General features: G+C 59.6%; 48 protein-coding genes and 8 pseudogenes (1 of these 56 only partly in view). 27 read left to right on the plus strand and 29 right to left on the minus strand.

Features of this window, described 5'->3' with window-relative positions; all coding sequences use genetic code 11:
* The 3 genes in view from Q2T52_RS10930 to Q2T52_RS10940 are tightly spaced (at most 24 nt apart) and all read left to right on the plus strand, a layout consistent with a single transcriptional unit that may run on beyond the window.
* Nucleotides 1-1318: the 3' portion of an ABC transporter ATP-binding protein gene (locus Q2T52_RS10930; RefSeq protein ID WP_302076778.1), read on the plus strand. 527 nt of this gene lie to the left of the window's left edge; the window shows 1318 of its 1845 coding nt (coding positions 528-1845); the start codon falls outside the window, past its left edge; it ends in the stop codon at nt 1316-1318.
* Between the two features lie 24 nt (nt 1319-1342).
* Nucleotides 1343-2044, plus strand: coding sequence for an SDR family NAD(P)-dependent oxidoreductase (locus tag Q2T52_RS10935; protein ID WP_367187298.1), 702 nt, complete (start codon nt 1343-1345; stop codon nt 2042-2044).
* A 1-nt stretch (nt 2045) separates the two neighbouring features.
* Nucleotides 2046-3395, plus strand: coding sequence for an NAD(P)/FAD-dependent oxidoreductase (locus Q2T52_RS10940; RefSeq protein ID WP_302076779.1), 1350 nt, complete (start codon nt 2046-2048; stop codon nt 3393-3395).
* A gap of 10 nt (nt 3396-3405) precedes the next feature.
* Here Q2T52_RS10940 and Q2T52_RS10945 read toward each other — a convergent pair whose 3' ends face one another.
* From Q2T52_RS10945 to Q2T52_RS10970, 6 genes are read right to left on the minus strand one after another with little or no spacing between them, the layout of a single operon-like run.
* Nucleotides 3406-4215 (minus strand): sulfurtransferase, encoded by an 810-nt coding sequence (locus tag Q2T52_RS10945; RefSeq protein ID WP_302076780.1) that lies wholly within the window; start codon nt 4213-4215, stop codon nt 3406-3408.
* Nucleotides 4216-4241: 26 nt separating this feature from the next.
* Nucleotides 4242-5228: a hypothetical protein gene (locus tag Q2T52_RS10950; protein ID WP_302076781.1), complete on the minus strand. Its 987-nt coding sequence runs from the start codon at nt 5226-5228 to the stop codon at nt 4242-4244.
* Nucleotides 5225-6574 (minus strand): M20 family metallopeptidase, encoded by a 1350-nt coding sequence (locus Q2T52_RS10955; protein ID WP_302076782.1) that lies wholly within the window; start codon nt 6572-6574, stop codon nt 5225-5227. Before Q2T52_RS10955 ends, Q2T52_RS10950 begins: the two co-directional genes overlap by 4 nt.
* Nucleotides 6571-7491, minus strand: a complete 921-nt coding sequence (locus tag Q2T52_RS10960; protein ID WP_302076783.1) for an ABC transporter permease — start codon at nt 7489-7491, stop codon at nt 6571-6573. The genes Q2T52_RS10955 and Q2T52_RS10960 overlap by 4 nt, the downstream gene beginning before the upstream one ends.
* A 3-nt stretch (nt 7492-7494) precedes the next feature.
* Nucleotides 7495-8334: an ABC transporter permease gene (locus Q2T52_RS10965; protein ID WP_302076784.1), complete on the minus strand. Its 840-nt coding sequence runs from the start codon at nt 8332-8334 to the stop codon at nt 7495-7497.
* A 6-nt stretch (nt 8335-8340) separates the two neighbouring features.
* Nucleotides 8341-9828: an ABC transporter substrate-binding protein gene (locus Q2T52_RS10970; protein WP_302076785.1), complete on the minus strand. Its 1488-nt coding sequence runs from the start codon at nt 9826-9828 to the stop codon at nt 8341-8343.
* Nucleotides 9829-10004: 176 nt separating this feature from the next.
* On the opposite strand from Q2T52_RS10970, the gene Q2T52_RS10975 reads away from it, so the two are divergent.
* On the plus strand, nt 10005-10697 hold the full coding sequence (locus Q2T52_RS10975; RefSeq protein WP_302076786.1) for an FCD domain-containing protein: 693 nt from the start codon (nt 10005-10007) through the stop codon (nt 10695-10697).
* Nucleotides 10694-13012, plus strand: a complete 2319-nt coding sequence (locus Q2T52_RS10980; protein ID WP_302076787.1) for a molybdopterin guanine dinucleotide-containing S/N-oxide reductase — start codon at nt 10694-10696, stop codon at nt 13010-13012. Before Q2T52_RS10975 ends, Q2T52_RS10980 begins: the two co-directional genes overlap by 4 nt.
* 291 nt (nt 13013-13303) lie before the next feature.
* Here Q2T52_RS10980 and Q2T52_RS10985 read toward each other — a convergent pair.
* A pseudogene (locus Q2T52_RS10985) lies at nt 13304-14016 on the minus strand (IS6 family transposase).
* A 299-nt stretch (nt 14017-14315) separates the two neighbouring features.
* Between Q2T52_RS10985 and Q2T52_RS10990 the strand changes: the two are divergent.
* From Q2T52_RS10990 to Q2T52_RS11005, 4 genes and pseudogenes are all read left to right on the plus strand, one after another.
* The gene (locus tag Q2T52_RS10990; protein ID WP_302076788.1) at nt 14316-14546 is read left to right on the plus strand and encodes a hypothetical protein; all 231 of its coding nucleotides are present in this window, start codon (nt 14316-14318) and stop codon (nt 14544-14546) included.
* Entirely contained in the window at nt 14543-15094 is a 552-nt protein-coding gene (locus Q2T52_RS10995) for an OsmC family protein (RefSeq protein ID WP_302076789.1), read from the plus strand. The genes Q2T52_RS10990 and Q2T52_RS10995 overlap by 4 nt, the downstream gene beginning before the upstream one ends.
* 201 nt (nt 15095-15295) lie before the next feature.
* Nucleotides 15296-16884 (plus strand): annotated as a pseudogene (locus tag Q2T52_RS11000) (ABC transporter substrate-binding protein).
* 23 nt (nt 16885-16907) lie between these two features.
* Entirely contained in the window at nt 16908-17294 is a 387-nt protein-coding gene (locus Q2T52_RS11005; protein WP_302076790.1) for a tautomerase family protein, read from the plus strand.
* 123 nt (nt 17295-17417) lie between these two features.
* Here the strand turns inward: Q2T52_RS11005 and Q2T52_RS11010 are convergent, their stop codons facing one another.
* From Q2T52_RS11010 to Q2T52_RS11045, 8 genes are all read right to left on the minus strand, one after another.
* The gene (locus Q2T52_RS11010; RefSeq protein ID WP_302076791.1) at nt 17418-18281 is read right to left on the minus strand and encodes a VOC family protein; all 864 of its coding nucleotides are present in this window, start codon (nt 18279-18281) and stop codon (nt 17418-17420) included.
* A 95-nt stretch (nt 18282-18376) separates the two neighbouring features.
* A complete protein-coding gene (locus Q2T52_RS11015; RefSeq protein ID WP_302076792.1) occupies nt 18377-18979 on the minus strand; it encodes an alkylhydroperoxidase domain protein in 603 nt (200 codons plus the stop codon).
* Between the two features lie 13 nt (nt 18980-18992).
* On the minus strand, nt 18993-19592 hold the full coding sequence (locus Q2T52_RS11020) for a CMD domain protein (protein WP_302076793.1): 600 nt from the start codon (nt 19590-19592) through the stop codon (nt 18993-18995).
* A gap of 20 nt (nt 19593-19612) precedes the next feature.
* Nucleotides 19613-20650 carry a putative FMN-dependent luciferase-like monooxygenase gene (locus tag Q2T52_RS11025; protein ID WP_302076794.1) on the minus strand — a complete coding sequence of 346 codons (1038 nt, stop codon included), beginning with the start codon at nt 20648-20650 and terminating at the stop codon, nt 19613-19615.
* Complete coding sequence (locus Q2T52_RS11030; RefSeq protein ID WP_302076795.1) at nt 20647-22296, minus strand: dipeptide ABC transporter ATP-binding protein; 1650 nt, start codon at nt 22294-22296, stop codon at nt 20647-20649. Before Q2T52_RS11030 ends, Q2T52_RS11025 begins: the two co-directional genes overlap by 4 nt.
* Complete coding sequence (locus Q2T52_RS11035; protein WP_302076796.1) at nt 22293-23177, minus strand: ABC transporter permease; 885 nt, start codon at nt 23175-23177, stop codon at nt 22293-22295. The genes Q2T52_RS11030 and Q2T52_RS11035 overlap by 4 nt, the downstream gene beginning before the upstream one ends.
* On the minus strand, nt 23174-24118 hold the full coding sequence (locus tag Q2T52_RS11040; protein WP_302076797.1) for an ABC transporter permease: 945 nt from the start codon (nt 24116-24118) through the stop codon (nt 23174-23176). Before Q2T52_RS11040 ends, Q2T52_RS11035 begins: the two co-directional genes overlap by 4 nt.
* A gap of 61 nt (nt 24119-24179) precedes the next feature.
* Complete coding sequence (locus tag Q2T52_RS11045; RefSeq protein ID WP_302076798.1) at nt 24180-25808, minus strand: TIGR04028 family ABC transporter substrate-binding protein; 1629 nt, start codon at nt 25806-25808, stop codon at nt 24180-24182.
* Between the two features lie 394 nt (nt 25809-26202).
* On the opposite strand from Q2T52_RS11045, the gene Q2T52_RS11050 reads away from it, so the two are divergent.
* From Q2T52_RS11050 to Q2T52_RS11065, 4 genes are all read left to right on the plus strand, one after another.
* Nucleotides 26203-27216, plus strand: a complete 1014-nt coding sequence (locus Q2T52_RS11050) for a sugar ABC transporter substrate-binding protein (RefSeq protein WP_302076799.1) — start codon at nt 26203-26205, stop codon at nt 27214-27216.
* Nucleotides 27217-27289: 73 nt separating this feature from the next.
* Nucleotides 27290-28840 (plus strand): sugar ABC transporter ATP-binding protein, encoded by a 1551-nt coding sequence (locus Q2T52_RS11055; protein WP_302076800.1) that lies wholly within the window; start codon nt 27290-27292, stop codon nt 28838-28840.
* A complete protein-coding gene (locus tag Q2T52_RS11060) occupies nt 28830-29849 on the plus strand; it encodes an ABC transporter permease (protein ID WP_302076802.1) in 1020 nt (339 codons plus the stop codon). The genes Q2T52_RS11055 and Q2T52_RS11060 overlap by 11 nt, the downstream gene beginning before the upstream one ends.
* Before the next feature lie 2 nt (nt 29850-29851).
* Nucleotides 29852-30853, plus strand: a complete 1002-nt coding sequence (locus tag Q2T52_RS11065; protein ID WP_302076803.1) for an ABC transporter permease — start codon at nt 29852-29854, stop codon at nt 30851-30853.
* Between the two features lie 156 nt (nt 30854-31009).
* Here the strand turns inward: Q2T52_RS11065 and Q2T52_RS11070 are convergent, their stop codons facing one another.
* The 8 genes and pseudogenes from Q2T52_RS11070 to Q2T52_RS11105 form a co-directional block, all read right to left on the minus strand.
* Complete coding sequence (locus Q2T52_RS11070) at nt 31010-31753, minus strand: ABC transporter ATP-binding protein (protein ID WP_302076804.1); 744 nt, start codon at nt 31751-31753, stop codon at nt 31010-31012.
* Nucleotides 31750-32559 (minus strand): ATP-binding cassette domain-containing protein, encoded by an 810-nt coding sequence (locus Q2T52_RS11075; RefSeq protein WP_302076805.1) that lies wholly within the window; start codon nt 32557-32559, stop codon nt 31750-31752. Before Q2T52_RS11075 ends, Q2T52_RS11070 begins: the two co-directional genes overlap by 4 nt.
* Nucleotides 32556-33422: an ABC transporter permease gene (locus tag Q2T52_RS11080; RefSeq protein WP_302076806.1), complete on the minus strand. Its 867-nt coding sequence runs from the start codon at nt 33420-33422 to the stop codon at nt 32556-32558. The genes Q2T52_RS11075 and Q2T52_RS11080 overlap by 4 nt, the downstream gene beginning before the upstream one ends.
* Nucleotides 33419-34369: an ABC transporter permease gene (locus Q2T52_RS11085; RefSeq protein ID WP_302076807.1), complete on the minus strand. Its 951-nt coding sequence runs from the start codon at nt 34367-34369 to the stop codon at nt 33419-33421. The genes Q2T52_RS11080 and Q2T52_RS11085 overlap by 4 nt, the downstream gene beginning before the upstream one ends.
* Nucleotides 34370-34538: 169 nt before the next feature.
* Nucleotides 34539-36062, minus strand: coding sequence for an ABC transporter substrate-binding protein (locus Q2T52_RS11090; protein WP_302076808.1), 1524 nt, complete (start codon nt 36060-36062; stop codon nt 34539-34541).
* Nucleotides 36063-36272: 210 nt separating this feature from the next.
* The gene (locus tag Q2T52_RS11095) at nt 36273-36512 is read right to left on the minus strand and encodes a hypothetical protein (RefSeq protein WP_302076809.1); all 240 of its coding nucleotides are present in this window, start codon (nt 36510-36512) and stop codon (nt 36273-36275) included.
* Between the two features lie 18 nt (nt 36513-36530).
* On the minus strand, nt 36531-37106 hold the full coding sequence (locus tag Q2T52_RS11100; RefSeq protein WP_302076810.1) for an LLM class oxidoreductase: 576 nt from the start codon (nt 37104-37106) through the stop codon (nt 36531-36533).
* 1 nt (nt 37107) lies between these two features.
* Nucleotides 37108-37629: pseudogene (locus Q2T52_RS11105) on the minus strand (DUF4158 domain-containing protein); the annotation flags it as partial.
* Nucleotides 37630-37937: 308 nt separating this feature from the next.
* Here Q2T52_RS11105 and Q2T52_RS11110 point away from each other — a divergent pair.
* Nucleotides 37938-38866: pseudogene (locus Q2T52_RS11110) on the plus strand (IS630 family transposase).
* Nucleotides 38867-39043: 177 nt separating this feature from the next.
* On the opposite strand, the gene Q2T52_RS11115 reads toward Q2T52_RS11110, so the two are convergent.
* From Q2T52_RS11115 to Q2T52_RS11120, 3 genes are all read right to left on the minus strand, one after another.
* Entirely contained in the window at nt 39044-40492 is a 1449-nt protein-coding gene (locus tag Q2T52_RS11115) for an alkaline phosphatase family protein (RefSeq protein ID WP_302076811.1), read from the minus strand.
* 6 nt (nt 40493-40498) lie between these two features.
* Entirely contained in the window at nt 40499-40711 is a 213-nt protein-coding gene (locus tag Q2T52_RS26815; protein WP_367187311.1) for a sulfatase-like hydrolase/transferase, read from the minus strand.
* A gap of 125 nt (nt 40712-40836) precedes the next feature.
* Entirely contained in the window at nt 40837-42342 is a 1506-nt protein-coding gene (locus Q2T52_RS11120) for an ABC transporter substrate-binding protein (protein WP_302076812.1), read from the minus strand.
* 207 nt (nt 42343-42549) lie between these two features.
* On the opposite strand from Q2T52_RS11120, the pseudogene Q2T52_RS26885 reads away from it, so the two are divergent.
* Nucleotides 42550-42901: pseudogene (locus Q2T52_RS26885) on the plus strand (formylglycine-generating enzyme family protein); the annotation flags it as partial.
* 121 nt (nt 42902-43022) lie between these two features.
* On the opposite strand, the gene Q2T52_RS11130 reads toward Q2T52_RS26885, so the two are convergent.
* Complete coding sequence (locus Q2T52_RS11130) at nt 43023-43943, minus strand: LysR family transcriptional regulator (RefSeq protein WP_302076813.1); 921 nt, start codon at nt 43941-43943, stop codon at nt 43023-43025.
* Nucleotides 43944-44131: 188 nt separating this feature from the next.
* Here Q2T52_RS11130 and Q2T52_RS11135 point away from each other — a divergent pair, with 188 nt between their 5' ends.
* From Q2T52_RS11135 to Q2T52_RS11175, 9 genes and pseudogenes are all read left to right on the plus strand, one after another.
* The gene (locus Q2T52_RS11135; protein WP_302076814.1) at nt 44132-45073 is read left to right on the plus strand and encodes an ABC transporter permease; all 942 of its coding nucleotides are present in this window, start codon (nt 44132-44134) and stop codon (nt 45071-45073) included.
* The gene (locus Q2T52_RS11140; RefSeq protein ID WP_302076815.1) at nt 45070-46830 is read left to right on the plus strand and encodes a dipeptide/oligopeptide/nickel ABC transporter permease/ATP-binding protein; all 1761 of its coding nucleotides are present in this window, start codon (nt 45070-45072) and stop codon (nt 46828-46830) included. The genes Q2T52_RS11135 and Q2T52_RS11140 overlap by 4 nt, the downstream gene beginning before the upstream one ends.
* 2 nt (nt 46831-46832) lie before the next feature.
* Nucleotides 46833-47648, plus strand: a complete 816-nt coding sequence (locus tag Q2T52_RS11145) for an ABC transporter ATP-binding protein (RefSeq protein WP_302076816.1) — start codon at nt 46833-46835, stop codon at nt 47646-47648.
* Nucleotides 47649-47694: 46 nt separating this feature from the next.
* Nucleotides 47695-49344, plus strand: a complete 1650-nt coding sequence (locus Q2T52_RS11150; protein WP_302076817.1) for a glycoside hydrolase family 3 N-terminal domain-containing protein — start codon at nt 47695-47697, stop codon at nt 49342-49344.
* A gap of 55 nt (nt 49345-49399) precedes the next feature.
* A complete protein-coding gene (locus tag Q2T52_RS11155; protein ID WP_302076818.1) occupies nt 49400-50095 on the plus strand; it encodes a fumarylacetoacetate hydrolase family protein in 696 nt (231 codons plus the stop codon).
* 1 nt (nt 50096) lies between these two features.
* Nucleotides 50097-50744 (plus strand): maleylacetoacetate isomerase, encoded by a 648-nt coding sequence (maiA, locus tag Q2T52_RS11160; protein WP_302076819.1) that lies wholly within the window; start codon nt 50097-50099, stop codon nt 50742-50744.
* Nucleotides 50745-50821: 77 nt separating this feature from the next.
* Complete coding sequence (locus Q2T52_RS11165; RefSeq protein ID WP_302076820.1) at nt 50822-51925, plus strand: cupin domain-containing protein; 1104 nt, start codon at nt 50822-50824, stop codon at nt 51923-51925.
* Complete coding sequence (locus Q2T52_RS11170) at nt 51922-52515, plus strand: maleylpyruvate isomerase N-terminal domain-containing protein (RefSeq protein WP_302076821.1); 594 nt, start codon at nt 51922-51924, stop codon at nt 52513-52515. Before Q2T52_RS11165 ends, Q2T52_RS11170 begins: the two co-directional genes overlap by 4 nt.
* Before the next feature lie 492 nt (nt 52516-53007).
* Nucleotides 53008-53136, plus strand: a pseudogene (locus Q2T52_RS11175) (IS5/IS1182 family transposase); the annotation flags it as partial.
* Between the two features lie 54 nt (nt 53137-53190).
* Here the strand turns inward: Q2T52_RS11175 and Q2T52_RS11180 are convergent.
* Nucleotides 53191-54174, minus strand: a pseudogene (locus tag Q2T52_RS11180) (IS5 family transposase).
* A 155-nt stretch (nt 54175-54329) separates the two neighbouring features.
* Here Q2T52_RS11180 and Q2T52_RS11185 point away from each other — a divergent pair.
* Nucleotides 54330-54551, plus strand: a pseudogene (locus tag Q2T52_RS11185) (ATP-binding cassette domain-containing protein); the annotation flags it as partial.
* A 184-nt stretch (nt 54552-54735) separates the two neighbouring features.
* Here Q2T52_RS11185 and Q2T52_RS11190 read toward each other — a convergent pair.
* Nucleotides 54736-55644, minus strand: coding sequence for a ketopantoate reductase family protein (locus Q2T52_RS11190; RefSeq protein ID WP_302076822.1), 909 nt, complete (start codon nt 55642-55644; stop codon nt 54736-54738).
* A 281-nt stretch (nt 55645-55925) separates the two neighbouring features.
* Here Q2T52_RS11190 and Q2T52_RS11195 point away from each other — a divergent pair, with 281 nt between their 5' ends.
* Both Q2T52_RS11195 and Q2T52_RS11200 read left to right on the plus strand, forming a co-directional pair.
* Complete coding sequence (locus tag Q2T52_RS11195) at nt 55926-56417, plus strand: MarR family winged helix-turn-helix transcriptional regulator (protein WP_302076823.1); 492 nt, start codon at nt 55926-55928, stop codon at nt 56415-56417.
* A 168-nt stretch (nt 56418-56585) separates the two neighbouring features.
* Complete coding sequence (locus Q2T52_RS11200; RefSeq protein WP_302076824.1) at nt 56586-57614, plus strand: TRAP transporter substrate-binding protein; 1029 nt, start codon at nt 56586-56588, stop codon at nt 57612-57614.
* Nucleotides 57615-57671 lie beyond the last annotated feature (57 nt).

Genomic DNA, 57671 nt, shown 5'->3' on the forward strand with positions numbered 1-57671 from the left:
CTTGATCGCCGACGAGCCGACGACGGCGCTCGATGTGACGATCCAGGCGCAGATCCTCGAGCTCATCAAGTTGCTGCAGGAAGAGGAGGGCATGGGCGTTCTCTTCATCACCCACGACATGGGCGTTGTCGCAGAGATCGCCGACCGCACAATCGTCATGTATAAGGGGGAAGCGATCGAGCGCGGCGCGACCGGGGAGATTTTCGCCGATCCCCAGCGCGCCTATACGAAGGCGCTGCTGTCCGCTGTGCCGAAGCTTGGTTCAATGACCGGCGAGCCCGGCCCGGCTCGGTTCCCACTGATCGACGTGGAAAGCGGTCATCCGGTTGAAATGCCTGTTGTCGCGGACACGGTGTCGGCGGAGCCGGTTCCGCTGCTGCAGGTCCGCGATCTCACCACGCGTTTCGATATCGCTAATGGCTTTCTCGGCGCCAGATCGGGTCGGGTGCATGCAGTGGAGAGCGTCTCCTTTGATCTGAAGGCCGGCGAAACGCTGGCTCTGGTCGGCGAAAGCGGTTGCGGCAAATCGACGACGGGTCGAACGATCATGCGCCTGCTCAATGCAACTTCAGGATCGGTCAAGCTCGATGGCAGGGAGATCCTCGATCTGACCGGGCAGCAGCTGCGCGACATGCGTCGGCATATTCAGATGATTTTTCAGGACCCTTTCGCTTCGCTCAATCCGCGTATCGAGGTGGGTGATGCCGTTGCCGAGCCGCTGCTGACTCATGGTATTGCGTCGGGCAAGCGTGATGCGCGCGATCAGGTGGCCGACCTTATGGTCAAGGTCGGTCTGCAGCCGGACATGGCCGGCCGTTTCCCACATGAATTTTCCGGCGGCCAGCGTCAGCGTCTCTGTATCGCGCGCGCGCTTGCCATGGCGCCGCAGGTCATCGTTGCCGACGAGGCCGTGTCCGCGCTTGACGTCTCGATCAAGGCGCAGGTGATCAACCTGATGCTCGATCTGCAGGAAAGCCTGGGTCTCGCCTATGTGTTCATCTCCCACGACATGGCCGTCGTCGAGCGCATGAGCCATCGCGTTGCGGTCATGTATCTCGGTGAGATCGTCGAGATCGGGCCGCGCCGGTCGATTTTCGAAAATCCTCAGCATCCCTATACGCGGCGCCTTCTGGAAGCGGTGCCCATCCCCGACCCAAGCCGCCGCGGCATGCGCCGGGGGCTCAGCAATGACGAGATCAAGAGCCCCGTCAGACCCTTGTCCTACGTCGCGCCGAAACGGGATTATCGCGAAGTGTCGCCGGGACATCTCGTGCAGGTTTTCGGCGAGGAATGGGGCAACGCGACAGCCGCGGCCTGATGCTTGGGAAAAGGGAATAGGGACATGTCGATGCAGAACCGGGTTGCGATGATCAGCGGCGCCTCGCGCGGGATTGGCGCCGCCATCGCTGACAAGCTTCTGGCCGAAGGCTGGACCGTGAGCCTTGGTGTGCGCACGCCCGAAACCTCCGCCTTTGCAGGCAATCCGAATGCCTTGGTCTGCCGTTTCGATGCGCTCGATCCGGAAAGCGAGCGCGCCTGGGTGGACCAAACGATCGGCCATTTCGGCAGACTGGATGGACTGGTGCACAATGCGGGCATGATGATCCCGAAATCCGTGCTGGAGGCGGAAGACGCCGATTTTGACCTGATCTTCAACGTCAATGTCAAATCGCCGATGCGGCTTTCTCAACTGGCTTGGCCACATCTGGAAAATGCCGCCGCCGGTCGTGTCGTGACCGTGGCCTCCCTCTCCGGCAAGCGGGTCAAATCGGCCGGCTCCGGCCTGTATGCCATGTCCAAATTTGCGGCGGTCGCCTTGGGGCATGGCCTTCGCCAGTGCGGCAAGGACAGTGGCGTTCGTTCGACGGTCATCTGCCCAAGCTTTGTCGCGACCGACATGGGGAATGCACTCGCCAATCGCGACAGCATGGAATTGACCCAACCGCAAGATATTGCCCGGATCGTGCATATGGTTCTTGAGCTTCCCAAGACGGCGAGCATTGCTGAAATTCCGGTGCATTTTAGCGTGGAAGACTGCTACTGACATGAACGCTCCCCTCCTTCATCGCGGCCCGGCCATGACCCCGGTCGCGAATTCCGAAACGCTCCCCGATGCGGTCGATGTGGCGATCGTCGGCGGTGGCATCATCGGGGTTTCCGCCGCCTTCTTTCTTGCTCGGCAGGGCATTCGCGTTGCACTTCTCGAAAAGGGCGAGATCGGTGGCGAACAGTCCGGCCGCAACTGGGGTTGGGTGAGGCTTGCCGGTCGCGATCTGCGCGAACTGCCCCTCATGTTGCAGTCCCACGCCATCTGGGACACCTTGCGGCAGGAAACCGGGGTGGATGTCGGATATCGCAGGCGTGGCATTCTCTATGCTGCAAAAACGGCGGAGGCACGCGATCGCCACCAGCGCTGGGCGGCGGCGGCGCGCGAATTCGGCATCGATGCCCGAAACCTCGATCCTTCGCAGGTGGCCGGCTTCGTGCCGGACCTCAACCGCTCCGTGTTTGGCGGTCTGTACGTACCGGAAGATGCGGGTGCCGAGCCACAGCTTGCCGCGCCCGCCATCGCCTACGCGGCGCAGGCGGCGGGCGCCATCCTTCTCCAGCAATGCGCCGTGCGCGGTCTCGATATCGAAGCGGGCAGGGTGGCTGGTGTTGTCACAGAGAAGGGCCGTATAAAAGCCTCGACGGTGATCGTTGCTGGCGGTGCCTGGTCCTGGCATTTCCTCTCGCGGCATGGGGTGCGCCTGCCGCAGCTCAAGGTTTTCTCATCGGTGTTTCGAACGGCACCTGTCGATGCCGGGATCGAAACGACAATGGGCTTTTCCGATTTCGCCATCCGCAAGCGGCTCGATGGCGGTTATACCGTCGCATCCTCCGCCACCAGCCTCGTCGATATCGTGCCAGACAGTTTTCGCTTCTTCAGGGAGTTCATGCCGGCCTTCCGGTTGGAGCGAAAATCGCTGAAACTGCGTTTCGGCAGGCCGTTTTTCGACGAGCTTGTCACATACAGGCATCGCGCCTTCGACAAAAAGAGCATTTACGAGACGATCCGGGTGCTCGACCCGACGCCCGATGCGGAACTCCTGGCGAGTGTCGAAGCCCATCTGAGGGCCGGCATACCCGCCTTTCGCGACGTGCCGATCCTGCAGAAATGGGGCGGCATGATCGATACCATGCCGGATGTGATCCCTGTTATATCGAAGGTCGGGTCGCTGCCGGGCCTTGTGATCGGCACCGGCTTCTCCGGCCATGGTTTCGGCATCGGTCCTGGGGCGGGGCGTCTCTTGTCCGAGATCGCGACGGACCGGACACCCTGCGTCGACCCGACACGGTTCCGTTTTTCGCGATTCAGCGATGGCAGCCCGATCGAGATCCAAAGCTGGCTTTAGAGCCAACTCCTCACACCTCTTGGGCCGGCCCGATTTCCAGGGGCAGGGCAGCATTGCCGGCCCATTCATGCCAGGAGCCGACATAGATCTTCACCTTGTCGTAGCCGGCAAGCTTCAGGCCATAAAGCGCCGTCGCAGCGCGAGCGCCGCGGTGGCAATAGGTGATGATCTCGCGGTCCGGTGACAGGCCAGCTTTCTCGGCGATCTCGCGGATCTCCTCGGCCGGACGGTATTTCCCGTCCTTCAGCATGTCCTCGTAGAAGGCGAAATGCGAATGCGGGATTCGGCCGGGGCGTGCGCAGCAGGGATGCAGGAAGGTGCCTTCAAACTCAGTACGGCGGCGCACGTCGAATATGTCCGCATCATGCCGGAGAACCTCATCGGTGGAGGCGACCAGTTCACGATGAAATGCGACCGCGCCATTTGATTGTCTGATAGCATCCGGCGCGCCCGCACTCGGAGCGGTGTCCCCGCCCGCTGCTTTCCAGGCCTCGATGCCACCATCCAGGATGAGACCGCCTTTGAGCCCGACCAGTTGGTAAAACCACAGGCCGCGCGGCGAGATCATGCCCGTCTGCTCCTCGAAGAAAACCGGCACGCGATCCTTGCCCAGGCCGAGACGATCGAAGGCTTCGCGAGCACCAGCGGCCATGCCGGCAATGCCTGCCTCGTCACTTTCGGGAATGAAATAGTCATAGACGTTGAGGCTGATCGCGCCGGGAATGGTGGCTTCCCGCCAGGCCGCTTCCGGGCGGACATCGACGGGAACGAGGCGGCCTTCCGGCAGCTTGCTGATGAGTTCGGCGGCGGTGATGATCATGGCCGTTTCCTTGTATCGGAATTCTATTAAATGGAGGGCAGCAGCGTGCCGATGTTCATCGCCTCGGCGTTTCGCAAGATGCGGGCGGCAAATGCGATGTCGAAGACATTGAGCCCGAAGCTCGAAAAATAAAGCGATGCCTCAGCCGGTGGCTTCCAGCCATCCAGAAGGATGGCTGGAAGGTCCGCCGCCACGCGCTCAGCCGGAAATTGGCCGGCGCGATACATCTGGAAAAGGCTCTTGGCGCTCTTTTCCGCAAAATCACCCCATAGATCGACAGTGACGATATCCGTCGCCACGATTGTTTCGAACATCACTTCGTGGAAACCGATCTGCATGATCAGCCTGCCGGGTTTGACCATGGGCGCATCGACGAAGGGTTGCGGCGCCGATGTGCAGCAGATGATGACATCGGCATCTGCTACGGCCTCGGCGAGCTCGGCATGGGGCAAGAGCCGGGTCGCTGCCGAAGCGTCGGCCTCACCGATCAACCTGTCGAGATGCGCGGGCGTGCGGTTCCAGAGGTGGATGGTTTCGCTCTTTGGAAACAAAGACAGCAGCATGTCGAGATGCGTCTGTGCATGGGCACCAGCCCCGAGAAGCGCAGCGGAACGTATGCCGCCGGGTTTCAGCGCGCGTATTGCTGCGGCCGAAACGGCGGCTGTGCGCATGCGGGTGAGCAAAGCGCTTTCTACGGTGCCGACGGGTGCTCCGTCGGCAAGGCGGTTGATGATGGTCGTGCTGCTGATGCTCGGCAGATCGCCGACCGGCGCGGCGCGGTGCACGGTCCATTTCAGGCCCGCCGTGTCATAATCGCCGCCGACGAAGGCGGGCAGGCCATAGGCCTTGTTGCGCGGGTCGGCACCCAGCAGCATGACGCTTTCGGCAATCATGCCTGCTTTGCCGTCGCGCAGAAGCCGGATCGTCGCATGCACGTCGTCGAGTGCCGCCGCCCAATCGAGAGCTCCGGCCTTGATGGCATCGGCGCGAGACAGATGACGGATCGTGCTCATGCGACCTCATCCTCGCGGCCCATGAGGTCGAGCCAACTCGCGATCGACTGGATGAAACGGCGAAACCCTTCGAGCGTCATGAATTCATCGATCCCATGCGCATTGCCGCCGCGGCCGGCACCGGCGAGCAGAAAGGATTTGGCGTGTGGCGCAAAGGCATAGGCCGGGGCAGCACCGATCGCCCATGGCCAGATCTGCGGCATGGAATTCGCTGTCGTCTCGTAGCTTTTCAGAAGCGCTGAGACCCCTGGAGCATCGGCGGCAAACCGAAAGCCCGCATAGCTGTCGGCGACATTGAGAACCGCGCCGGGTACGGCATCCAGCGCTGTGCGGTAACGGAGAAGAAAATCGGTGGGGTCCAGCGATGGAGGGGTGCGCAGCTCAAAGCCCGCGCGGGCGCCATGGGGGATCACGCCGTCCGCGCCGAGCGGCAGGCTTTCCAGGCTCGATATGTTAAAGGAGGCGGTGGCCAGCACATGTTCGAGCAGTGCTTGCGCGTCGCCTTCCAGCGAAAAGGCTTCCGTCTTGCGAAAGCGCAGTTCCGCCGCCGGATTGAAGTTTGCGGTCAATGCCGCGATAATGCCGAGGGCCTCGTCATCGAGGGCGATTTTTGCGAGTTCGCCGGTGGGTGGCTTGCCGATCAGCGACAATGCCTCGATCAGGCGGCTCACGGGGTTGGCGATCCAGGGCGCATTGCTGGAATGAATGGCCGCCTTTGGCCCGCCCCATGCGCCGCCGTCAACGCGCACCTCACCCTTGGCAATGCCGGAAAAGCCGAGATAGACGCGCGGCGCCCCGCCGCCATACTCGCAGAAGGACGGAAAGATCGCCGACGCGCTTTTGCGGACAGGGCAGCCGGGATCGGCGAGATAGTCGCGCATCGCACCACTGCCGCTCTCCTCCTCGCCATCGACAAGAATTTCGACATTGACGCGCAATGTTCCAGCATCGGCCGATGCCTTGATGGCATGCAGCATGCCGGCGAGAGGCCCTTTGTTGTTTTCCGCGCCACGAGCGACGAAGCTTTCGCCAATCCCATCGAGAAAGACGATTCCGCCCTTGAAGGGATCGACCGACCAGCCCTCCTGCGTGGCTGGCATCACATCATACATATTGTAGAGAATGACCGTCACCGGCGCGCCCACATCCATGCGGGCGTGGATGACTGGCGGGCGACCGCGCGAGGATACTGCGGAGACGATGGATGCGCCGAGTTCCTGTTGCAGCCAATCGGTGATCGCTCCGGCCTGATGGCGAAGCTGCTTTTCCTCCCCCTTGACGGAGGGAATGGCGCACCATTGCCGGGTGAGGTCGAGAGCCGCATCGAAAGTCGTGTCTGAGATCATAGCCTGATCCTCGGGTTCAGCCAGACATAGGCGAGATCGACGAGGAAGTTGACGATGACGAAGACCGCTGCTGCAAACAGGACGACCGCCTGCACGACGGGAAAGTCGCGGTTCTGGATCGCTTCGACGGCAAGGCGCCCGATGCCCGGCCATGCAAAGATGATCTCGGTCACCAGCGCACCGCCCAGAAGGGACGCGAAGTACATGCCCTGAACGGTGATGACCGGGATGAGCGCATTGCGCAGCGCATGGTGGACGATGATCCGCCACGACGAAATGCCCTTGGCGCGCGCGGTGCGGATATAGTTTTCCCCGAGAACCTCGATCAGGCTCGCCCTGACCAGCCGGGTGATGGCGCTGAGATAATAGGCGCCGAGCGCGATCGAAGGCATGACGAGCTGCGCAGCCGTGCCGATCCCGCTCGAGGGTAGCCAGCGCAGCTTGAGCGAGAAGAAGATGATCATCAGCAAAGCGAGCCAGAAGACAGGAACGGCCTGGCCGAGCAGCGAGATGATACGGATGGCGAAATCAATGGCGCTGTTCTTGCGGATGGCGGCGATTGTGCCGAGCAGGAACCCCAGCAGCGAGCTCCATAGCAGCGCCGTCAGGGCAAGAAGGGCGGTTGCCGGCAGGCGTTCTATCAAAAGGCCGAGCGCCGGTCGCTGGAAGCGCAAAGAATTTCCCAGTTCGCCGGTGACTGCGCTTGCGAGGAAGCGGCCATACTGGATCCAGATCGGGTCGTTGAAGCCCATGGCCTGCCGGAAGGCTTCAAGCTCCGCGCGCGAAGCTTCCGGCGACATCATCATCGCCGCCGGATCGCCGGTCAGAAACAGGGCGAAGAAGACGATGGCCGAGACGCCTAACATGACGATGAGGCCTTGCAGTGCGCGTCCGGTGATGAAGCTCAGGGTCTTCATGATTTACGTGTTCCTGCTGTCGGCGCGCCGCACGAGCCAATCGCCGATGAGGTTGCACCCAATAACCAGCGCGCCGATGACGAGGCCTGGATAGAGAACCAGCCAGTTTGCGAGCAGGATGAAGGCGCGACCTTCACCGATCAGATTGCCGAGCGTCGGTGTCGGCGGACGCACGCCAAGACCGAGAAAACCGACGGAAGCTTCCAGAATGATCAGCCGGGGCAGGTCAAGTGTCATCAGCACAGTGATCGGACCGACGATGTTCGGCAACACATGACGGAAGATGATGATCATGTCCGACAGGCCGATAGACCGCGAGGCATCGATATATTCCAGTTCGCGGATCTCCAGTGTTTTGGCCCTCGCGACGCGGGCAAACACCGCCCAACCGGTGACGCCGAGCACGACGACGAGATTTCCCATGCTGGGGCCGATAACGGCAACGATCAGCAGGATGAGGAGAATGAAGGGAATGGCAAGCTGGACGTCGACAGCACGCATGATGATGATGTCGAACCAGCCGCGGTAATAACCGGCGATCATGCCGAGCGTGGTGCCAAGCACCACCGAGATGGCAGAGGCGGCGAGAACGATGGACAGCGAAATCGCCGTGCCAAGTCCCAGCCGGGCGAAAAGATCTCGCCCGAGCTGGTCAGTCCCCAGCGGATGAAACTCTCCGCCGATGACGGAGAGTGGTGGCTTGAATGTCGCGGTGAGGGTGCCGCGCACCGGATCGACCGGCCACAGCAGTGGCACGAAGACGCAGAGCGCCAGAACCGCAACCAGAAGGAAAGCCGCGAACAAAGCGTCCGCGTTTTCCCTGACATTCCAGAACCGTGTCATGCTGACTTACTGCTTCTTGATGTCGAAGATCGGGATGCGCGCGTCCGGACGACCCTCGAAAGTGACTGACTTCGCCTTCGCATACAGCGCGTCTTCCTGGTAGAGCGGTATGACAGGCACCTGTTCTACGGCAAGATCCTGGATCTTGTTGAAAACCTCGGCGCGCTTGGCCGGCTCGACGATCGAGCGGCTTTCGTCAAGCAGCTTGTCCAAGGCCGGAATGGAAGCCGTGGAATAGGGTTCGCCGGTCTTGAAGATGGCATAGACCGCCGCATCGGCATCAAGCGTCTGTGTCGAGCCCCAGCCGAGCATGAAGATCGGTCCCTTGCGCGGAACCTGCTGGGTATAGACCGACCAGTCGAGAACTTCCTGATCGACCTTGACGCCGATATCACCGAATTGCTGGGCGATGGCCTGGGCGACTTCGCCGTCCTTCATGTAGCGGTGGGTCGACTGCATCTTGATCGAGAAGCCATTCGGGAAGCCTGCCTCTGCGAGCAGCGCCTTCGCCTTTTTCGGATCATAGGGCGTGACCGGTACGTCCTTGTATCCGAAGTCGGCGGCGCCGACCTGCGTGCCGCGCGGCGAGGCCAGCCCCTGCAGGATGTTCGTCACGATCGACTGGCGGTCGATCGCCATGTTGAGCGCCTGCCGGACCTTGACGTTATCCAGCGGCTTCTCGCTCATCACGAGACCAAGATAGATGGTGAGGCCACCGTTCTTGACCTGCACCAGATCGGCATCCGGGCTTGCCTTCACCATCGGTGCGATATCCACGGGCACGTTTTCGATCAAATCGACCTCGCCGGTCAGAAGGGCCGTGATGCGGGCCGTGCCATCGGGAATAGCCCGCCAGGTGACCTTGTCGATTGACGGCTTGCCGCGCCAGTAATCCTTGTTGGCTTCCAGGATCACGTGCTGGTCCGGAATGAATTCGACGAACTTGTAGGGGCCCGTGCCGACCGGCTTCCGGGCGAAGACGTCATTGCCGACTTCCTTCACGTATTTCGGCGGAACGATATAGGCGGGATAGCGGCTCATGCGAGTCGGCAGCAACGGATCGGGACCCTTGGTCTTGATGCGGACGGTCAGCGGATCGACGATCGTGACACTGTCGATCGTGCGGATATAGGAGACAGTCGGCGACTTGGCGGCCGGATCGAGAACGCGATCGATGGTGAATTTGACGGCTTCCGCATCCATCACTTCGCCATTATGGAACTTCACGTTGGGACGCAGCTTGAATTCCCAGGTCGTGTCGTCGATGGCGGTCCATGACGTGGCGAGACCCGGAACCAGTTTCATGTCCTTGTCGCGCATGACGAGCGTGTCGAAGATGTTGTCGACGATGGTGGCGGCTTCGCGCAGGAAACCAGGGTCCATGGCGGTCGTGGAGGCGCCGCGCCCGACCGTGAGGTCGGCAGCCTCGGCGATCGCCGCGGTGATGGGCAGCAGCATTGATGCTGCCAGAGCAAGACTGATCAGTTTTGTCATCGGGGCCTTCACTTCCTCTGGAGTTTATATCTTTTTATCTACGTGACACCCTGCGGGCCTCACGCCCAAGAGCAGTTGATGATGAAAAGATATATGATATATTCTTCTTGAGCAAGATATGGGCAATTTCGAATCTGTGCTAAAAAACGGGCAAATTTTCCAAAAGTGAGGAAGATGTGAGTACGGCTTTGTTCAATGCAGCTCCAAGAAAGAGTCTCGTCACGCATGTTGAGGAGGAAATCCGTGCTGCTCTGATAGAGGGGCGACTGGAACCCGGAACGCGGCTGGTCACGAAGGAATTGGCGGAATCGCTTGGCATGAGCATTACGCCTGTGCGGGAGGCGCTTGTCCGCTTCGCGGCGTCCGGCGTCCTGACCGCAGAGCCCGCCCAGTCCTTCCGCGTTCCGACAATGACGGTGGCGCAGTATTCCGAGATTTCCGAGATCCGCAAATCGGTCGAGGGACTTGCTGCCTTCAAGGCCGCAACGCAAATTAGCGCGGAAGAGATTGCGCGGATGCAGGTGTTGCTGACCAAATATTTGTCTGCCAAAGCCGACAAGGACCAGCATCTGGCATTGACGCTAAACAAGGAGTTTCGCTTCGTGCTTTATGCGGCAGCCCAGATGCCGACGCTGCTCGGCGTCATTGAAATGCTGTGGCTGAAGGCCGGTCCCGGCTTCAATTACCTGTATCCGGAAGCCCAGTCGGCATCGAATGAGCATCACAACTATGACGATCTGATGCAGGCTCTTCAGAATGGACGCGCCGAGGAAGCTCGCGCGGCGATCGAGCACGCCATAGAAGACGGTGCACGCATTGTCATCGAGGCGCTTGGCCGGCGCGAAACGCAATTGGTGGCCGTGAAGTGAAGCTCCCCCACGGGTTATCCAACAGCAAGATCCGCACCGCTGCCCATTGGGGCGTTTACGAAGTTTCAAAAAGCGGCAATGGCGACCTATTCCTAGCTGGGGCCGCCGAAGATCCCGATCCATCACCCATTGGCTTGCATATGGCCTCCGATGACCTCAAGCAGGTGCGGATCGCGAAGCCTTCTATCCGCAGGAGTTGGCTGGAACGCGGCCCGGGTTCCAACCCTCATCTGCGCGGTCGCGAACCTTTCGTCGAGGTTGAATGGGATCTCGCACTGGATCTTCTGGCGGCTGAGTTCAAGCGTATCCGAGAAAAATTCGGCAACGAAGCGATCTTCGGCGGCTCTTATGGCTGGGCAAGTGCCGGCCGCTTTCATCACGCCCAAAGCCAGGTCCATCGCTTCTTGAACCTGATCGGCGGCTATGTCAGCCATGTCGATAGTTACAGTCTGGCCGCGGGCAAAGTTATCCTGCCGCATGTTATCGAAGGCTTCAGCAACCTTTTCAATCAGCATACGTCCTGGGACGTGATGGCAAAGGAGACTGAACTTTTCGTCACCTTTGGCGGCGTCCCTGTGAAAAACGCTCAGATATCGCAAGGCGGCCCCGGCCGTCATCGCGTCGTCGCAGGAATGCGCGACATGGCGCAAGCCGGCACACGCTTCGTCAACATCAGCCCCGTTTCCGACAACATGCCCGTGGACAGCGAGTGGCTGTCCATCCGTCCCAATACCGATGTGGCGCTGATGCTGGCCCTGGCTTACGTGCTGGAAACCGAGAGGCTGGCCGATCTTGAATTCCTCGCCACCCACTGCGTCGGCTACCAACGGTTCAGGTCCTATCTCCTCGGTCAGACAGACGGCGTCCCCAAGACACCCGCATGGGCATCCGCAATCTGTGGGGTCCCGATGGAACGTATCGCGGTGCTTGCAAGGGAGATGGCCTCAAGTCGAACGATGCTGAACGTCTCCTGGTCTCTGCAGCGGGCGGTGCATGGTGAGCAGCCCTTCTGGATGCTGGTTACGCTTGCGGCCATGCTCGGACAGATCGGCCTGCCGGGCGGCGGTTTCGGTCTTGGCTACGGTGCGGTGAATTCCGTCGGCAATGACAATGCTCGTTTCAAATTCGGAGATGTCCCGCAAGGTAGAAACCCGGTTTCGACCTTCATTCCCGTGGCGCGCATTGCCGATATGCTGCTCAATCCGGGCGAAAGCTTTACCTATAACGGCAAGGTGTACAGCTATCCCGATATCAGGTTGATCTACTGGGCGGGCGGCAATCCATTTCATCATCATCAGGATCTCAACCGGCTCCTGAAAGCCTGGGAGAAGCCGGAAACCATCGTCGTCAACGAACCGTATTGGACGCCGACAGCGAAGCTGGCCGATGTCCTCCTGCCCGTCACGACACCGCTGGAACGCAACGACATCGCCGCCTCAACTGGCGAAGACTTCATCGTGGCGATGAAGAAGGTGGAGGATCCGTTTGGCCAGTCGCGCAACGATTTCGACATCTTCGATGATCTGGGCAGGCGCATGGATATCGATTTTTCCGAAGGCCTCAATGAGGAGGGGTGGCTGAGGCGCATCTACGATATCAGCCGTGAAAATGCCGCTGCCAAGGCGATCAACCTGCCCGATTTCGATGAATTCTGGAATGCCGGCCTGCTGGATCTTGGGCCTGAGGCCGCACCGGTTATCATGCTGGAGAGTTTTCGCGCATCTCCCGACGAGAATCCTGTTCCGACGCCATCTGGCCGGATCGAGATCTTTTCAGAGACGATCAATGGATTTTCGCTTGTAGATTGCCTAGGTCATCCCGCCTGGTTCGAGCCGCCGGAATGGTTGGGCGCATGTGACAGAGACGCAACCACGCTGCATCTCATCTCTGATCAACCCCCACGCCGGTTGCACAGCCAACTGGATGCCAGCCCGCACAGCAAAGCTGGCAAGATCGCTGGCCGCGAACCGATCCACATTCACCCCACGGACGCCGCCGCGCGCGGTATTGCCGACGGCGATCTCGTCGAGGTTTTCAACGCCCGGGGGCGGCTCATCTCCGCAGCGGTCATCTCGGATGCGATCAGGCCGGGCGTGGCTCGCCTATCCACCGGCGCTTGGTTCGACATGGACTTCGATAGCGGTATCGAGCGCCACGGTAATCCAAACGCGGTGACGATGGATATCGGCGCCTCATCACTGTCGCAAGGGTGCAGTGCCCAGACATGTCTTGTCGAGATCCGCAAGCTCAGCGCAAGGCCATCCATGCTCGTTCGCGCATTTGATACACCACAATTCGAGGTGTCAGCACCATGACGGTAGCGTCGCCTTAACTGTGGGGAACCGGCGTTGAGGATGTATGCGGTGTTTCAGGCAGCGACCCGAGCCAGCGATTTCATACCGGATCGAGATGGCGTGGAGTGCGAAGCTGGCGACGGTCGGTGGCGTTCAAGTGTTTCCAGTGACGAAGAACAAGATTGGCGATCTGGCCGCGAGGTGATACGAAACGCTGACATTGTCGCATGAACTTGAAGCGCATCATTCGTCGCTATCTCCGACTGGCACAGTAAACTTACCGGCTTGAACGTAACATCTTGGCGTGAGAAATTAGTTCATGCCGCGTGAAGGCGCGCGATTTGGTCCCATGCTTGCTATTCGCAGTTCGCGATGGTGACTGGTTGGAATATCGTGGCGGGGAATGTGAAAAAGGTTGTTGATCGGGTCATGGATGGAAACGAAACGCTGAAGATGTCGTATTGACTTGAAGCGCTTCAGGATCCTTTCCTGTCGTCGGACGGGTTGATGAGAGTTTTCCGTCCGATTGTTCAATCCCTTGTGAGAACGATGCTCGACGCCAGGCATGCCCCCCGCTTTGCTGCACCATAAGATCGGAATTTGTCGGTGATCATCACGCGCGGCGCGTGTCCTTAGGCTTTCAGGAGCTTGCGCATCAAACGTTTTGCCGCCTTGGTATTGCGGCGGCTTTACACCACCTTGTCGAAAGCAAAGCCATCCTGATCAACGGCGCGCCACAGCCAGTGCTTCCTTCCACCGATGGTGATGACAACCTCATCGAGATGCCATTTGTCCCCGAGCCTGCCAACGGAACTCTTCTGGATATCGTTGGCAAAATGTCTACCGAATTTCTTCACCCACAGCCGCACGGGTTGATGAGAGATGATGATGCCACGCGCTGCCAGCAGATCCTCGACCATCCGCAGGCTGAGCGGAAACCGGAAATACAGCTAAACTGCATGGGCAATCACCTCAGCGGGAAATCGGTGGCGACGATAAAGTGGATCACGGCTAGATTTGGTCATGCAGCCAGATCCCACATTTCGATCGATCTCCGGTTAACGTTACGATGCCCCCGCAGCCTCTTTACGTCCAACCCAATGTAGCGATGGGAGCGAAACATAGCACCGAATAATTTTCTACAATTTTGATGAATATTTAGGAAGCTGTTTTCGGAGCCATACTGAACGAACATTTCTCGCCTTTGATTAAGCGCGGGTGTTGTCCGAGACTATGACGTATCGGTGGCAAGTCGCTGGTGCCGAGGTCATGTGCCGGAAAGGATTCGGGACTGGGCGCGGACTTTTTCTTCATGGGGAACAATATGCAGATCGCCAAAATAAGTTTGAAGAGGCTGGCAAGTCATGTTCCGCTTTGCCGGGTCACGCTTGTCGTACTTTTTCTTCTTGGGGCAACGATCGGTTTTGCTTTCTCATCTGTTGAGGTTCCCCAATCCCTGCAGGCACTTCTTTTGACAGCTGGTTTGCTTGGAACAATCTTCGGCATCGGACGGAAGCATCGTGTTGTTTACAGCGAACTTGGAGAGAATGCGTGACGACGTTAAATGAGTATCTGAGCCAGAAGAGAGATGCGGTGCTGGCTCGCCGCGGGCGCATACAGAGCGGCGATGCGGGCCCTGTGACGCTCAAGGCTGGCGCGACCGCAGAAGGGCGTAGCGGCGTGCGACGGATTCGCATTCGTGATTTTCAGGTCATTACGGATAGTCCCGCCGACTTTGCAGGGTACAATCTCGGACCCTCCTCTCCAGAACTGTTGCTGGGTGCTTTGTCCAGCTGCCTAACCCATACCTATCTCATCCATGCGGCAGATCAGGGCGTCCCACTGAAGTCACTGGAGGCGGAGGTTTTCGCTGTCATTGATCCGCGCGGAGGATCGGATGGATATGAAGCGATCCCCGTCTATCCGCATGACTTAGCCTATACAGTGACACTGGTCTCATCAGCCACCGCCGAACAGATCGCCAAGGTCACTGCGGCGGTGGAAAAATTCTGCCCCATTCTCAACCTCTTGAAGCGTGGCACGGAGGTGGTCGGCACCGTGGATCATCGCCAGTCCACAGCCACGACTGCCGACGCGGCCTGATCCAGCAGTTTATATCGCTCGGGCCGTGTGCCGGGCGTCAATCAGTTCCGACAACCTCACTGCCGTTTTGACTGGAGCGGACGGGCAACCGTTTGCCCTCCGAACCTCCTTTTGCGGCTGCCGACATGATGCGTGTTCAATGGCTGAAGGTTCTTCAGGCGTCCGGCGCTCATCCTGCCATCAACATCAAGGATTGCACTCTTGACCCTCTCCCGTCGTGATTTTCACAAGATCGCCCTTGCAGCAGGGGCATTCGTCGCCACGCCTGGCGGAGGCTTTGCCGCCTCTGAAGCGCCTGTAGCCGGCGGCACGCTGAAGCTTGTCTATTTTCCGGAACCAACCCAGCTTGTCGCGATCAACACCAGCGCAGGTGGCCCGCAGTTCATTGGCTCCAAGATTTTCGATGGATTGTTGACCTATGACTATGACCTGACCCCAAAGCCGTCCTTGGCCAAAGAGTGGACGATTTCACCGGATGGGCTCGAATATGTCTTCAGGCTGCGTGAAGGCGTCAAATTCCATGACGGCAAGCCCCTGACATCGGCTGATGTCGCCTTTACGATCTTTCGCCTGAAGGAAGCACATCCGCGCGGCCGAGCGATCTTCGCGCAGGTCGTCGAGGTCGACAGTTCCGACCCGCTCGTCGCGAAGTTTAAGCTCGCCAAGCCTTCGCCGGGATTGATCACGGCGCTGGCCGGGTCGGAATCGCCAATCGTGCCGAAACACATCTTCGAGACGTTCAAGCCGACCGACAACCCGAAGCCGGAGCAGATTATCGGAACGGGTCCTTTCGTTCTGAAGGAATGGGTGCCGGGAAGTCATCTTCTGCTAGAGAAGAATCCGAACTACTGGGATGCGCCGCGTCCCTATCTCGACCGTGTCATCATTCGGCTGATCAATGATGCCGGTGCACGCGCTGCCGCGCTTGAAACCGGCGAGGCTGATATCGGTCCCAATCCCGTTCCGCTGGCGGACCTGGAACGGCTGAAAGCGATCAAGACGCTGAATGTGGACGATCGCATATATGCCTATGCCGGGCAGCAGAACCAGCTGGTGATCAATCTGGAAAACCCTTACCTCAAGGAGTTGAAGGTCCGTCAGGCCATCGCGCACGCCATCGATATCAAGGCGCTGATCAACGTCGTTCTCTATGGCTATGCCATTCCCTCCCCGACGCCGATCAGCCCTGGCTTGGGCAAGTTCCACAACCCGGATATTCCCTTTGCGACGTTCGATACGAAGCTTGCTGAAAAGCTCCTGGATGAGCAGGTTTCCCGCGCAAGGAGGGTGGAAAGCGCTTCAAGCTTCGTGTGACAACCAACCCGTTCAATCCGCAAACATATTCCGACTTCATCGCACAGGCGCTCCAGAAGATCGGCATCGATCCTGATATCCAGAAGTTTGACTTTGCCACCTATGTCAAGGTTGTCTACACGGATCGTGCCTGGGATCTTTCGGTGGAATCGCTGTCGAATACCTTTGATCCGACTGCAGGTGTCCAGCGCGTCTACTGGAGCAAGAATTTCAAGATCGGTTTGCCGTTCTCGAATGCCAGCCACTACGAAAATCCGGAGGTGGATCGCCTGCTGGAAGCTGCCTCGGCAGAGCCGGATCTCGACAAGCGCGCCATGTACTTCAAGGATTTTCAAGTCATCATTGCGCGTGACCTGCCGGTCATCAACCTGGTCTCACCGATCCAGCCGGTCGTCGGAAGTATCAGGGTTCGCGATTATGCGCAGGGTGCCGAAGGTCTGGGCGGCAACCTATCGCGCGCATGGCTCAAGAGCTAAAATCGCCAATCGGGAGAGACCGCATGCCTGCAACACGCATTGAAACGCGAAGGGGCTGGATTGGCGACCGTCGCCTTGAGGTGATCGAAGCGGTGCAACGTGGGCTTCTGGCGGGTCTGCAGATACCTGATCATGATCGATGCGTCAGGTTGATCGAATACGAAGACGACACGATGATCTCGCCCCCGAACAGGGGCGAGAAGTACCTCGTCATAGAAATCACTCTGTTTGCCGGAAGGTCGCTGGACGCAAAGAGGCGACTGTATGCGTCGATTGCGAAAGAGCTGGCAGCCTTCGACGTGCCTACCGATGATATCAAGGTGATCCTCATCGAGGTCGAGCCGGTCAATTGGGGGCTCCGCGGTGTGCCCGCAAATGAAATCGATCTTGGCTACAAGATCAATGTATAGCAGAGTATTAGGTTCGCGGACTGCTTACACTTTTTCCTCTCAATGGATCCCGTTCCCGCGGGTGGGATCCATGAATGGCTCTGGAGATGACAGCTGGAGAATGTCAGGCCAACCCTTTTCGCGTCAGCCGCGCAGGAACTCCAATACGACACCGCTGGTATATTTGGGGCTCACAACGACGGTATTCCTGTCGGTTGCAAGGAACGGAAGACTGCTGGTGGCAAGAGTGGCCTTTGTCCTTTCTAGGTCTTCAGTATAGAGGCTGAGCGCCGCATAGCGGTCTTCGGCGAAGGCGCTCAGGTCCTCACCCGGAAAGCGTGCCGCGAAAACTTCCGGTGAATAGAATTCCAGCGCTGCCGAAATGTCTCCCGTCGAAACTCTGTAACCACCGTCCTGTGCTGCAACTGCGCCTTTGGCATAAAAGCCGCCATATGTTTGTGCTGTCGTCAGGGGAGCATCGACAACGGCGATGATGGCCGCCAGCCCGTTCGCGCCATTGGCATGCTCCTGCAATTCAGGCCGCCAGACCATGTCCGGCGTCTGCTGTTCACAGAGAAAGAAGTACCCAAGCGGAACCTGGAGCGGGTTGAACACCAGGGTGCGGAAAGCGGCTACGCCCGATCCTCCGTTCGGGAGCGGAAGCGGTCGCGAGAAGGCGCTGACCTCTCCCGTTTCGATACCAAGCGCTTTCAAAGCGGGCTTGGCATCATCGGCGCTGCGCGTCCGGTTGGCAACGGCCTGCAGCCCTTCGCCCTGTTGCGCAAGAAGCTGGCGCTGGGGAAGGTTTCCCGGCGTCTCCGAGACGACACCCAGCAGTTCCAGATAGTCCCGTTGAAAGACGATGGTATGGTTGGCCGTTCCCTTTTCGGCACTGTGCAGACCGCGAGGAGAAATTGTGAAGCCGAGCCGGCGATAAAGGTCCGCGCTTTTGTCGAGGTCGTTGACCAGCAGGAATGTATGGTCGATGCCGAGAACCGGATGGGTCACGTCGGATTTCCTTCGTTCATGTTCAAAATCATGGGCACCACCTCGCAGAAAATCCGCGCGGTGGCGCAAATATGAGACCTGTAAAAGCAGACCGACTACGCTGCCGGAGTTGGCTCGCCAAGCGAGAGCATCAGCCGGTTTGCCCAGTTGAAGAAGGCACCGCCATGGATCACATCGGAAATCTCGTCGTCCGAAAGGCCCGCCTTGCGCAGGCGCTCCGCATGATCGGCCGTGAAGGCAGGTGGCGTCGCGGTCAGAGCAACGGTCGCTGCGACAATCGCATTCCAGCGCTCGCCAAGATCGGCAGAAACGCCTTCATCGAGAAGCTTCTGCACTTCCGCCTTGTGTTCGGTATGATGGGTGGCGAAGCGCGAATGGACCGAGGCGCAGAAAATGCAGCCATTCGAGCGGGATGCAGCGGTGGCGGCGAGTTCCCGTTCGGCGCGCGGCAGGCCGTCCGCGACATTGTAGAAAATGTCCTTGTCGGTCTTGGTGCGTGCTTCCAGAATATCCGGGTCGCGTACCAGCAGCGCGAAATAGGGAGAGGAAGCCCGCGCCCGGTCTACCAGCGCTTCGTAATGACGCTCGGTCAGCTCGTCTGCCGTCAAAGGCTGAAGCCATGGCGTCCAGCCGATCTGGGCTTGCGTGAACACGTTTGGCGCGTTTTCGACCTTCGGTTCAATGATCGTGTCGGTCATGATGGCTCTCCGGTCAGGCGGCGTTGAGCACCTTCAGACCGGCGATAACGCGGATCTGGAAGGCAAGAAAGGCGACGAGCTGCGAGGCGGTAACAATGGCAGTTGTACTCCAGCCGGCTTGCAGCAGTTTCGAAAGGGCCTGGGGCTCTGCATCGCGTGGGCGCAGAACCAAAAGATGTGTGTGTTCAAAAAGCGCTGAGAGCTTTTCGCCAAGAATGGCGCGTTCACCGTCGTTCACGCGGTAGATCAAACCATCCTGATCCTCGTTGGACAGAGGGCCTTTTGGATAATGCCCATACGGCCCTTCCGTCACGCCATAGGCTGCGGCAGCTTCAACGGCAGGGCGAAGTGCCGTCCCATTTGGTTCATTCTCAAGTTTCTTGGCATAGAAGGCGGCAATCTCTGCCTGTCCGTGGAGGATCGCAACGAAAGTGGCGAGCGCAAAACGCTCGGCAAGCGAAAACTCTCCGGCATCCGAAGGCGCAAACAGTGCAAGCCAGCTGGCTTGAGCGCCTTCTTTCGTCACCGGACGCCGGGCGCGAAGTGTGTCTCCCGCCGAACCGGGGGAAATGCCCGCCAGATGGTCGATAATATCAGGAATTGTATCAGTCATGCGTTCTGCTTTCTTGCGTTTTATTCCGCGGCAATCCGGTTCGGGGCGGTTTCCGGACTCCAGCCAAGGGCGGGAGCGACTTCGGCTGCGATCAATTCGATCGAGCGCAGGATGTATTCGTGCGGCGGGTCAATCGAATGAACCTGGAAGACGAGATCGGTGGTGCGGGCCAGCGCACTATCTGCCTTCAGCGTGGCGATCACATCATCCGGCGTGCCGACATGGCTGTCGAGCGCCTTGATCAGATCGTCCAGGCTGCGGCCTTGAATGCGGTGGCCAGCGGCGGCGAAGCGATCGGCAACACGGGTCAACCCTGCTTCGGCGAGCTTTAGCGCCTGCTTGCGGTCATCCGCCACAAACAGGCTGCGCGATCCCAGAATGCGGGGTTTGCGACCTTCCGGAAGTGCTGCAAGATAGAGATCGATCATCGGATTTTGCAGTTCATCCAGGCGTGCATCCGGATTGTCGGCCGGACGCGGCTGGGTGCGCGACAGCATCAAGCCGTCCCCCGTCTCGCCGGCAAGCCTTGCGCCATTGGCGGAGAAGGTGGCAAGCCAAATCCGATCCAGCAAATGCGGCGCGCTGGGGTAGAGGCGGTTGCCGCCGCCAAGAGCCTCACCGCCCCAGGCCTTGCGGACGATATCGAGATATTGCGCATAGACGTCGCCGCGCTTGTCAGCTGAAATGCCGAACGCCTCAAAGGATTCCCGCGTGCCGCCTGTGCCGAAGCCGACTTCGAGGCGACCGCCCGATAGCAGATCGGTCACCGCTGTATCCTCCGCCACGCGCAAGGGGTTTTCCAGGGGCAGCGTGATGACGCCCGTACCAAGCCGGATGCGCGACGTATGTGCCGCGACATAAGCCAGGAATGCGGTGGGGGAAGGCAGGCCGCCTTCGTCCGCGTGAAAATGGTGCTGCGCGATCCAGGCGCTGTCGAAGCCATTGGCTTCCGCATGAACGATCTGCGCCTCAGCGAGGCGATAACGTTCGCCGGGACCGACATCATCCAGAAGGCGCGTGAAGAAGCCAAGTCGTTTTTGGGTCGGATGCTCGCTCATGATACCTGTCCGGCTGCCTGTGCTGCGATGTGAAGATGGTGCGGGAATTTGCGACCGGGAACGGCCTCGATGAGTTCTCGCGTGTAGTCGCTCGTCGGGCGCTCGAAGATCTGTTCGACCGGCCCATAATCCACCTGTCTGCCGTTATGCAGAACGGAGACGGTGTCCGCGATCTGTCGCACAACCGCGAGATCATGCGACACGAAGAGGTAAGTGAGGCCAAGATCCCGCTGCAATTCGCCAAGCAGCGAAAGAATTTGCGCCTGAACCGTCACGTCGAGCGCGGAGACGGCTTCATCCAGCACGACGACTTCGGGTTCCAGAACCAGCGCGCGGGCAATGGCCACGCGCTGACGCTGCCCGCCGGAAAGCGCATGCGGCAGGCGGGAGAGAACGGAGGTGGGCAGGCCGACACGCTCTATAATGGCTTCGACACGGCTGGCCCGTTCCGGCTTCGGCAGCGGATCGAAGTTCAAAAGCGGCTCTTCCACAATCGAGAAAATCGTCTGCTTCGGGTCGAGCGAGCCCCACGGGTTCTGGTAGACGAGCTGAACCTTGCGCCGGAACGGCCGCAGCGTACCGGAGGTCAGGCTGGCAACATCCGTCTCTCCAATCCGGATGCCTCCGCCACTCGCCTTCTGGAATCCTGAGATGGCACGAATGGTCGTGGTTTTGCCGGAACCGGATTCGCCGACGATGGCATGCGTGCTACCCTGAGGGACAGAGAATGAAACACCATCCACGGCGCGGAACCGTTGTCTGCCGGGGAGATCAAAGTCGATCGTCAACCCGGTAACCGTTACCAGTTCCGGCTTGCTCAGATCCAGCGCCGGCCGGTTCGTTTTAACAGCAAGCGACGGGGCATCGGAAAGCAGCTTGCGTGTATAGGCGCTTTTCGGCGCAGCCAGGACTGCAGGCGTTGGCCCCTCTTCCTGAATGCGCCCGTTTTGCAGCACCACCAGCCGGTCAGAGCGGTCGGCTGCGATACCCAGATCATGCGTGACCAGCAGAAGCGATGTGCCGTGTTCGCGCCGAAGATCATCGATCAGGTCCAGAATGCGCCGCTGCACGGTGACATCAAGCGCCGAGGTGGGCTCATCGGCAATAATGAGCGCCGGTTTGAGCGCAATGGCAATGGCGATCAGCACGCGCTGCTTCATGCCGCCCGAAAGTTCGTGCGGGTATTGCCTTGCCCTCAGTTCCGGCTCCGGCAGGCCAACATGGGTGAGAAGCTCGATCACGCGCCGGTCAGCCTCTTTGCGGCTGAGGCGTCCATGGATTTCCAGAATTTCGCGCACCTGTGTGCCCACGGCGAGCACCGGGTTCAGCGAGTTGGACGGGTCCTGCGGAATGAGGCTGACGACGGGGCCGCGAATGCCGCGCAGGCGTTTTTCGTTCCAGCGGGAAATGTCTTCACCGTTGAGGAGGATCGAGCCTGCATCGACCCGGCCGGAGCCTGCCAGAAGCCCCAGAACCGATTGCGCCGTCGTCGTCTTTCCCGAGCCGCTTTCGCCAACAAGTGCGACCACCTCACCGGCTGCGACCGAGAAGGAGACATCGTGGACAACACCATTCCGACGATCGCCATCACCGTAGGAAATACTGAGATTGCGGACTTCCAGAACGGATTGGTTTGAGTTTGTCATCGCGTTCTCCCGATCGACTGGCTGATGCGGTTGGCAGACAGCACGACCGCGACGACGACAAAACCGGGGGCGGCGGTCAGCCACCAGGCGGTGGCGAGATAATTGCGGCCTTCAGCAATCAACAGGCCCCATTCCGGTGTGGGTGGCGGCGCACCGTAACCCAGAAAGCCAAGAGTGGAGAGCTGCAGGATAGCCCAGCCGAACTGTACGGCCGTATAGGCAATCACCGAGTTCAGCGAATTCGGCAGAATGTGACGGCGCAAGACGTTCCAGAACGTGCCGCCGCTGCCAAAGGCGGCTTCGACATACTCCGCCCGGCGCACGCGCACGACTTCTGAGCGCGTAAGGCGGGCAAAGCCCGCAATCGAGGTTGCCCCCACGGCAATAGCCGCATTGATCGTGCCGAAGCCGAGCAGGATGATGATGCTGAGCGAGAGAAGCAGTGTCGGTATCGCAAGCAAGACATCGACGAAGCGCATGATGACGGCGTCGATCCGGCCGCCGGTTGAACCGGCGACGAGGCCAAGGCTTGTACCAGCGAGAAGACCCACCGCAACAGCAGCAACGGCTCCCGACAAAGAATGAACAGAACCATAAACAATGCGGGCAAACAGATCACGCCCCAGCGAATCCGTGCCCAGCAGATGCAGCGCAGACGGCGCTTTCAGCTGGCCACCCGGCAAGCCTTCAACCGGATTATAGCCGGTGAAAAGACCGGGGGCGACAGCCCAGAGCAGGGCCGTGCCAATAATCAGCCAGGCGAGAAGCAGGCCGAACGAAATACGCTTCAGCCGGAACTTTGGCAGTCGCGATTGTCCGGCTCCGGCTGCCTGGGAGACGTGCTGCTGCTCAAGACCAGTGGTGGTTTCGAGAGTGGTCATGCTGTGGCTCCACTGCGTGTTCTCAGGCGCGGATCGAGAATGGGATAGAGGAAGTCGACCAGGAGATTGATCGTGACAAAGGCCGCTGCTGAGATCACCACGATCGCTTGCAGAACGGACAGATCCTGATTGCTCACGGCCTTTTCGGTGAGGATGCCGATGCCGTTCAAACCGAAGACCGTTTCAGTCACGACGGCTCCGGCGATGAGCTCCCCGAACAGCACACCCGCAATGGTCAACGCCGGAAGGATGGCGTTGCCAGCCACATGTCGCCAGAGAATTCTGCGCTGGGTCGCGCCCTTGGCGACCGCAACGGCAATGAAGGGACGGGTGCGAATTTCATCAATGCTGCGGATGAGGATCTGCGCCAGGGGTGCCGCAATGGGAACGGCAAGCGTTGCGACCGGCAGAACAAGGCTTTCCCAAGGGCCGGGATTGATGACCGATACCAGCTTCAGCCGGAAGGAGAAGATCTGGATCAGCATGATGCCCAGCCAGAAGACCGGCACGGAGATGAGCAGCGACGGAACGGAATGAACGAGGTTTCTGAGCCATGCGAAGGGCGCAAGCGCCGAGAGCGCTGCTACGGTCACGGCAAGGGTGACTGCTGCCACAAAGCCGAGGGAGGCCAACGTCAACGTTGGCGGCAGATTGGTGGCGAGCTGTGCTGAGACGGGGACGCCTGCCTGGATGGAATAGCCGAAGTTCCCCGTGAGGAAATTGACCAGCGTCCGCAGATACTGCGTCGGCAGTGACCCATCGACGGCATAGGCCTCCCGGATAGCCTGGATCTGTTCCGGGCTCAAACCATAATCGGGGCTCAGGAACTTGATGAGAACGGCATCGCCGGGCATGGCCTGCAAAAGAATGAAGGACAGCGTAAACGCTGCCCACAACACCAGCAGTGCCTGTCCGATCCGGCTCAAAACATAGCGCGTCATCAGCGGGTCTCCCTCCAAGTGGCAAAGCGGCGGCACAGATCCCGCGCCACCGCTTCAGCCATTATTTTGCCAGCCAGACGTTGTAGAAGCTCGGACGACCGACAGCCTCGAAAGAGACACCCTTGACGTTCGAAGCGCCCGCGAAAGCCTGCGGCTCTTCGAAGATCGGGATCGTGTAGGCCTGCTCCAGCAGATAGGTTTGCGCATCGGCAACGGCCTGGAGGCGCTTCTGGTTGTCCGGCTGCGAGGCGATCTCGTCCAGAATCCCGTTCAGCTTGTCATCGACAAATGACTGCACCTTATCGCTGCCGCCGCCCTTCTGGCGCAGGACGTCGCGGTTTTTCGGATAGAACTGGCTCTTTATGACGTCAGGATCGGCGCGACCGACCATGCCCGGCGACACCGGGGTCTTCTGCGGATCGAGATCATCGACCGTGCGGCTGCCCGCGTCACCCGCCAGCACGTTGAGCTTGACGCCAACTTTGGCCCATTGCTGAGAAATCAACTGGAGCGTGGCGCGGTTTTGCGGCTGAGGCAGCGATTCATAGGCGGTAAGGATCAGCTTCTTGCCGTCCTTTTCCCGCGTACCATCCGCGCCCGGAACGTAACCGGCCTCATCCAAGAGCTTCTTGGCCTTGTCCAGATCAAAGGCAAGCAGTGCAGAATTGTCCTTGTAGCCAATGGCTGTGGACGCGATGACAGACGTGGCGATCGGATAGTTCTTGGAGAAAAGGGTGGAGACGATCTCTTTGCGGTTTGTCGCGAGGCTCAGCGCCTTGCGCACCCGAACGTCGGAAACAAGCTGGTTATCAGGGCGGAAGACGATGCTGTTGTTCACACCGCGGGTGCTGGGTGCATAGATCTTGAAACCCTGGGCCTCGACCTGAGGCTCGTCATAAGCCTGCACCTGCCGAATGAAATGCGCCTGTCCCGCCAGAAGCGCGCCGATACGGACGCTGTCTTCACCGGTCACGATGTATTTGATGCCGTCCAGATAGGCACGGCCCTGGTGCTCGAACTTGGCCGGCCCCCAATTGTATTCCTGACGTGCCTTGAGGGTCAGTTCCTTGCCCAGCGTTTCGCTCGCCACCACAAAGGGGCCGGAGCCGGTGATCTTCGTGGCATCGCCCAGCTGATCGAAGGGAAGAGAAAGTGTCTTCAGCGAAACAAGGCCCGAACCAATGACGGATGTGCCTTGCAGGAAGCCAGGGGACGGCTTCTTGAAATAGAACTTCACGGTCAGCGGATCGACCACTTCGCTGCGGTCATAATTGTTGACGACCTCGGATACCGGATATTTCAGGGTCTTGTCGCCGAGACCGTAGACATCGAAGTTCTTCGCAACCGCCGCCGCATCGACCGGCGTACCGTCGGAGAAGGTCACGCCGGGACGCAGCTTGAAGGTATATTGCGTAGCATCCGCATTCACCTCCCAGGACTGGGCGATCCACGGCTCGATCTCAAGCGTCTGTGGGTTCTGGTAGGTCAGCTTGTCGGTGATCTGGTTCAGGATACCGCCATTGGGATAAAAGCCGCCCGCCGGGGGATAGAGGTTCGTGTGCGCCTGCTGCTCCAGATAGATCAGCGTACCACCTTTGACGGGCGTGTCAGCGGCGATCGCCACGGCGGAAACGCTCACGGCAGCAGCCAACGCAACGAACGTGCCGAGCAAATATTTGCGATATGTCATTTTTAAATTCCAGCGGTTTTGAACTGGAATAAGGGTATCGTTTTGCGCGTAACGATCAATAATATCTAGCGATTTAGTATTCTATTTTAGGCTTTGAATGAAGGATGTTCCTTCTGCGGTCCTGCATGGATTCGAAAAGATCTGCCGGCCCGCTTTATCCCTGCAACACCGCCGCCACCGATAATGCCGAATTCAAACAAGATTCCGGTCCTTGGGTCGGAACGCAACTCCCAGTCCCTCTGCCAAGGCGAGGCGTCGCATCAATATCCTAACCAAATGCCGATCCCTTCCATTCACTCTTTGCTCTATGTGAGCGGTTTTTTGGAAACCCATTTCTTCTCTTTCGGAATAGTCCACTTAGTTTATGGACAAATCGCAAATCGGAGGGATTGTCATGACGATCGAAAATTCGAATACCGGCCTGGGAAGACGGGAGCTTTTGAAATTGTCGGCATTGGCCGGGGTCGCCGTCACGGGCGCTTCGCTGCTTGGTCAGAAATCGGTCCAGGCCGCCGATGAGGAACTCTCTCTCAAGGGCAAGCGCATTGCCATCAGCGCGACTGGAACCGATCACTTTTTCGATCTGCAGGCCTACAATGCCCAGATCGACGAGGTGAAGCGGCTGGGCGGCGAACCAATCGCCGTCGATGCCGGACGCAACGACGGCAAACTGGTGTCGCAACTGCAGACGCTGATCGCCCAGAAGCCGGATGCGATCGTCCAGATCCTGGGCACGCTGAGCGTCATCGATCCGTGGCTGAAGAAGGCGCGTGACGCCGGCATTCCAGTTCTGACTGTCGATGTCGGCTCGACCAATTCCATCAACAACACCACCTCCGACAACTGGGGCATCGGCAAGGATCTGGCGCTGCAGCTGGTTTCCGACATCGGCGGCGAAGGCAACATCGTTGTCTTCAACGGCTTCTATGGCGTCACCCCCTGCGCGATCCGCTACGACCAGCTGGTCAATGTGGTCAAATATTTCCCCAAGGTGAAAATCCTTCAGCCGGAACTGCGCGATGTGATCCCCAACACCGTGCAAGACGCCTTCACGCAGATCACTGCGATCCTGAACAAATATCCGGAAAAAGGTTCGATCAAGGCGATCTGGTCGGCCTGGGATATCCCCCAGCTCGGCGCCACCCAGGCACTCGTCGCTGCTGGTCGAACGGAAATTCGCACCTACGGCGTCGATGGCAGCCCCGAAGTGCTGCAACTTATCGCCGATCCGAAATCCCCCGCCGGCGCCGATGTCGCCCAGCAGCCGGCTGAAATCGGGCGTACCGCGATCCGCAACGTGGCCAAGCTTCTGGCAGGGCAGACGCTGCCACGAGAAACCTATGTTCCCGCACTTCTGGCCAATAAGACCAATGTCGCCGAAGTGACCAAGAAGCTGGGTATCGGCTGACATGCGCTGACCAAAGAGAGCGATCCAGCACCGCTGGGTCGCTCAAATCTGGCCTGACCTTTGGACGGTTCCCATGACAGTCATTCCCTTGAAGCAGCCATCGACATTGCAGCAGGACGTCATTCGGCTTGAGGGCATCGTCAAGGGTTTTGGTGGCGCACAGGCTCTTGCTGGGGCGTCGCTGGTCGTCAGGCGTGGAACGATCCATGGTCTCGTCGGACAGAACGGTGCGGGCAAATCGACTCTCATCAAGCTTCTCGCCGGCCTTCACCAGCCGGATGGCGGGCGGATCGAGATCGAAGGGCAGGCGTTCGACCGGCTGACACCGCATCTTGCCGAAGAACTTGGCATTCACTTCATTCATCAGGACCGGTTGCTGGTGCCGACCTTCACAGTCGGCGAAGCATTGTTCTTGGGTCGGGAACCGCGCATTGCGGGCACGCCGTTTCTGGACCGGCGGCTGATGCAGCGCCGGGCAGCCGAAATCCTCAATGACTATTTCGGAGTGCGCTTGCCGAACACGGCCTTGATTGGCGACCTGTCGACAGCCGAAAAGCAGATCGTGCAGATCACGCGCGCGCTTCTCAACCAGCCCAAGGTGCTTGTGTTCGATGAGCCGACTGCCGCCCTTGTGCGCCGCGAAGCCGATATCCTCTTCCGGCTGATCCGCCGCCTCCGCGACGAAGGCGTCACCATCATCTATATTTCGCATTACCTCAACGAGATCGAACAGCTTTGCGACCATGTCACCGTGCTGCGCAACGGTCAGGACGTCGCGTCCTCGCCAATCTCGGAAACATCGGCGGCCGCGATCGCCCGGCTGATGGTTGAGCGAGACATCCAGGACATGTTTCCAAAGCCGGTGGTCGCACTCGGGGACGAGATCCTGAAGGTCGAGCAACTGTCGGCACCTGGAAAATATGAGGATGTCAGTTTTACGCTGCGTCGCGGGGAAGTGCTGGGGCTGACGGGCTTGCTCGGCTCCGGCGCGAAGGAATTGGTGCGCACCCTTTTTGGCCTGGAAAAGCCCGCTTCCGGCCGCATCGACATCGGCGGGCGGCCTGCCCATTTGTCTAATCCCACACAGGCCACAGGCAGGAATGTGGCCCTGGTGCCAGAAGACAGGCGCCGGCACGGCATCGCGCTCGACCTCAGCGTCAAGGAAAACACGAGCCTTTCCAGCCTTGACCGCTTCACGCGCTTCGGCTTTCTCGACCGCAAAAGCGAACAACGTGAAGTCGACGCTCTGATCGCGCGGCTGCAGGTGAAGGCCAGCGGGCGGGATGCTCTGTTGCGCACGCTCTCGGGCGGAAACCAGCAGAAGGTGGCCATTGCCAAGTGGCTGAGCCGCCATTCGGAAGTCTACCTGCTCGATGAGCCGACGGTTGGCGTCGATATCGGCTCCAAAGTCGAAATCTATACGCTGATCGGCGAGCTTGCGGCCCGTGGCGCCGGCGTGATCGTGCTGTCCTCGGATCTGCCCGAGCTTATTGGGATCACCGATCGCATCCTTGTGTTTTTCCGCGGCCGCGTCGTGCGCGAGTTCGCATCATCGGAGGCAACAGCGGACAGGGTTCTCGCCGAATCCACGGGGTCGCCGGAGGGACAGCGCCATGTCGGCTGAAGCAGAATTTGCGCCGTCCGGATTTTCATCCGTCGAACGATCCGGTAGGTCGGCCGGAAATATTGCTGCAGCGGCCCTGCGCTTTGGATCATTGATTGCCTTTGCCGCCATTCTGATCGTCTTTTCCATCACGGCACCCTACTTCCTCAGCGTTGGCAACATTGGCAATGTGCTTGGTCAATCCGCAATATCAGGCGTGCTGGCCATTGGACTCACAATCGTCTTGATCGCCGGCGGCTCCAATGTCGTAACCGGCGGCATTGATCTGTCGCTTGCCGCCAATATGGGCCTCAGCGCCGCAGTCTATGCCAGCCTGACACAGCTCGGCTATGGCGATGCTGTTGCCATCGCCGCATCGATCCTTACCGGCAGCCTGATCGGTCTGGTGAACGCCATCGCTGTCGTCTATGCCGGCATCGTTCCCTTGCTTGCGACGCTTGCCGTCATGAACATTGTTGCCGGTCTGGAACTCGTGCTGACGGGCAATACGGTGATCCCGGCATCCACGCCCATTCTCTCGGCGCTGTCGGCTTCCGATCCATTCGGCATACCGGTCCTTGCCTATGTGCTGATCGACTTCACTGTGCTTGCAACGGCAGTCGTTCAGTACACACCGCTCGGTCTTCGCCTCTATGCGATCGGAGAGTTTCCAGATGCGGCGCGCGCCGCAGGCTTGCCTCTACGACGCTTGCTGGCCGGTGCATTCATCGCCAGCGGCGTTTGCGGCGGCCTCGCCGGTATTCTTTCAGTATCCTATCTCAGCGGCAGCACCACAGGCTCAGGCGAGATGCTATTGCCAGTCGTCGTCACGGCCTTGCTCGGTTCGGTGTTCCCGCGTCGGTTGGTTCCAACAATCACCGGGACGCTTCTTTCAGCACTGCTGGTTGGCTTCCTCAGCAATGGTTTCCAGCTGCTCAATATTTCCAGCACGCTGGTGAGCGGCATTCAGGGGCTCCTGATCCTCATCGTGGTGTCCGCAACCACGCTATTGCGCCGGCAGGAGGCCTGAACATGTCGCTAACGACCACGAAAGCTGCAAACGCAGGATTGCATGGCGTCGTCGCCGCTAGTCTGCTGCGCTACGGGCTGATCCTTGCGCTGATCGTCGTGTTTGCCATCTTTTCCGCGATCACGCCGACATTCCTGACCTTGACCAATCTGCAGAGCGTACTCGTCAACAATTTCCCCCTACTTGCAATCATATCCATTGCCATGACCTTTGCGGTGGCTTCCGGCGGGATCGATCTTTCTGTCGGAACGGCAATGGATTTCGCAAGCTTCGCCTTCGTCTCCCTCGTGCTCGCCGGGCAGCCGGTGGCCATTGCAGCCCTGGCCGGATTGGCGGCGGGCGCGCTGGTCGGGGCATTTAATGCACTGCTGATATCGGTGATCGGCGTCTCACCCTTCCTTGCAACGCTCGGCACGCTGTTCATCGGCCGAAGCGTCCAACAGCTTCTGACCAATGGGGGCAACCCCGTCTATCTCCCGCCAAACGGCGTGCCGGAGGTTTTCCGCTTCCTTGGTCACGGCACGCTTGCAGGTTTCCCTGTGCCGCTTGCCATTGCCATCATCATCGCGGTGGCCACCGCAGTTATGTTTGTCCACACAAGATTCGGGCGCATCACCTTGTCGATTGGCATCCAGCCCAGCGTCGTACGCTACTCCGGCATTGCTGCACCGGCCTATATCGCCGCCACGTTCGTGCTGGTCGGATTGATTGCAGCCGTTGGTGGACTAATCCTGACCGCGACCGTCACCGTCTATATCCCGTCATCCGGGAACGCATTTCTGCTGAATGCCATCGGCGCAACCTTCATCGGCACAACGCTCAGCCCACTCGGACGACCAAACGTGGGCGGCACGATCCTTGGCGTGCTGTTGCTCAGCATCGTCGCCAATGGGCTCCTCCTGACCGATCTCAATTTCTATTGGCAGCAGGTGGGTACAGGCACACTCATATTCGCCGTTCTAGCCTTGAGCTTCATTAACAGGAAGGCCGGTAGCGGCGCATGAGGTGAACCGCTTCGGGTCTACTGACCAGCGAAGCGCAACAAGGCTACTTCGAATTTGGGACATGTTGAGATGTCGGTGAAGAGTATAAGGGGCAGCGAGGGAATTTGGCCCCGCAAAGCCCCGGCATTGTTATTGACAATTCACTGAGGACCAAAACTACGGCAGCCTCGGCGTACTGGCAAGAAGCCTTCGGGTGTAAGGGTGAACCGGGTTGGACAGGACATGTTCGGTAGGTCCGCTTTCTACGATCCGCCCCTTTTCCATAATGGCGATATCAGGGCATAGAAGTGCGACAAGGGCAATGTCATGAGACACAACCACGAAGGTCACCGAGGTCGACAGGGCCTTGAGAAGGTCGACAATGAGGATGCGTGTCGATAGGTCGAGGGCGCTGACAACCTCATCCGCCAGCACCAGATCAGGGCGCGCAACGATGGCACGCGCGATGGCGATGCGCTGTCGCTGGCCGCCGGAAAATTCGTGCGGATAACGTTGGGCCGCATCCGCAGGCAACCCTACTGCCGTCGCAGCCTCTGCCACGGCTTTTGCAACATCGACGTCGATCTTTAGCGCACGCAAAGGTTCCGCCACGATATCGAAAATGGCTTGTCGTGGATCGAGAGATGAATAAGGGTCCTGGAAAACCGCCTGCACACGCCTGCGGAAGTCACGCATGAATTGCCAGTTCTTCGTGTCAAGGACTTGCCCGTCGATGGAGATGCTGCCGGCTGAAGGCTGTGCAAGTCCGAGCAACAGCCGCAGCAAGGTCGTCTTGCCCGAGCCACTTTCCCCGACGATACCGAGGTTGCGGCCTTTCTCGAGTGACAGGCTGAGATCTTCGATAATTGTCCGGGTTTGATCGTAACGGAAGGAGAGGTTCTCGACTTGGATGAAGCTCAAAATAGCCTCCCCAGCGCCCTGTCGAACGTGCGGGCAGCCTCGATAAGACTGCGGGTGTAGCCATTGTTGGGAGCCTGAAGCACCTCGCCCACGCTGCCATCTTCCACCAGTTCCCCCTGTTTCAGCACTGCGACGCGATCCACGGCGGCGGCAACCACCGGAATATCGTGGCTGATGAAGAGAAGTGCCATATTTTCCTCTTCGACGAGCTGGCCGATCAGCTTGAGGATATCTGCTTGTGTCGTCACATCCAATGCGGTTGTCGGCTCGTCGGCGATCAGCAATCGCGGGCGCCAGGCCAGCGCCATGGCGATGGCGACCCGCTGGCGCTGCCCACCTGATATTTCGTGAGGATAGGCCCGCGCCAGACGTTCGGGATCCGGTATGGAAACGCGCGCCAAGAGTTCCAATACACGTGCCTGAACCTGCTGCGAAGATGTGGATACGCAATCATGGCGCATGCGCCTGCGAACGACCTCGCCAATCTGGCGGCCGACCCGCATCAATGGATCTAGAGCGGTCAGCGGTTCCTGGAAAATCGTCGCCACGACCGGACCACGGAGCGCGACCAGTTGGCGCTCGCGTGCACCGACAACCTCGGTATCAGCAAGGAGGATGGAGCCGGTAGCCATCATCGCGTCGGATAAGAGGCCGATCAGAGCCAAAGCAGTGAGCGATTTTCCCGAGCCGGACTCGCCGATCAGGCCGAGCCGTTCACCTGGAGCAATTGAAAAGCTGACATTGCGCACCAGCTGCCGCTCACCAGCGGCAATGGACATGCGATCGATGGTTAGCAAGGCGCTCACCGGCTGCGCCTCCGTGTCGGATCTGCAAAGGCCCGCAGTCCGTCCGCCAGCAGGTTCATGCCGATGACCAGCGTCACGAGAGCAAGCCCGGGCGCGATGGCGCCGAAAGGTGCCGTATAGACGGTTCCCTGGGCTTCCTGCAGCAGCCGGCCCCAGGACGCATTGGGGGGAGGCGCTCCGAGGCCCAGATAGGAAAGGGATGATTCCGCCATGGCCGCCAGGCCGAATTGCAGCGCCAGGTTGACGATCAGGGTCGGCCAGATATTCGGCAGCACATGCACGAAGACAATGCTTGGCCAACTGCTGCCAGCCACACGTGCGGCCACGATGTAATCCATAGAAAGCACCCGCTTGACAAGAATCCGGGTGAGCCGGGCGATAATGGCAGATCCTGCAATGCCAATGGCGAGCACGGCAGTGAAAAGGCTCGCTGTCTGGCTTGCAGTTACAATCAGCATGGCAACAAGCAAGGTAGGAAACGCAATCAGAATATCGAAGGCGGCGGCAAAAACATCATCGAGCGTGCGGGTCGCAAATGCGGCAAGAGTGCCAAGCGTGATGCCGATTCCGGCACCTACGAGCACAGCGCCACTTCCCACTTCCAGAGCGATACGAGCGCCGATCAGGATCTGGGTGAAGAGGTCACGTCCGAGGCGATCCGTTCCCGCCCAGTGGGCAATGGAGGGCTCGGCGAGGCGCCCTCCAACCATTGCGGTTGGTTCGTAGGGCGTCCACAAGATCGTGAGGATTCCGGCAAGGAGATGAAGGCCGACGATAAGACCCCCGACAATCAGTGAAAGCGGTATTTTCCGCCTTACGCTTATGGCGGTCGGCTGCGGCGTGTCCGCTGGGGTCAAACTCATGATGCACCGCCGGAAACGCGACCGCGAAGGCGGGGATCGACGAGGCGCTGGATGACATCGGCTGCAAAGCCGGCGATCAGAACGAGCATGGTCGATACGACGAGAACACCCTGAACATTCGGGTAGTCGCGCTGTTCGATGCCAAGAAGCAACATCGAGCCAAGACCTGGAAGCGCAAACACCCGTTCGATCACGACAGCACCGAGCAGGGTCGATGCGAGTTCGATGCAGAGAATTGAAATGACTGGAACGGCTCCGTTTCGAATCCCATGGCGCACCAGCGCTCCGGTCAGGGTGGCGCCCAATGCCCGCGCAGTCCTGATGTAATCACTGGACATAACTTCTTCTGTTGCTGAGCGCACATAGCGTATCAGCGATGCCGACATCACAAGCGTAATCGTAGCGACCGGCAATATCAGCGCCTCGATGCTGTCAATCGGGGCGCTCCAGCCATCTGTGGGAAAGCCTCCGGAGGGAACCAGTTGCAGGTTCACCGCAAACAGCGTGACCAGCAAAATCCCGATCCAGAAAGCGGGAACGGCGATGCCAAGCTGCGAAATAACCGATATGCCCGCACCGTACCACGTGCGCTGGCGGACTGCGGCCAGTATGCCTACTGGAACGGCCACAATGATTGAACTGATAAACGCAGACAGCGTAAGGGGCAGGGTCACTACCAACCGATCGCCAATCTCCCGCAAAACCGAGGCGCCACTTACGAAGGAGACGCCGAAGTCCAGCTTGGCGATGTCCGTTAGAAACCGGAGGAACTGCTGAAAAAGGGGGAGATCCGAGCCGACCTGACGGCGCGCCGCCTCGATCTGGGTCGCATCCGCACCGACCGAAACAAGGGCGTTGGCCGGATCTCCCGGCAGTAGCCGCAGCAGCACGAACAGGACCGCACTGGCCAGCACAACGGAAACAAGCAGGATTGCTGAACGGCGCAAGAGATAGACGAGAATGACTGGATCTCCTTATCCGTATACTAGGAACAGGTTCCACCAGGCGCTTACGACCGGTAAACGGCCTGTGCCTTGACGCTCTCTAAGGCCGCTCCCACATGCAAAAGCCGCCCCGTCATAGGGCGGCTCCATGCTGCTGTCGATGGCTTGGGACTTATTTCCCGCCCTTTTGAATGGCTGAGGTAAAGAATTGCGAGTTTAAGCCATTGACCGGATAGCCGGTAACGGAGGCCTTCGACACGACGATTTGCGGATAAAGATAGAGCCAGTTGCTGGCAGCATCTTCCGCAATCTGCGTGTTGGCCTCTTTCAGCCGCCCGGTCTGCTCGTCCGTCGTCATGCTGGCTTCGGAGGACTTCACAAGATCAATGGCCTTGGAATTGTTGTAACCCCAATAGAAATCGGGATTGCTGTAGAACACGATGTCACGATGGTTGACATGCTCCTGAAGGGTCGCCTGGAAATCATGCGCCTTGTAGACCTTGGAATACCATTCATTTGCGGTGATGATATTGATATTCACCTTCACGCCGATCTTGGCATATTCCGTCTGCAGGAACTGAGCCACCAGCGGGTGCGGATCATAATTCGGCGTGTCGATCGTGAATGTGAAGCCGTCCTTTAAGCCGGCTTCGGCGAGAAGAGCCTTGGCGCTTTCGACATTGTAATCATCGACCTTCGTGAGATCGACATACCACGGATCGGTCGGAGGGACGAAGGAACCGATCACCAGACCCCGATCGCCCCAGACAGCGTTGAGGAGCTTCTTCTTGTCAATGGCGCGAGCAAGCGCTTTACGCACTTTGACGTTATCAAAAGGCGCAACGCGATCATTATAGGCCAGCAACAGCTTGGTCGTCGACTGCCCCTCAGCGACGGTAAAACTCTTGTTCGTCTGGAATTGCTTGAGCGAATCCGGGCTCTGAACCGACGTGATAATGTCAACGGAGCCCGTCAGCAGTGCGTTGTTAAGGGCTGTCGCGTCAGTGAAATAGCGGAAGGTCACGCCGCTATTTGTTGGCTTCGTTCCCCAATAGCCCTCGAAACGAGCAAGCGAAAGCGACGAACCACGTCGCCAATCACCCAACTTGTAGGGTCCGGTCCCGTTCTCTGCTGATTTCAGGTCCTTTCCACTGTCATTGACGATCCAGACATAGCTCAGATTGTACGGCAGGGAAATGGAACGGGCCGAAAGCTTGATGACGACCGTCGCATCATCCGGCGTTTCGATGGAGGCAATTCCCTTGAGGCTGTTCTTGCGGGAGCTTTTGGAGTCCGGACCAGTAACTCGCTCGATCGAATGTTTTACGTCCTTCGCCGTGAGAGGCTCTCCCGAGTGAAACTTGACGCCCGGCTGCAAGGTGAAGATATACGCCAGCCCGTCCTCGGACACCTTGTAATCCTTGGCGAGCACCGGTTCCACGGCGCCGGAATCCGACAGGCGGAAAAGGGCTTCGTAGACATTGCCATTGAAGGCTTCGTTGATGCCCTGGCCGGCACCAGCAGTATTGTCGAGGTTCTGCGGCTCATACAGAGAGCCGATGTTGATGCTGGCATTGGCGTCGAAATCGGCCGCATGCAACGAAGGCGCGAAAGCTGTCGTGGAGGCAAAGAAACCAACGATGCCGAGCTTTATGCAACACGCCAGAGAAGTCGGAATTGAGAAGGAGCGGAGCATGATCGGTTTCCTCGGACTTTTGTTGAGTTTGTCAGCCGAAACTATCGTTGACATTGGTTCTGGTGAAGGGTGCCATCTGCGATCAGGCACCCCGTTTAAGCAAAAATCTTCCAAGTTTTGGGCGATCGTGAAAACGTGCCAGGCGGCTCGCCGTTCGAGGACAGAGGATGAGAAAACCTCTTCTGCGCAAGTCCTGGGCCGCCAACCCTCTCACGCTGTCTTGCGCATTTCGGCAACACTGGCGGACGGCAGCTCGAGGTTGGAGCGGAAATCATCGCCCAAACAGTCAGTGTCGATAGTCGCGCGTCGCCGCAGTTCCGGCAGCAAGCCATTCACCAGAAGGTCTTCCTGGTCCGGGTTGCCGAAACCATGTAGTGACAGCACATCGAGAATACCATGGCGATAGCGCTCCTCGATGGCATCCGCCAGCTGCTCCGGCGTGCCGGCCATAGACCAGTGTCCGGTCTCTTACGCATGAATAATGAGTTCGCGAAGCGTCAGGCCCTGCTGCGCATAACGCCGGAACACGTCAACCCGCCCGCGTCGGCGGTTGACGCTCGACACCTCTGGCAGCAGAGTTTCCGGCAGCGGCTTGTCGAGCGGTAAGTCAGAAAGATCAATCTCGCCGCCCAGCATATCGGCAAGCTTCAGGCGGCCCTGTTCGTAATCGATACGCTCATGTTTTTCCTTCAGCCGCCGGGCAACATCTGCGTCACTTTCTCCAATGACGGAGTGGAACGAGTTCATGATGAATGACAGGCCGTTAGCACGGCCGAAGGCGATGGCATCTTCCAGCTTGGGTTGGGAGGTATACACCACCTCTGCGTAACGCGCGCCAACCGTAATGCCGGGATCAGATTGCCCGGCCTGAAACTGTACCGGTCGTCCTTGCGGCAAAGGCGGCACGTCGAGAGGCCCCTGAACGTCGAAATGCCTGCCTTTGTAATCGACGCGATGAAACTTTCGTGGATCGACACCGATAGCACCCGAAGACCTGCGTTGAGCTGCGTCGCGTTCATTGGCGTCGTAAAGAGCGTTGACCACTTCGATGAACTCTGCCGCCCGCTCGGCCGATGCGTTCGATCGTGTCGATCGCCGGCAGGAGCGCTCTGCGTTCGCGAAGCGCGGCGACAGCCGAACTGTCTATCGCAGCACCGTCGTCGGACATGGTCGCCGCTTGAATTGCCGCCAATAGCGCGGCGCGGCGATCTTGCAGCGTCGCGCTTCTCGTATCGAGATACACCATTAGCCGTGCCATATGATCCCGACGGGTTTCTTCACGGCGTGCATAGAGGGCAAATTCGTCTGGAGTAGCGCCGATCTGATCCGCAATATATCTCAGCATGGCGCGAGGCGGAGTTTCTTCTGCTCCAAGCACTCGACCCGGATATCGCATTAGACATAGCTGGATGGCAAAGCCGAGCCGATTGTGATTACGTCGCCGCAGTTCGATCCCCAGGCGATCCGCCAATGACAACGAATAGTGTAGGATTAAGCTGTCCTCGTCGACTGGGATATCGACAAGCCTCCGGCGATCTTGATCTTTGAGAAGCTTGCGCTTTGCGATCGCCCGACTCCATTCACGACCAACCTGCGTCGAGCGTTGTCGAGTCGGGCCGGCCAGAGAAATCAAAACTGGCGCATGTCGATGGCAATCCACAGAGATCGGATGCTGCAGGTCCGAACTACAACATTGTTCCTGTTTTGTTCGGCCTTAGCGTACGATTTCGGACTGCTCTAGTTCTGACCCCCTCAACGCGCTGATCGGAGCTTCGGCCGATTTGGAGTCTGTCCGCGTTAATCGGAATCGCGACTGGATTCCGTTGATTTGATTTTTGTGATTCAAGATCATTGCTGGATCGGAGGCCAGCAATGATGGTGCGACCTCTATCTCTTGATTTGCGAACGGCATTGCGTCAGCGTTGAACGATGGCATGACGGTTCGTGCCGCAGCGGAGTGTTTTGGGATATCGGCTGCAACTGCGGTCCGTATTGGGCAACTCGATTGGTCCGGCCGAGGTTTGATGCCGGTGAAGATCGGCGGGTATGTCAAACCGACACTGAGGGCGCTGCGGCCGATGCGGTGCGTCAGCGGCTGCAGGTCAAGTTCGACTGGACGGTGCGTGCGCTGTCGGCGGAGCTGAAGTCTGCGGGGATCAATGTGTCTCATGGCACCGTCTGGCGCTTCCTGCGCAGCGAGGGCAAGACCTTCAAAAAAACGCTGATGGCAAGCGAGCAGGATCGTCCGAAGGTGGCCCGGTTCCGGATGCGATGGAAGACCCATCAACATTGGCTTGATCCGGATCGCCTCGTCTTCATCGACGAAACTTGGATCAAGACCAACATGACGTGCAATTCGAGGCGAGCGTTGCCGAGCTGGCGTGCCGCACGGCCATTGGAAAACAACAACCTTCACCGGCGCGCTGCGCCTTACAGGAATGACTGCCCCGTTTGTCTACGATGGAGCCATGAACGGCAACGTCTTCCTGGCATATATCGAGCAGGTCTTGCTGCCGACCCTTCAGGTCGGCGATGTCGTCATTATGGATAACCTGCCGGCCCACAAGGCATCCGGTGTGCGCGACGCCATCGAGCGCGCCGGCGCCATACTCATGTTCCTGCCGCCCTATAGCCCAGACTTCAACCCCATTGAAAACGCATTCTCCAAATTGAAAGCCATGCTGCGGGCTCGGGCGGAAAGAAAGATCGATGCTCTATGGGATGCGGTCGGCACATTGATCCTCCGTTTCACACCCGCAGAATGCGCAAACTACTTCAGGGCTGCAGGATATGATCCAGATTGAACAGGATCTGCTCTAGTTTCTCGAAGGTTCAGCATCAGGCCATCGATCTTCTCTGTCCGCAGCCTGATCTGGTCCAGGTAGAGCTGGCCAATCTCTCTGAAACCATCAGGGACGTTCAGGGTTCGGGTCATGAGAGATAGGCCAATGGCTCGACATCGTTGATCTGGGCAGTCTTGATCAACGACGCGATGACCGCTTGGTGCTCAGCGTCAGCGTCCGAGCCTGCAACGAGAGCCTTCCTGCAATTGAGTGCGGTTGGCCTGATGTCACGATGCCGCTGCCGGCGGTGCGAAGCGGCGAAAGCTCCGGAAATGTTTGAGGCCCAATGCCCGAATGGCCACGCATTTGTTTCAGGAACAGGTCGTATCGAAACAGCTTGTCCTCCAGGGAATATCGCTTGTCCATCAGGGCCAGCAGATAGGTTGCCGCGTTCCTGACGAACTCGTCGCTATCCAGTGAGGCGACCTCTATCGCAGGGCGCGATATGTCCGGGTCGTGCGGAAGGTGGGTCAATGCGGTGATGGCCTGCAGCCGCAGGCGGGGGTGGATATGTGGTGCTGTCATGTCGGTCAGCCACGCGATCATGGGGCCGGGCTTGCCGCCTTGTCCGATTGCCTCGGCCAGCACGATCCTGATGGCCACCTCGGTCTCTGCCGTGAAGATGCGCTCCACGTGTTCTGGCAGCACGGTTCCGCGTATGGCAAGAACCAGCAGGCCAACGGCGTTCCAGTAGCGAAGAACGGCCAGGGGGCTGCTCAGGCCCTCAATAAAATTCTCAGGCGATGCTACTTCTGCGCCGCAGGCCCGGCCTGCCGTGGCGATGACATCCTCCAGTGGATAGGCGGCCAGATCACTGCAGATCTCCATCTCGGATCGAGAAAGCCCTTCGGGGATGAAACCGCCATCGCGCATCACGAGCATTGCCTCGACGAGGGCCTTGCGCATGTCGTTGAGACGCTGCGCATATTCCGGCAGATCCGCGAGATTGGTGAGGGAGTCCGGATCCGCCGCCATATCGTACAGTTCTTCGTGGGGTTTGGCGCTCCAAAAACGCGCCTGCGCCTGCGTCAACTGGCTGGCCAGGGCAAGGGTTTCATAGGCCTGATACCCATTGGCGTTCCATGGATAAAGATAATGCTGCCCCCAGGGGCGGTGCGGCTTATAATTGCGGATATAGCGATAGCGCTCGCTGCGCAGGGTGCGCGTCAGATCGTATCGCTCATCCATCCGGTCCCGCCCGGAAAAGGCATAGGAACGCGAGGGCGCATTCGCGTCGACCAGCGATCTGCCGGGCAGGCCGGGAACCGGCAAGATGCGGTTGTAATAGCTGGCAAGATCAGTTCGAAGCGCCTCGCAATCGGGAAGATGTGCCGGCAACGTGACATCATCAGGGACGACTGTGCCCCGCTGACGCTCGAAAATGCATCTTTTATGGGTAAGCATGCAGTTGAACACCGCCAGGAACGGCTTGCCAGCCGGTCGATTGGCCCAGTGTGCGGCACCGCTGCAGTCATCCCAGATCGTTCTCGGATCGAACTCCACATTGTAGTGCGTCTTGGAATTGTTGGTGCAATAGTAGCCGGCCTCGCGCATCATCTGCGGATAGGTGGTCTGGTTTGCTGGCATCGGTCCCTAACCGGTCATCTGACGCCCGAGCTGCGCGGTTTCCGCATGCTGCCCTGTTAGCATGGCATAGCGCGACGGCGCACAGACCGGCGAGGTGCAGAAGGCCGAACGATAGGTCACGCCGCTGTTGGCCAGTTCGTCCAGCCGCGGGGTTCGGGCGATGGTGTCTCCATAAGCTCCCTGCCGCGGCGGACAATCTTCGCTGACCAGAAACAGGATGTGTGGACGATCTTGAGGGGGAAAGCAGCCATGTCATCCGCAACTTGCATTTGCTCCGGATAGAAATGAAAACGCCGACGGAATTCCACCGCCGACGTTTCAGCTCGTCAACTGTTAAAGTGCCGTTACTTGGCAGGACGGAAGTTGCGGATATAAGGCACGTTGTTTCCGGGCTCCATATCGACATCTGTATCCGGTGTCGTGAAATAGACCGTGTTGATGCGATACCATGGCGCGAACCATGCCTTGTCGACGATATAGCGGTTCACCGCCTGGAATTTCGCCTTCTGCGCATCACCGGTCGCCACCTGCGCCTCACGGATCAGGTCCAGCAGCTTCGGATCGTTTGCCTTCAGCGGATTGAAGGGAGCGTCCGGCAACAGATATTGGCGGAAATCGCTCCATGGCGTGATCATCCCGAAGGTGAAGATGAAGGCGGGATACTTGCCGGAGCGGATCTGCGGAATGGCGCTGCCGGGGGCGAGCTTTTGCCAGTTCACCTTGATCCCTATGGCGCCCAGCTGCTGCGTAACGATCGGTTCATAGGCTGCGAAGGGGCCGATCTGTGGCATGTCGAGCGTAAAGCCGTTCGCGTAGCCGGCCTCGGCCAACAGCGCCTTCGCCTTGGCTGGGTCATAGGGGTAATAATCCTGGAGCTCAGGCAGGAATGCCTCGCTCGTCTTGCCAAAGATCTGGTTGGTGGCGGTGCCGTAGCCGAGATCGACGAACTTCAGAATAGATGCCCTGTCGAAGGCCAGATTGATGGCCTTGCGCACGCGCACATCGGCTAGCGGAGGATTGAGCTTGCCTTCGCGGTCAGCCAGCGTCAGACCCAAGAAATCGACGTCGCCGAGATGGACCTTCAGGCCCGCCGCAGTCGCCTGCTTGATTTCCTTGGGCGAGGCAATTGCGGCATCGACCTGGTGCGAGCTGATCGCGTTGATGCGCGCGACTGTATCGCTGATCGGGGTGATCGTGACCTGCTTGAACGGGAAGGCCGACGGGTTCCAGTATTCCGGGTTTCGTCGATAGACATATTGGCGGCCAGCGACTGATGCACTCGCGTCATACACGTAGGGCCCGGAGCCGACAGGATGTTCGTTCGAACCCTCCTTGCCGAGAGTGGCTGGGCTTGCCAGTGCACCGGCAACGGTCGTCAGGTTGTAAAGCAGTGCCGGGTCCGGTTCCGCAAGCCTGAGCTCCAGCTCCTGCGGCGACTTGACCCCGATCTCCTTGATGGTGCGGGCCATGTAGCTATTGGGGCCGTTGGCGGTGGCCAGATATTCCAGGTTGGCCTTGACCGCGTTCGCGTCGACGCTTGTGCCGTCCGTGAACTTGACGCCGGCACGCAAGACGATCGTCAAAACCGTGTTGTCGGCGTTGTACGTCCAGCTTTCGGCGACGTTTGGCACAATCTTGGCGTCGGGCGTGTAGACCAGCAGCGTATCGAAGATCGGCATCCAGTACTGCACCGTGTTGCCGATATTGAGCTTGCCGCGGTCAAAACTGTCATTGTCGATACGCGCAGCAAGCGCCAGGGTTTCCGCGTCATTCGGGACTTCTGCATTTGCCGTTGTGGAATAAAATATTGCGGCGGCGGCCAGCAGGGCTGCCATTGACTTTTTCTTCATGCTCCCCTCCCAGAGAACCGATCAGCAAAATTGATCAGAGAGTAGTGATATTTGCTTCGTGGACCTGATAACAGGTTGTTCTCCATTCAAGAAATGCAAAGATATTGTTTGGCGATAAGAAATTTGCATCGCATGAGAAGGGCTTTGGGGTGACTTGCGTTTTCCGGCTGCCGGCCAAAGCATGAACCCACCAGAGGATGCGGCGGTGTGGGAGGGCGCCTGCCGAGCGAGGCGGAATGGGAGCATGCCGCCCGTAGCGGTAATCGACGCCGGCGCTATCCGTGGAGCGATCGTGAGCCAACGAAAGACGGGTTCTACAATCTCGCCGGCAATGTCTGGGAATCGACGAGCGATGCATTCCGCGTGCGGTCACTGACGCGGGCGGCGAAGAGCCGCAACGCCCAGGCCGCGGCATGACGAAAAGGTGCTCAAGGGAGGCTCCTTCCTGTGCCACAAAAGCTATTGCTACCGCTATGGCATCGCCGCCCGAATGGGCCTTTCACCCGACAGCGCCACCAGCAATGCCGGGTTCCGTATCGCCTATGACGCCATTCCCTGAGGGATGGTTGCGGTTGCTGTCTCCAAAATGGCATTGGCGCAAGGCCATAAACGTTCGTCATTTTGAAGAGGTAACCTCAGCCTCACTGCTGTGAGAGCGGTCTGGTCGATACGCGTTTCAGTCAGTTCGTATTGTCGAACGTTTCCACGCATCTCTGGGTGAGGAACTTCACGGGGGGCCATTCGGCGAGTTCCTTGCGGAAGAGCATGCCAAGCGGCAGCGTGGCGCTTTTGAGCTTGATAGGGAGTGGCACGAGCGCCGGAGACAGCGCCTGGCTCACCGCTAGATCGGGAAGAACGGTGAGACAGTTGCTTTGTTGGACAAGCGCCACCGTGGAGGCGATCCTGTCGCAGGTCATGCGAATTTGCGGCGGCCTGCCCAGCCGCTCCGCCAGCGCATAAGTGGCCGTGTCTTTCAGGATTTCCAGTTCCGAATAGGTGACCCAGGGGTAGTCGAGGGCAATGTCTTCCGGTAGCTCGCCCCCCAATGCTATGCGGCCAAAGGCGGGATGGCTTTCGCGGGCCACGATCTGCAGTTCTATTCCGGTCAGGAACTGGATGATCAGGTTCTGGTTCGTCGCCGCATCGGCAAAGGCGCCACCGAATGCCACGTCCAGCCGCCCGTTCGCGAGGTCCGAGATCACGTTGCCGTCGCGGATTGCGCAGAACTCGATCAGCACATTTGGAAAAACTTCCTGTAGCTCCAGCAGGATGCGGGTGAGGGCGCCGGACTGCCATGTCGGCCCGGCGCCGATGCGCAGGCGCACATTGGCATCCTGCCATTCGGTGTCCAGTTCCTGTTGGGCGATGGCCCAATAGCGGTTCATCCGCTGCACGACGTTGAGAATGCGCTCCCCATAGGGCGTCGGCTTCACGCCGCGCGCATGGCGCTCCAGAAGCGGCTTTCCATAATGCGTCTCCAGATGCGCCACCGACCGGGACAGCGCAGGCTGGGTCACGTTCAGCTTTTCCGACGCTTTTCGCAGGCTGCCCTCCGCCACGATCACCTGCAGCCGAAAGAGATGTGTCATATGGTCGAGCATAGCGATCAGTTTTCCTTATCGGGTGATCCGGTCTTTTCATTTTTTCTCGATCCCCGCAACTGCTAAGTACGGCGACATGCGCATGGGAAGCGCTGCAAGGGAGGAAGAATTCAGATGCGCCTCAGTGGAGGGAAGACCCGCTCATGGCCACTCCGGCCATACGCATTGCCTGCTGGGCTTGACCGGCCATGCTGATGTTTCTCGCAAAGCGTCTGGCGACCGGTGTCATTCTGCTCGCTTCCATTGCCACGATTACGTTCTTCCTGGTTTTCAGCGGAACCCAACGTGTGGTCGTCAACATTCTCGGACAGTCCGCGACCGATGCAGATATCGCTGCACTGACGCGGAAGCTCGGAATAGACCGTCCGCTTCTGACGCAGTATGCCGACTGGCTCTCGCATGCGTTGCGCGGCGATCTTGGCAATGCCTGGACGATGGACGGCAGCGTCACCGACATTCTTGGGCGGACCTTGCCCGTCACCCTGTCGATTGTCGCCTTCGCTATCGCGGTCATGGCCATTCTCGCTGCCCTTCTGGGGATCGCCGCCGCGACGAGGAGCGGCTGGATCGACCGCCTGATCCAGGTTCTGAGCGTCATCGGCTTCTCCATGCCGAATTTCTGGCTTGGTCTCCTGCTGATCATCTTTTTCGCCCTGACCCTGCAGGTTCTCCCTGCGACGGGTTTCGTGTCGCCCGCCTCATCTGTGACCGGTTGGCTCGCATCGATCACGCTTCCCGCTGGCGCCCTCATCCTTTCCGGTGTCGCCTCCGCGGCGCAGCAGGTGCGCGGGGCCGTTCTCGATGCTCTGCGACAGGACTATGTTCGCACGCTCTGGGCGCGGGGTGTTTCGCCGCGCTCCATCTTCTTCCGCCACGCCCTTCGCAACGCGGTTCCCGCCGCGCTGACAGTTCTTTCGGTGCAATTCATCGCGCTCCTCAGCGGATCGGCGGTCATCGAGCGCATCTTTGCCATTCCCGGGCTCGGGGCACTGACGGTCCAGTCGGCCGTGGTGGGTGACATCCCGGTCCTCATGGGCATCGTCACCTCGATGGTCGCGGTGGTGGTGGTCGTCAACCTGTTCATCGATCTGCTCAACGCACTTGCAAATCCGAAGGTGAGGCTGTCATGAGCGACTTGGTCAATAACGATACCGGCCGGCGGGCACCTGCGCGTCAGACCCTGATCCGCGCGGTCCTTCGCAATCCGCTCGGGGCGGCGGCTTCATTCGTCATCCTCTGTGTCGTTCTGATCGCTATTCTCGCGCCGCTGATTGCGCCGCAGGATCCGACAGCGGTGCAGATCTTCAAGGTCAATGCGCCGTGGGACGCAGAATTCCTACTGGGCGGCGACGGGTCGGGCCGGGACATCCTGTCGCGGCTGATCTTCGGGGCACGCAACACGCTGCTCGGTGCGCTGATCGTCGTGGGTGTGTCGTCGACGCTCGGCGTGGCGGCGGGCCTGATCGGCGGCTATTACGCAGGTCGCGCGGACACTGTCTTCAGCTGGGTCGCGGATGGGCTCATGGCCCTGCCGGCCATTATCGTGCTGCTGGCATTCCATCAGGTCCTGGGATCTTCGATCTACTATTCAATGGCAGTGTTCGGAATTCTGCTGACGCCGGGCTTTTTCCGGCTGACCCGCAATCTGGTCGCTTCGGTGCGCAACGAACTCTATATCGATGCCGCCCGCGTCTCGGGTCTCAGCGACAGCCGCATCATCTTCCGCCACGTGCTGAAAACCGTGCGTCCGCCGCTGGTCATTCAGGTGTCGATCGTCGCGGGGATCGCCATCATCATTCAGGCGGGCCTTGAATTTCTCGGGTTGGGCGACTCCCAGGTGCCGACCTGGGGCGGCATGCTGCAGGATGGCTTCGCCAATCTCTACGTCGCACCCGAAGCCGTCTGGTGGCCGGGCCTGGCGATCTCTCTGACCGTCGCGTCCTTCGTGCTGCTAGCAAACGCGGTTCGCGATACGCTGCAGCAGAACCAGCCGACCGGGCGAAAGCTGGCGGTTGATCCGTCCCCTGTTTCGCAAGACGGCGATGCGGCCGATTCCGCTGATATTATCCTGAGCGTTCGCGATCTTGCCGTCGGCTATCCGGACGGCGACCGCTGGCGCGAGGTAGTGCGCGATGTCTCTTTCAACGTACGCCGCGGCGAAATTCTCGGCATCGTGGGAGAAAGCGGCTCCGGCAAGAGCCAAACTGCCTTCGCGATCCTCGGACTGCTGGCCTCCGGCGGAACAGTTCTGCGCGGGTCTATCCGCTTCGAAGGGCGCGATGTGACGAAGCTCGACTTCGCTGCGCGTCATGCGCTGCGCGGCAGCCAGATTGCCTATGTGCCGCAGGAGCCCATGTCCAATCTCGATCCGTCGTTCAAGATCGGGTTTCAACTCATGGAGCCGATGCGCACTGTTCTCGGCCTTTCCAAGGCCCAGGCCCGTGCGCGTGCGCTGGAATTGCTCGGCCATGTCGGTCTTCCGAACCCGTTGCGCACCTTCAACGCCTATCCGCACCAGATTTCCGGCGGCATGGCACAACGCGTACTGATCGCAGGCGCCATTTCCTGCAATCCGAAGCTGCTGATTGCCGACGAGCCGACAACGGCACTCGACGTGACGGTTCAGGCGGAAATCCTCAAGTTGCTCAGAAACCTTCAGTCCGAACTGGGCATGTCTGTGATCATGGTGACGCATAATTTCGGCGTCGTTGCCGATCTTTGCGACCGTGTCGCCGTCATGCAGCAGGGCAGGATCGTCGAAATCAACGCGGCCGGAACGCTCTTTGCGACGCCGGAGCAGGATTACACAAAAATGCTTCTGAGCTGTGTTCTCGAAGATAGTCCGGTCCGCGCTTATGTCGCTCCGACCGCAGGCGGGGGAAATTGAAAATGACCACGGCCCCGCTTCTCACCTGCGAGAACCTCAACGTTTCCTTCGGCTCACACCATGTGCTGAAGGACGCCTCGATCGACATTCGTCCGGGCGAAACCGTCGGCCTGGTCGGCGAAAGCGGCTCCGGCAAGACCACGATCGGGCGCGCCATTCTCGGCATCGGCCCCGTGACGTCCGGCCGCATCGTGTTCGACGGGCAGGACATCACGGGCGTCGCACCCCGCAACCGCACAGGCGATGCGGCGCGCATCCAGGCCGTCTTTCAGGATCCCTACAGTTCTCTGAACCCGGCCATGACCGTCGAGGAAACCCTGATCGAACCTATGGTATACCGGGGCCTCTATGCGCCCGTCGATGCAAAGGCGCGCGTTCGCGATCTTCTCGACCAGGTGGCCTTGCCGGCGGACGCGGCACATCGTTACCCGCGCGAATTTTCCGGCGGCCAGCGCCAGCGCGTCGCCATTGCCCGCGCTCTCGCCCTTTCTCCGCGCCTCGTCATCTGCGACGAGCCGGTTTCCGCGCTCGACCTGTCCACACAGGCGCGGGTGATGGACCTGTTCATCGACATCCAGAACCGCACCGGTGTGGCCTATCTCTTCGTTTCGCATGACTTGGCTGTGGTGCGCCATATCTCGCACCGCGTTGCCGTTATGCGCAGCGGCGAAATCGTCGAATTCGGCAATTGCGACCAGGTCACTTCAAACCCGAAACATCCCTATACCCAACGTCTCTTGCTAGCCGCGCCGGTTGCCGATCCCGCCCGTCAGGCGCTTCGACGAGAGGCGTTCGAACGCTTGAGCGCCGCATCCTGATCGCACCGCGGTCGTCCCGTCCCCATTTGAAAACCCGGAATTCGTCATGCCTTTCGACCTGTCTCATCTTGCGCTCGCTCCCTTTTCGCTAGACCGCGAACAGATTGAATGGGTGCGCCACACCTTCGAAAAACTGGACGACGCGGCGCGTGTCGGACAGGTCTTCAATCTCCTGTCGCGGGGCGACGAGACCGGGGAACGCGAGATGTTCCGCGCCTTCCGACCGGGCGGCATCACCCGTTACTTCAATTCTGACGCGGTGTCCGAGCGCGCGCGCCTGGAAGAACTGCAGGCCGATGCGGAGGTGCCGCTGCTGGTGTCGGCCGATCTGGAAGGCTCGCGCATGAGCCTGCCCTTTGGAACGCAGGTGCCGAACCCGATCGCACTTTCGGCCATCGACGATGTGAATGTCACCGCCGAGGTTGCGGGCATCATGGCGCGCGAGGCTCTGGCGGTCGGGCTGAATTGGTCCTTCACACCCCTGCTGGACATCAACGCCAAGACACGCAGCTCGATTGTGCCGACCCGCGGCTTCGGTTCTGATCCCGAACGCATTCTGCGCCATTCGCTCGCCCAGATCGCAGCCTTTCAGGCGGCAGGTATTGCCGCGACGGCAAAGCATTGGCCGGGCGAGGGCCATGACGACCGCGATCAACATCTGGTCACGACCATCAATCCGCTGTCGGTGGACGAGTGGGAAGCCACCCATGGACGGCTTTATCGCGAGGCGATCGGCGCCGGTGTTCTCAGCATCATGACAGGCCACATCGCTTTTCCGGCCTTTGCCGCGGCGATGGGCGCGAGCGGTACAGATCTCTACCGTCCGGGTACGCTCTCCAGCATCATCAACATCGATCTGCTGCGCGGGCGCCTGGGCTTCAACGGGCTGATCGTCTCCGATGCCAGCGAAATGGCAGGGCTTTCCTCGTTCATGGATGTGACGGCGGCCAAGGCGGAAATCCTGAGAGCCGGCTGCGACATGATCCTCTTCGCAACCAATCCCGAGCGGCATTTTGCCAGCGTCCTTGAGGCGGTCCGTAGCGGGCATGTTCCTTCGAAGCGGTTTTTCGAGGCGGTCACGCGTGTGCTTGGGCTCAAGGCAAGGCTCGGCCTGCACCGGCCCCGAGAGCAACGCGAAATTCCGCCGCGGGCGAGCGATAGGATGAAGGACGTTCTGCTGAAGGCGCCGATTCTTGAAAAGGACACGCAATCGCTATTTCCGCTTTCCCCGGAAAAGACACGCCGCGTCCTGGTCATTGCGCCCGGCATCGTCGAGCCGCTCTGGAGTTCGCGACTGCCGCTGATCCTGCCGGACCTGCTGGCAAAGGAAGGCTTTGAGGTGAAGCTTCATCCGATGGGCGAAGCCTACGAGACGAAGGATTACGACCTCGTCATCTATGCCTTCTCGGAGGAGGCCTTGCTGACACGCGGGCGGATTTTCCTCGATTGGGCTTCGCTCGGAAAGGGGCTTCGCGGCGCCATGATGCGCCCCTGGCATGATGTGCCGACCCTGATGATTTCCTTCGGCTATCCCTACTATCTGTACGACGCGCCGCGCGTGCCCACCTATGTCAACGCCTGGGCCACCATGGATGAAATGCAGGAGGCGGTGGTCGAGCTGATGATGGGCCGCGCGCCATGGAACCGCAACAGTCCGGTAGATGTGTTCGCCGAAGTTCCGGACGGCCGCTACTGACATTGACTTCATTCGGCTGCCCTCGCGGCGCCGGCTATTCGAAAAGGATGCTTGTATGACCCTCGTTCTTCCCGCGCCGCCGACCCCGACGGTTGCCGTTCACGGCACGGACTCCCGTTTTCCCGTACGGCGCATCTTCTGCGTCGGGCGCAATTATGCGGCCCATGCCCGCGAGATGGGCAAGGACCCGGATCGCGAGCCGCCCTTCTTCTTTTCAAAACCCGCCGATGCGGTTGTCGACAGCGGCGAGACGGTCGCGTATCCGCCACAGACGGAAAACTTCCATTACGAGGCAGAACTTGTGGTGGCTATCGGCAAGGGCGGGCACGATATTGCGGAAGCCTCCGCACTGGAGCATGTCTGGGGTTATGCCGTGGGCAATGACCTGACGCGGCGCGATCTGCAACTGGCGGCGCGCGACCAGGGCCGGCCTTGGGACTTCGGCAAATCCTTCGACCGTTCCGCGATCATCGGACCCATTCATGCAGCGTCCGCGATTGGCCATCCGGACAAGGGCGCGATCCGCCTTGCCGTCAACGGCACATTGAAGCAGGACGCCGATCTTGCTGACCTGATCTGGTCGGTGCCGGAGATCATTTCCTATCTATCGCACTCGATCGCTCTGGCACCGGGCGACCTCATCATGACCGGGACCCCGGCTGGCGTCGGTCCGCTGGTGCCGGGCGATGTATGTGTCGTTTCGATTGAAGGCCTCGGCGAAATTTCTAGCACAATCAGCGAAAGGCGCTGACATGGGCCTGAGGCTGCACAACTTCTTCCGCTCATCTACCTCGACCCGGCTGAGGGCGGCTTTGAATCTCAAAGGCCTGCAATACGACTATATTCCTTACGTGCTGCGTCGCGGCGATACGCGCACTCCGGAATATCTTGCCATGAACCCGGCCGGGCTGGTGCCCGTTCTGGAGAGGGACGATGGAAGCTTTCTCACCCAGTCGCTCGCCATCATCGAATGGCTGGAGGAAACCTACCCGCAGCCGCCACTTCTGCCTGATCATGCTGACGGTCGCGCGCGCGTACGGGCGCTGGCCCATATGATAGCCTGTGAGGTGCATCCGCTCAACAATCTGCGGGTGCTCGGCTATCTTGCCAATACTTTCGGAGCTGACGAGGCTGCGCAGCAGGCGTGGTTCACCCACTGGGTCACCACTACCTTCGACGCACTCGAAAGCATGCTGGCATCAGACTCGAGAACGGGCCGTTTCTGCCAAGGTGACGTTCCCGGCCTTGCGGATCTCTGCCTCTATGCGCAGGTCTGGAACAATCGACGCTTCGAGATCGATACGGGCGCATGGCCTACCATTGCACGCATTTTTGCCGCACTGGACCAGTTGCCCGCCTTTCGCGACGCAGCGCCGCCCAATCAACCAGACGCCGCCTGAAACGAATTGCCGGGAAAATGGATCCTGGCTTCCCGTACGGGAACACGTAAGCGATCCAGAAGCAGGAGGAGGACCAAATGCAGGAACAGTCCGATAGCAAACCCCATAATGCCATGATGCCGGAGGACACGCCGGAATTGCGGGCGCTTTACGCTGCCTTCGAGGAGCAGCATCTGATGCCGCTCTGGACGCAACTGGGCGATCTCATGCCGCGGCATCCGAAGCCGAAGGCGGTTGCCCACGTCTGGAAATGGGCCGACCTGTTGCCGTTGGCGCAAATGGCGGGCGATCTCGTGCCTGTCGGGCGGGGCGGCGAGCGGCGGGCGCTGGGCCTTGCCAATCCGGGCCTCGGTGGAAACGCCTATATCAGTCCCACGCTCTGGGCGGCGATCCAGTATCTCGGGCCGCGCGAAACCGCGCCAGAGCATCGTCACGCGCAAAATGCATTTCGCTTCGTCGTAGAAGGCGAGGGTGTGTGGACCGTGGTCAACGGCGATCCGGTTCGCATGAGCCGCGGCGACCTCCTGCTCACGCCCGGCTGGCATTTCCACGGCCATCATAACGACACCGACAAGCCTATGGCATGGATCGACGGCCTCGACATTCCCTTCTGCCAGCAGATGGATGTCGGATTCTTCGAATTCGGCTCCGACCGCGTGACCGATTACGCGACGCCGAAATTCTCGCGCGGGGAGCGGCTGTGGTGCCATCCCGGCCTGCGTCCGCTGTCAGGTCTGCGCGACACGGTGAACACCCCCATCGGCGCCTATCGCTGGGAGTACACCGACCGGGCCCTGACCGAGCAATTGCTTCTGGAAGAGGAAGGCCAGCCGGCGACGGTCGAACAGGGTCATGCCGCGATCCGCTACGTCAACCCGACGACCGGCGGCGATGTCATGCCGACCATCCGTTGCGAATTTCACCGCCTGCGCGAGGGGACGGAGACGCCTGTCCGGCGCGAGGTAGGTTCGACGATCTTCCAGGTCTTCGACGGCAAGGGTGCAGTCGTTCTCGACGGCGTGACCCACACGCTCAATATCGGCGACATGTTCGTGATCCCCTCCTGGATCCCGTGGTCGCTGCAGGCGGAATCCCAGCTTGATCTCTTCCGCTTCTCCGATGCCCCGATCATGGAGCGTCTGGCCTTCATGCGTAGTCATGTCGAGACGGACGCGCCATGAGTGACGCGCTGGAGGAAGCAAGGCGGGTTTTGAGGGACCGGCAGGGCGGCGGCGCGCGCTACGATGCACCGACAGCTCCGGCCACGGAACTGCAGTGGGCACGCCTCGGCACCGCCTATTTTGCACGCCTGCTCAACGGGCTGTCCGACGATGCCCTAGACGAACCGTCGACGGTCGAGGGCTTTTCGCGCCGCCGCCTTGTCGCTCTTGTCTGTTACCAAGCTCGCCTGTTGGGAGAACTTGTTGCCTGGGGACGAAGCGGTAGGACGGAGCCGTTCCCACGCGAGGCGACAGTCACTGTGAACGAGCTGGATTTCGGCATCATTCAGCCAAGCCGCGCGTTGCGGAACCTGTTTGAACATACGGCCATTCACCTCAACGTGGAATGGCGTGATATGAGCGACGCTGATTGGCAGCGCGCGGTGCGTGATGCTGCGGGACACGAAATCCGACTCGGACAGACCCCGCTTCTGCGAGCCCGGACCATCTGGTCGGCTGCGCTTGCCCTTCGGTGCGGTGCAAGACAGACAGACGTGCCGAGCGGCCTGGATCTTTCGCTCCGGCTGATTGATCGTTTTCAATCCCGTTGATTTATCGGCACGTTGACGGATCGCCATAGACAGGGGTTGGTGCATGGATCAGTCATCGGCGGCCACTTTTCTCTATAGGAGAGGTTGCTTGCTGCCGCTGATAGGCGGCTGGGGCGGCGCTTGAACTGTCGGTATCTCAAAAGAAGAGCAGGATGAAAGCGGCACCTCCAAAGAGGGCTCACAATCTGAAAAGACCGGGAGTTAGGCAAGGGCCGGTGTCGTCATCCTGCAGCTAGATGCTCTTCTCCCAACGCTGCAAGTGATCGCAATCGGCAAGTCACTGCTTTGCCATGCTGGCTCTAGATGCTGAACGCCGATCACGCATTTGCTCGCAACGTGGCACTGGCACACCGCTCTGATGTCCGTTGTCAATGCTTTGGGCGCGTGGAAACTACCGTCCCGAAGAAACGGCCCGGTTCAGCCTTGGTGCAGGGAATCATTAAACGCGTTGTCGTAGATGCTTGACCAGCCTGACAACTGGTTTCAGCCACGATGCATTTCAAGCACAATTCCTCCCGCCGCCATCGTATCGGCAAGGTGAAGTTCAAGGTGACGAACTGGCCGGAGTACGAGGCTGGTCTTCGTCGGCGGGGCAGCCTGATACTCTGGATGACGCCGGAGGGACGTTAGTGCAGTGATCATAGCGTAGACGGCTTGCCGTCTTTGATGCCGGCGCTATGCGGGAACCGTATTGCAGCGAACGGATTTCGGCCGTTCGCAGGCCTAGCATGCGATTGAGAATAGCGCAGCCGAGGGTTACTTCGGTCTGCTGTGCTGCAAATGAGCGCGCCCGCAGCCGCCCTCCGATGATCGATTTGTAGCGACCGATTGCGGTCTCGACCAGAGATCGCTTGCCGTAGCCGGTCTCCGCCTGCCACTTCATCCGGCCATTGGCGTTGATCGCCGCGATATGCCGGTTCCGTTGACTGGAGGGATCGCTGTCTGGCCGTTCCACCGCAGTGGCGCGGGGCGGGATTACCACCGCCGCGTCGGCACTGTGTCTGGTGACGGTGTCGTAGGTCGGCTCACCGTCATAGGCACCATCTGCTGTGAACTGCCCGATCAGCAAGTCGATCTGCTCGAGTAGCGGCTCAACTTGTGAGGCGTCGCCGGCATCCTGGTCCGTCACAACGTGAGCCATGATATCGTCGCTGTCGGCATCTAGCGCCAGCTTGCGCCAACCCCTGCGGGATTTGGCACCGTGTTTTTCCTCCAGCCATTGACTTGCGCCATAGACTTGTAGCCCTGTGCTGTCGATGAGGACGTGGACGGGTCCACTCTGAGGGATGCGATCATCATGCAGCCTCTTCGGCGCTCTCGGCTTGTTGGCCCGGCGGCTCAGGGTCGTGTGATCGGGTACAGGAAGATCCAGACCAATCAGGTTCAGCACCGAGGTCACGAAGCGCTCCGCCTGACGCAGAGGCAGGCCGAACACCAGCCCCAGCGTCAAGGCGGTCTCGATCGCCAGATCGGAGTAGCGCGGCTGCCCGCCACGCGTCGTGCCCTTCGGCGCCTGCCATGACGATAGCGTTCCGGCGTCATCCACAGGGTCAGGATGCCCCGCCGACGAAGACCAGCCTCGTACTCCGGCCAGTTCGTCACCTTGAACTTCATCTTGCCGATACGATGGCGGCGGGAGGAACTGTGCTTGAAAAGCATCGTGGCTGAAACCAGTTGTCAGGCTGGTCAAGCATCTACGACAACGCGTTTAATGATCCCTGCACCAAGGCGGACGAGCGGGGCTTCAGTCCTGCAAGCTCGGTATCAACTCAATGCAAAGAGGCGGTTAAGGCGACGCCATCTGCAGCGGCAGCGAGATCGACCCGGGGGTGAAAGCCGCTGCCAACATCCTCGACCTCGATGCCTATTTTGGCCGCAAGCCCGACGCATTGTCAGGAGGGCAGCGCCAGCGCTTTGCATTGGGCTGAGCCATCGTGCGGGTGCCGAAGGTCTTCCCGTTCGATGAGCCGCTATCCAACCTAGACGCAAAGCTTCGCGTTCAGATGCGCTCGGAGATCTGTGACCTGCGGAATGAGTCCAAAATGGAGTGATGTGCAAGACTGCGGTTGAATAGCCCGAGTTTCGTAGTAGAGCATATAATCGGCATCTTGGATGGAGCAAGGGGCTGGCACACCGGTCTCAGGGCTTTGCTTCAACCACGGCGTCAGCGATCCTGCCTCTATAAATGGAAGGCCGAATTCGGCGGCGTGGACACTACGGCTATTTCCCGATAAGCAGCAACAGGTTTGTGAGAGTGGCGGTTACCGGCGCTGGCACCGCCAGACGTTCGGCATGCGATGCAACAGCACCGGTGATCGTGTCTATTTCCATCGGTCGTCCACCCAGCCGGTCTTGCAGCATTGATGGCTTGTGATGCCGATGGTTTGCCAGCGCGTACTCGACGGACTGTCTTGTCCGGTCGCGGTCGATGGCGACACCAAGCGCAGACGCGGTCGCTAACGCTTCGTCCAGGACGGAAAAGATGATTTTGCGCGCCTCCGCACTGTCACTCATCTCACCGACCGTCATGCAGGTGACCGCGGCAACCGAATTCAGCGCCGCGTTGAAGGATAGCTTTTCCCAAATAGACGCATCGACCGAACGGTCGGCCACGCAATTCAAGCCAGCCTTGTTCAGCACGTGACACACTTCGTCAAATCGGGGCGAGCCGTCACCAAGGGCGGGCCACAGATGGATCTCGCCCGATCCTGGAACGTTGACGTGACCGGTCTCGACCACCGTTGCCGGCCAATTGGTCATGCCCTTGATAATCCTCGCGCGCGGGATCACCGTTTCGATCTTCTCCACATTTCCGATGCCGTTCTGCACCGTCAGCGCCAGGGTCTCAGGTCCGATCAGGTGGGAAGCCCCGTTCACGGCGGCCTCGGTGTGCATACCCTTCGTGAAGACAATCACCAGATCATAAACACCGGAATAGGTCTGTGCCGGGCCAATCGGCAGGTTATGGATCTCGTCTGTCCCGGCTATCGTCAGCCGTAGGCCACGCTCTTTCACGGCATCGATTTGCGCAGGGTTGACCTCTACCAGCGATACGTCCTCGCCGGACGCCGCCAAGCGACCCGCAAATAGGCTCCCCATGGCACCGGAGCCAATCACTACAATCCGCATGTGTCCTCCTCCGTGACGATTGAACACGTATCTTTCCAAGCACTCCTCCGCGCCCGCTACATCATGCCGCGAACTGCAATTCCCGCAAGATAGTTTGTCATCAAAATATTTGTCCTCAAACTATCTTGCGATTTGTCGCGATATCGGTCTAAATTTGTTGAAGAGGAGAGCCGGTTGGGAGGCCGGTTATAAGGAAAGGTGGAAGAGGCCTGACCAAGCCATGCCGGAGCATCATCGAATTCCGCAGCAAGTGAACCATTCCAAAAGCAAAGCGTGTGAAAATGGCGAAGGCGTCGGCAAAACCGAAACTGGATCTGGTCAAGCGCGATGACAGCAATGCGCTGATCCCGGAAGCGTTTCGTAACGTGCTCGGCTACCATCTTCGGGTGGCGCAGGAGGCATCGTTCCAGGCGTTCAGCGCGGCAGCTGACAAGGCGGATCTGAAGCCCGGCTGGTATTCGATCCTGACCATTCTGGCGGAATATGGCGAGCTGACACCGTCCGATCTCAGCCGCGTCTGCGGCCGTGATCGATCGACGCTGACGGCAACGCTGAAGGGGCTTTCCATCCGCGGCCTGATCGAGCGGCATCAGAACCCGGAGGACCAGCGCAGCTACAGCGTGCGGCTGACGGAGGAGGGCCGCAAGATGCAGCGCCGCCTGCATGCCATTGCTCACCAGCACGACCAGAGATTGGATGAGATCGTCGGTGCCGACAAGGACGTGGTGATCGCAGTGCTTGCCCGCATCGTCAATGCGCTGGGAACCAGCTAATCAAGGCCGACTGCGCGAAAGATAGGTCGTCGCGCAGCTGGCATTCGAACAAAGCAGATCGGCGGGGGAGGTCCCGCAGGGTTCGGCTTCCGAGGAGGGAGGCCGGAGAGGAACGCGGCTTGCCTGCCGCAACCAAAATGGAGGAGATATATGCTTAAATACCATCTCATGAAAAAACTTCTAGCGGCCACGGTCGGTTTCGCCGCTATCCTGGCAGCCGGTGCGCAACCGGCATCCGCCCAGGACAAGATCATCAACCTGAAGATCTCGTTGTGGGTGCCACCCACACATCCTCTGGTGAAGTCCACCCAGGAATGGGCCGACAGCATCACCAAGGCCTCCGGCGGCACGATCACCGCGACCGTGTTTCCGGCCGAACAGCTCGGCAAGGCCTTCGATCATTATGACATGGTGCGCGACGGTATTGCCGATATCGGCTATGTCAGCCCGGGCTATCAGCCTGGCCGCTTCCCGGTCATCAATGCAGCGCAGCTTCCCTTCACCGTCGCCAATGCCACCGGGGGCAGCGCAGCGCTCGACAGCTGGTATCGCAAGTATGCTCCGAAGGAAATGGCAGACACCCATTTCTGCATGGCCTTCGTCCATGATCCGGGTGCGCTGCACTCCACGCGCAAGAAGATCGTTCTTCCTTCCGACGTGAAGGGCCTCAAGGTCCGCCCGGCGCAGCAGACGATGGGCGAATTGGTGACGACGCTTGGTGGCACCAATGTGCAGGCATCGGCGCCCGAATCGCGTGACGCGCTTGAGCGCGGCATTGCCGACGCCATCACCTTCCCGTGGAACTCGATCTTCCTGTTCGGCATCGACAAGGTGACGAAATATACGCTCGATGTGCCGCTCTACACCACCGCCTACACCTGGACGATGAACAAGGACGTCTATGCCAATGCGTCGGCGGCCCAGAAGAAGGTTCTGGACGACCATTGCACCACCGAATGGGCGGTGAAGCTTTCGGCTCCCTGGACGGAATTCGAGCATGCCGGTCGCGACAAAATGAAGAAAGCGCCCGGACATGAGGTTGTCGAGCTGACACCGGATCAGGTTGCTGAATGGCGCAAGGCGGTGGCGCCGCTGCAGGCCAGCTGGGAAAAGCAGGTCGCCGCCAAGGGCTACGATCCGGCTGTTGTTCTCGGCGACCTGAAAAAGGCGCTTGCCGACAAGCAGGCTGCGTTCTGACGATAGCAAGCGTCGGCCGATGCGGGTTGGGAGGCATCGGCCGACTTCCTCGTTGAA

The sequence above is a fragment of the Rhizobium oryzicola genome, assembly GCF_030504645.1.
Lineage (GTDB): Bacteria > Pseudomonadota > Alphaproteobacteria > Rhizobiales > Rhizobiaceae > Neorhizobium > Neorhizobium oryzicola.

What these genes read in the sequence shown, in the direction of transcription:
- Q2T52_RS10935 (WP_367187298.1), top strand. Translation starts at nt 1,343, where the DNA reads ATGTCGATGCAGAACCGGGTTGCGATGATCAGCGGCGCCTCGCGCGGG.
- Q2T52_RS10940 (WP_302076779.1), top strand. Translation starts at nt 2,046, where the DNA reads ATGAACGCTCCCCTCCTTCATCGCGGCCCGGCCATGACCCCGGTCGCG.
- Q2T52_RS10945 (WP_302076780.1), bottom strand. Translation starts at nt 4,215, where the DNA reads ATGATCATCACCGCCGCCGAACTCATCAGCAAGCTGCCGGAAGGCCGC.
- Q2T52_RS10950 (WP_302076781.1), bottom strand. Translation starts at nt 5,228, where the DNA reads ATGAGCACGATCCGTCATCTGTCTCGCGCCGATGCCATCAAGGCCGGA.
- Q2T52_RS10955 (WP_302076782.1), bottom strand. Translation starts at nt 6,574, where the DNA reads ATGATCTCAGACACGACTTTCGATGCGGCTCTCGACCTCACCCGGCAA.
- Q2T52_RS10960 (WP_302076783.1), bottom strand. Translation starts at nt 7,491, where the DNA reads ATGAAGACCCTGAGCTTCATCACCGGACGCGCACTGCAAGGCCTCATC.
- Q2T52_RS10965 (WP_302076784.1), bottom strand. Translation starts at nt 8,334, where the DNA reads ATGACACGGTTCTGGAATGTCAGGGAAAACGCGGACGCTTTGTTCGCG.
- Q2T52_RS10970 (WP_302076785.1), bottom strand. Translation starts at nt 9,828, where the DNA reads ATGACAAAACTGATCAGTCTTGCTCTGGCAGCATCAATGCTGCTGCCC.
- Q2T52_RS10990 (WP_302076788.1), top strand. Translation starts at nt 14,316, where the DNA reads ATGCAGATCGCCAAAATAAGTTTGAAGAGGCTGGCAAGTCATGTTCCG.
- Q2T52_RS11005 (WP_302076790.1), top strand. Translation starts at nt 16,908, where the DNA reads ATGCCTGCAACACGCATTGAAACGCGAAGGGGCTGGATTGGCGACCGT.
- Q2T52_RS11015 (WP_302076792.1), bottom strand. Translation starts at nt 18,979, where the DNA reads ATGACCGACACGATCATTGAACCGAAGGTCGAAAACGCGCCAAACGTG.
- Q2T52_RS11020 (WP_302076793.1), bottom strand. Translation starts at nt 19,592, where the DNA reads ATGACTGATACAATTCCTGATATTATCGACCATCTGGCGGGCATTTCC.
- Q2T52_RS11025 (WP_302076794.1), bottom strand. Translation starts at nt 20,650, where the DNA reads ATGAGCGAGCATCCGACCCAAAAACGACTTGGCTTCTTCACGCGCCTT.
- Q2T52_RS11030 (WP_302076795.1), bottom strand. Translation starts at nt 22,296, where the DNA reads ATGACAAACTCAAACCAATCCGTTCTGGAAGTCCGCAATCTCAGTATT.
- Q2T52_RS11035 (WP_302076796.1), bottom strand. Translation starts at nt 23,177, where the DNA reads ATGACCACTCTCGAAACCACCACTGGTCTTGAGCAGCAGCACGTCTCC.
- Q2T52_RS11040 (WP_302076797.1), bottom strand. Translation starts at nt 24,118, where the DNA reads ATGACGCGCTATGTTTTGAGCCGGATCGGACAGGCACTGCTGGTGTTG.
- Q2T52_RS11045 (WP_302076798.1), bottom strand. Translation starts at nt 25,808, where the DNA reads ATGACATATCGCAAATATTTGCTCGGCACGTTCGTTGCGTTGGCTGCT.
- Q2T52_RS11050 (WP_302076799.1), top strand. Translation starts at nt 26,203, where the DNA reads ATGACGATCGAAAATTCGAATACCGGCCTGGGAAGACGGGAGCTTTTG.
- Q2T52_RS11055 (WP_302076800.1), top strand. Translation starts at nt 27,290, where the DNA reads ATGACAGTCATTCCCTTGAAGCAGCCATCGACATTGCAGCAGGACGTC.
- Q2T52_RS11060 (WP_302076802.1), top strand. Translation starts at nt 28,830, where the DNA reads ATGTCGGCTGAAGCAGAATTTGCGCCGTCCGGATTTTCATCCGTCGAA.
- Q2T52_RS11065 (WP_302076803.1), top strand. Translation starts at nt 29,852, where the DNA reads ATGTCGCTAACGACCACGAAAGCTGCAAACGCAGGATTGCATGGCGTC.
- Q2T52_RS11080 (WP_302076806.1), bottom strand. Translation starts at nt 33,422, where the DNA reads ATGAGTTTGACCCCAGCGGACACGCCGCAGCCGACCGCCATAAGCGTA.
- Q2T52_RS11090 (WP_302076808.1), bottom strand. Translation starts at nt 36,062, where the DNA reads ATGCTCCGCTCCTTCTCAATTCCGACTTCTCTGGCGTGTTGCATAAAG.
- Q2T52_RS11095 (WP_302076809.1), bottom strand. Translation starts at nt 36,512, where the DNA reads ATGGCCGGCACGCCGGAGCAGCTGGCGGATGCCATCGAGGAGCGCTAT.
- Q2T52_RS11115 (WP_302076811.1), bottom strand. Translation starts at nt 40,492, where the DNA reads ATGCCAGCAAACCAGACCACCTATCCGCAGATGATGCGCGAGGCCGGC.
- Q2T52_RS11120 (WP_302076812.1), bottom strand. Translation starts at nt 42,342, where the DNA reads ATGAAGAAAAAGTCAATGGCAGCCCTGCTGGCCGCCGCCGCAATATTT.
- Q2T52_RS11130 (WP_302076813.1), bottom strand. Translation starts at nt 43,943, where the DNA reads ATGCTCGACCATATGACACATCTCTTTCGGCTGCAGGTGATCGTGGCG.
- Q2T52_RS11135 (WP_302076814.1), top strand. Translation starts at nt 44,132, where the DNA reads ATGCTGATGTTTCTCGCAAAGCGTCTGGCGACCGGTGTCATTCTGCTC.
- Q2T52_RS11140 (WP_302076815.1), top strand. Translation starts at nt 45,070, where the DNA reads ATGAGCGACTTGGTCAATAACGATACCGGCCGGCGGGCACCTGCGCGT.
- Q2T52_RS11145 (WP_302076816.1), top strand. Translation starts at nt 46,833, where the DNA reads ATGACCACGGCCCCGCTTCTCACCTGCGAGAACCTCAACGTTTCCTTC.
- Q2T52_RS11150 (WP_302076817.1), top strand. Translation starts at nt 47,695, where the DNA reads ATGCCTTTCGACCTGTCTCATCTTGCGCTCGCTCCCTTTTCGCTAGAC.
- Q2T52_RS11155 (WP_302076818.1), top strand. Translation starts at nt 49,400, where the DNA reads ATGACCCTCGTTCTTCCCGCGCCGCCGACCCCGACGGTTGCCGTTCAC.
- maiA (WP_302076819.1), top strand. Translation starts at nt 50,097, where the DNA reads ATGGGCCTGAGGCTGCACAACTTCTTCCGCTCATCTACCTCGACCCGG.
- Q2T52_RS11165 (WP_302076820.1), top strand. Translation starts at nt 50,822, where the DNA reads ATGCAGGAACAGTCCGATAGCAAACCCCATAATGCCATGATGCCGGAG.
- Q2T52_RS11170 (WP_302076821.1), top strand. Translation starts at nt 51,922, where the DNA reads ATGAGTGACGCGCTGGAGGAAGCAAGGCGGGTTTTGAGGGACCGGCAG.
- Q2T52_RS11190 (WP_302076822.1), bottom strand. Translation starts at nt 55,644, where the DNA reads ATGCGGATTGTAGTGATTGGCTCCGGTGCCATGGGGAGCCTATTTGCG.
- Q2T52_RS11195 (WP_302076823.1), top strand. Translation starts at nt 55,926, where the DNA reads ATGGCGAAGGCGTCGGCAAAACCGAAACTGGATCTGGTCAAGCGCGAT.
- Q2T52_RS11200 (WP_302076824.1), top strand. Translation starts at nt 56,586, where the DNA reads ATGAAAAAACTTCTAGCGGCCACGGTCGGTTTCGCCGCTATCCTGGCA.